The sequence below is a fragment of the Deltaproteobacteria bacterium genome, from assembly GCA_026388545.1.
Lineage (GTDB): Bacteria > Desulfobacterota > Syntrophia > Syntrophales > UBA2185 > JAPLJS01.
In genome coordinates this window covers 1-57,671 of the sequence record JAPLJS010000053.1, presented here as the reverse complement: position 1 = coordinate 57,671, position 57,671 = coordinate 1, and the positions used below count along the sequence as shown (strand labels likewise).

The window sequence follows — 57,671 nt, the reverse complement described above, 5'->3', positions numbered from 1 at the left end:
CCTCATAGATTTCGTCTATATTATCCCGCGTAAAGGTATAGACGAACACGGCCCTCGGATCATCCCGATAATTGTCGATCTGTTTCAACAGCAGGTTTTTTGCCCTTCTCACTCGCAGGCTCGTTTCATCATTTCCCCAGACAGAGATATGAATCTTATAGCCGACTGCATCAGAAATGCGCTTGAAGCCATTCGTGGCTATGCACCCCAGGGGCATTTCATCGTAGCATACCTCCAGAAGCTGCGGGACCATGGATGGCTCGGCGCCGGCCAGAACGACATAGGTGATGCCTCTCGCCTTTTCCTCTTTCATCAGCTTCCGCCACGCCTCCGGATCGGAGTTTTCTTCGGCGAACTGCTTATCCCCTTCATAATAGTAACACCCGTCGCACCGGATATTGCAGCGGTTGGTCATATCATACGTCGATTCCCGGAGGAAAAAATATTTCCTCACCTTTTCCCAGCGCAGGCGTACCTCATCGTCGGCCAGCAGCTCGGAAAATTTCCATTTTCTTCTTTCGTCATCGCATCCAGGAATCATTATGACGTTCGTAGTATCCATGAATCTTTCAAGAAGGGTTCTTTTGGGTTCACGCAGTCTGTTTTTGCTCTATATATTCGGCAATCATGCGTATATTTCTGAGTTTGGGATAATCATCCTCGTCGATGGTTATACCGTATTCGTCCTGAAGCACAAGAACCACCGTGGCCAGGTCCATGCTGTCAACGCCAAGTTCATCCACCAGATCAAGATCGGGATCGAATGTTTCCGGCGTAATTTCTTCCAGCTTAAGCTCGAGGATGATAATTTCGGCAATACGAATTATCAGCGCCTTTTTATCCGTGCTCATGAGCATTCGCTATCCTCCCCCACATAGAATAAATCGTCACAACCATATCTTTAGGCTTTTTGAACATCATTATTACGGCAAACCGCGGCGTACGTGGAATCAGCCGTGACCCTAACTTTCCTCCTGCAGCGGTTCAGCCACAACGACACCCGTGCATGCCGTTTTTCCGTTCACCGTAACCAGAAAATGGTAGGAAAGATTGTTCTCCTGATGGGACAAAGGCAGGGATATGGTCAACGATTCGTCCGGCCTGACCGGCAGCCTGAACCTGACCCTCCTGATGCCCATTATCCTGATCTTTCTCCCTTTTTCGGATTCATGATGTGTGATGGCATCCTTCACCATGGACAAAATTGCAATACCGGGCAGAATCGGGTCATTGGGAAAATGGCCGGAAAACCATGGTGATCCTGTCGCTGCGCATGCCTCCGCCCAAACCTCACGATTTGAATTATCCCTTTTGTGCGCTATGCTGTGCCATGTTTCATCCATGCCGCTGCTATCACCATCCCATAAGCATCGGGGCAATCCGTGATCATTTGCCGTATGTTTAATTTTTTTAACTATCATTGATCCATCAGCATGTCAAAAATATTTTTAACATCCCGAATGGTCACGGGAATCGTATTGTACTAAAAATTATTTTTACGTCTTCCCGCCTAAAGACTGCGGGGACGTGTTTTCGTGAGGTCATCACCATTGATCCGGACCATCACCGGTCTTCCCAGAAGTTCGGCAAGGGGGATCACCTTTAAACCTTTGTTTTTCAAACCGGACAGAATCAAATCAATCTCATGCAGAAAGCCTTCCGTGTCTATCGATCCTTTCGGCCGGACATCGTGAAGAAGAATGATGTCATCCGGTTTTGCCTTTTTCAGTATTTTCCCGGACAAACCGCTAATACACCTGTTTCCGCAGTCAAAGGCCCGACAGGTGAAGGTCACACAGGTGAGCCCCTGTTGAGAAAGAACGTTGGCCAGTTTCGGGTTGGTGATGCCCACGGGCGGCCTGAAAGCAACAGGGGAAATGCCGAAGCGTTTCAACAATCTTTGTGTTGATTCGATTTCCCGATACAGTGTATCCGAACGGCGCAGCATCAAAAAAGGATCATGGCTGTATGAATGATTGCCGATCTCATGGCCGTGTTCAAGTATATCCGAGATGAGGTTGCCATATTCGGCGGCCCTCTCCCCGGTAACGAAGAAGGTGGCTTGTGCGGTGTGTCGTGCAAGCAGTTCCAAAAGCGGCCGGGTTGTTGCGGGATCGGGCCCGTCGTCGAATGTCAGGGACACCAGGGGTTTTCCTGTATGTCCTCGACTGACGACAGGCAAAAAGAAACCCCAGGAAGGGAAGAGCGGGGCCGCCGCGCAGAGAATAACAAAGAAAGAAAGGGGAATAACGGCCAACCTGACATGAACAAAGGACAGTGTGAACGCAAGCGCGATGGCGACATATCCGGTCACCGTCGCCGGAGAGACATATCCCGACCTTTGGCCATCATACTTCATCGGATTAATCGCTCCCACAGGGGGCCTACATGACCCCGTGCATGTAGCCTCGTGATAATTTTAAACATCTGCTGAGACCCGGAGCCGATAACCCAGTTGGTTCGACCACTGACATGGTCTTCCACAATATCCATAGCCTTCTTTCTATGCAGAGCCGGCGACCAGTAAAATACCGGTTCAAGAAGATTGCAGTGTGGTTCGATCTGTCCTTCCTCAAGGGCAAGGTCATACAGGGCAGTGTGAGGATAAATTCTTATTCCGTTAAAGACGAAGAAAACAGCTTTGTCCAGGCCGTCTGTTTTGGTTAGGGTTTCCTTCAGCGTGTCTTCATTTTCTCCCGGACCTCCCGGCATGAGATAATGGGCTACATGCAGACCTGCGGCGAGGGCCATTCTGTGTGAGGCAAAGACATCGTCAGTGTGAAAAGGTTTTCCGTATGAATCGAGTACCGGATCTGAGAGGGCTTCCGTGCCGAATTCCACATGCATCAGCCCCGCATCGGCAAGAATACAATAATAATCCGGAGGGGGAGCCGTGGGGGTAAAAAAGCCGCCCCAGGGAATGGAAACGCCCGCTTTCTTGAGCGCCGCTGCAACTGCCAGGCTGTGTTCATAACTGCCGTTAAACGTCGAATCCGTCATATAGAGATATCTGGCGCCTGCATCCTGAAGCATTCTCGCTGTATCGGCGACTTCTCCCGGCTCCGCGAAGCGGAACCGCTTACCCTCTATATGGGGATAGGTACAATAGATACACTTGAAAGGACAACCCCTTTTCGTCTGCAGGTTGAGCATGCCGCCCCTTTTCAGGTAGAAAGACGTATAGGAATGATCGGGAAAAACGCCGCGCCCGAATGACCGGGACCAGGGCTCCGTAAGCGTAACAGGACTGGTTTTAGTAACAATACCGGGGATACCGGAAACATCTTCATTCTTTTCAAGGGCTTGCAGGAGAAGTTGGAGCCGCTCCCCCTCGCCCATGATGCCAAAATCGGCATCAAGCCTGTTCATAAATTCATCGGGAAGGATGGTAAATCCACTCCCCCCCAGGACGATCAATCCCTCTGAATTTTGCCGAATGGTACCGATTAATTCCCGGATTTCCCCTATAAATGTTTTCACATTGGTCTGATCGGTATTATCGATGTTTCTGATGGACAGCCCTATAATATCGGGTTGATACTGTGAAAGAACCACGGCCAGAGCATTTCCGTCCTTAAGTTCATTCATGTCGATTATTTTTACCTGATGCGGCGGTGATATGGCATTCATCACATAATCAAGGCCGATGGGATACACCGGATAGGGTTCGGTCATGGTGTTTGTCGATACGAGCAATACTTTCACAGGAAATCCCCCATAACCTCCCGGCCGAATTGTTCGTGACCGATAAGGTTTCTGACGGTTTGAAATGATCCCAGCATTGTTCCCATAATCCCCGGCGCCAGGCTGTTCTGACCGGCAAGAAACAATCCCCCGATGGACGTGCGTTTCAAAGAAGCCGTCTTCATCAGTTGTTTTGCTGAACGGAGTATCCCGTAGGCCGAACCGTCCGGAGAGTTAACACGGTCTCTGATGGTCAGCGGAGTATAGATATCCAGTATTTTCATCCCCCTGAGAGGTCCGAATAACTGTGCAGCGCAGCCGATGAATTGTTGGGCTTTCTCTTCCTTTGCCTCCACATAATCACGGCCTCGGCGTCCCGATGTTGTTCCTTCCCACTTCCGCCATTCCTCAATGCCGCTTGTCGTCATCATGGATAAAATATTTATTCCCGGTTGTCCGCTGTTCAGCAATTGATGGAATATCCCGTGGGATAGTGTACCGTCTTCTCCCGCATAGAGCCGGTAGATGTTGTAGGGTAAAGCCTTATGTGCATCGGCATCGACGGCAACATTGACGGCAAAGATGCCTTTCGTATTTTCGAGTTGCGTGACTCTCTCGGCAAATGCAGGCCGGAGAGCGTCGCCCGGCAGCATGGCTAAGAGTGTCCGTGGATGAACGGCGGCGATGACGTCCGCCGCCTCAAGGACGCGGCCTGACCGTAAAACGACGCCTTTCACCAGTCCCGATTCGACCAGAATCCTTTCAACGCCGTCTCCCGTTATGACATTACCGCCCAGTGATTTGAGACGGGATACAAACGCATCTGCCATTTCGGAACCGCTGCAGGCCAAGCGCCAGGAGGACAGGAGATAGGATGCCAGGGTCATATAATAATAAAAAACAGGACATTCAAGCAAAGGAACCCCGATCAGGGTTGAAGGAACAGCCAGGACAGAGAGCAGGCGGGCGGAACAACCCATACGCAGGAGGTATTCCCCCATAGAACCAAAGCTCTCCGGCGAAAGAAACGTCGTCTCCGGGGACATCAGCATATCGAGCGAGGACAAGGAACGGGATATTTGCCTCAGATCGGCCATGATCGTCGTAATCCGGCTGTGATCCAGGGGAAAGGCCTGCCTCAGGTTGTCTTCGAAGGCATCGATGCCGGGAGGAAGATCGAAGGCAAACTCATCGAAAATATAACGATCTATGACACCGTTTATACCCATACGTTCGATAGGTATCAAAGGGGTGACACCGAGATAATCCCACAGCCTTCGGAGGGGCTGCCCCCTGTCAAGCGATCCCATGTAATGCACGCCCACAGGGCACTCAATGCCCGATCGGACATAGCTGCGCATCAATCCGCCCGGCAGCGCATTTCTTTCCACGACCGTGACCCGGTGATGAAGTTTCGACAGAATGATGCCGGCAGTCAAACCTCCGACGCCGGAACCGATGATCAGGACATTTCCCGCTCCCTGATTTTCCTGCATCATGGCCTTATCTCCACCGCCGTGATATAATTGCCGAATCCCATGACAAGAATCCCTCGCCCCCGCAATGGCAATGAGTCCCGGTAGCAGACATTCGGGGGTATTTCACCGGCTTGTACGAACGATACCGCCAGAACCGTCGCGACCGCCGAGGCCGAGGCATACTCACCTATGAACTGCCGATAATCGATAACGGGATGGGGGTATCCCGTCATGGACAGGAACTCATCCAGTTGCCCCTTTCCTTTTTCCTTCTGTGCGGCGGGAATCCCCGCGAGGATGGCCCCGAATTGATCTCTGATCCTTTTGTCTCCCCCCAGTTCACGAATCAGTGACGGGATGATCTGCCCGCTGTCGCCGGAATAAGCCATAAATGAAGGGTATATCTGTAATGGTGATGGTGACATCGCCGGTTTGAGATACAGGGCGCCTCCCCCGTCTGAAGGCATTCCGGCCAGCGCCACAGACGCGTCGAAGAGAGGAGACAAAGTTTCATGATATTCATCAGCACCGATCACAAGAATCGGATCATCGCCCTGATGGATGAGAAGGCTTGCACTGATCAGTGCCTGCTCGAAGGCACAATCGCTGCCCGTGGTGGTTATGTTCGGTCCTGTGGCATTGAAATGGATGGCGACATGACCCGCGGAGGCGTTGTGGACGGATCCGATGAAATCTGTCGGGCTGGTAAATCGCTCATCCGACTCGAAGAGTTTTGTCAGAAAGTCATAGGTCTCAGAAAGACCGCCCCAGCCGGTTCCGAGAAAAACAGATGCCGGGGGGCCTGCTGTTGTATCTTTGCAGGCTGAAATGGCCAGCGACATGACCATTCGGGGAAGACGTTTCAGGCGGCGGACGTATTTCTCGGAGAGATGACTCATTATATCGGAAGAAGGGGCAACTCCTTTTATTTCCGAGCTATTACCCATGCGTTCAATAGTCCGTTTTGCATCACCGGCCCCGGTGACACAGGCGCTTCCCAAAACGGTAAACGACACAGGCCAAACGTCACGAATCGACGTCTGGGCGTCTTTTCTCCGTTTCGGATGGCCTACGGCGACGACGGCATTGTTACCGCCGAAACCGAACGAATTGGCAAGGGCCACGTTTACATCCACCTCCATTGGTTCACTGACAGGGGTCAGGTTCAATGCGGGATCGGGATCATGAAAGCCGGTATTGGCGGGTATGATGCCGTTCAATATGCTTAAAACAGACACAACGGCGCCCATCGCCCCGGCTGCCGCAAGGGAATGACCCACGGAGCCCTTCATGGAAGACACGGGCGGGATAGGCCGATCACCGAACAGGGCGTGTATGGCCCTTGCTTCGGCAAGATCGTTATCGACGGTTCCCGTACCATGGAGATGGATATAATCGATATCCGAAGGTGAAATGCAGGCGTCTGCAAGCGCGCTGTTCATGGCTCGCAAGGCGCCTTCGCCTTCGGGATGGGGTGTAGCGGGATGATAGGCGTCGCAGGATAAACCGACCCCGATCAGCTCGGCAATAGCATTATCAGGCGGGGCTGTGGCGGCAGTCAAGAGCAGCATGGCCGCCCCTTCACCTACAGACATTCCGCGTCTGTTTCTGTCGAAAGGATGTGCGCCCGTTTCATCAACCAGTTGAAGGGCGTGAAAACCGTAATAGGTCAATCGGCAGAGGGCATCGGCGCCGCCTGCCAGGACATGCTTCGCCTTGCCGCTTCGAAGCATTTCAAGGGCGATTTTCAGGGCCACGGCGCCCGAAGAGCATGCCGTCGATACCGTCATAACCGGTCCCCGGCACCCCACATGACGGGCGATATACTCCGCAACGGAACCGGTTGAGTGGTAACCGTACTGTTTTGGATCGACATCGCCTCTCTTTAGGAGTTCCTCCGTGACGGGCATCCCTCCCGTTGTCACGCCGATAACAATGGCATCCGGCGCCCTGTTTGCGTTTTTCATCGTCTCTTCGGCGGCAATAAGGGCAAGTGCATGGGTTCGTGGTACATTCTCTGCGAATGAAAGAGAATCGATCTCACCGACAGGCAAAGGCGGCAGTTGACCCGTCGGGAAAAGGCTAAGCGGTTTGATTCCCCGTGCGGCTTTTCTGATGGCGTCGATCGTATCGCATATACCCTGACCGACAGGGCTTATGATACCCATCGATGTAATAAAAATACGTGTGCCATTCAATTATTTTTCTCCGACCGGTAATGGTGGACATAATCCGCCAAGGCCGCAAGCGTTGCAAAGACCTTAACGCCGATATCTCTGCTGTCAATTTTTACGCCATAATCTTTTTCAAGCATCATGACCAGTTCCAGGACATCGATGGAATCAAGCCCAAGATCGCCTCCGACGAGCTGGGCATTCTCGTCGATATCTGCCGGAGAAACGTCAATGAGGTTCAGTGTCTCGATGATTTTTACTTTCAGTTCATTTATCAATTCATTCATTTCATTTCCTTATGGCTTGATTATGGAAAACCGAGGGCAGGCCAGTTGATGACGTAACTGATCAGAATGAGATATAAACCGGTTATAACCCATGCCGTCGGCTGTTTCGTATATACACGAAGATAACATCCAACCGCAATGGTTTTTCTGGAAATATCCTGACGGGTAAGAAAATAATTGATTGGTCATTCCTACGGAAGGGAAAAAGGGGACAGGAGACGGGATTGAAGAAGTGAAAGTATTTCATTCCGGTTCTTTAGATTTCCGCATGCAAGCTCACCAACTATAAAAGGATGGCATACCACCTCCCCGTTATTGAGCAGATTCGCAAGCTCGGTGTTCCCCTCTCGAAAATGGGAGACCCACACGTATGTATCGACAATGACCATTTTTAAACTGTGACCTTCCTTCGCGGTATCGCTTTCAACCCTTTCTCCGTGCCGCCCAATTTTGCGAGTCTTTTAGCGCTTTCTCTGGCGATCAATGCCTCCAAACCGAGCTTGACCAACATGGTTTTCTCCTTAATTCCCGTTAGCTTGGACGCTTTATCAACCAAGTGGTCTTCGATGTTTAATGTTGTTCTCATATTTTCACCCCCTGGGAGAGAGTTCATATGCCCATGTATGCATAAGCCATGCATACATGTCAATGGGAAGTGTCCCTATTTTCTACCCTGAACCCTCTCATAATAATCCCCCCTGTTATGCTCGTTCCTTGGCCTTTCGACAGGCCGTCATTTTATCTCTTTTCCCCACGGCATAAACAGTGAGGGTGTTTGTTTCATCGTCAACGGCATAGACCAGACGCAGCCCCACGGCACGGAGCTTAATCTTGTACGTATTTACCAACTCACTGACCTTGTCCACCTCAACCTTCGGATTTTCAAGACGTTTAGAAAGTTTCTTTTTGAATTGTTCCCTTATCGGCCTGTCCAGCTTACCCCATTCCTTGAGAGCGGATTCCTTGAATTCAAGGTTATAACTCATTGAGAGGCACCCGGATGGTCTTTTCCTTTTTCCGCTCCTTGACAATCCTTGCGATTTCCAGATCGTCCAGTTTTTCCAGCATTGCCTCAAACGTATCCGCCGGAACAATATATGCGGAAGGCCTGTTGTGATTCAGTATAGCCACAGGCGCCCCCTCAGCCTCCCTGATAATTGCCGAAGGGTTTTTTTTCAGGTCCGTGATACTGACAGACGATTTTGCCAGGAGATAATCCATGTATGTGCCTCCAATATAAAACCATTATTTGATGCTCAATATAGGTTATTTTAAACGAGGCGTCAAAAAAATTCCTTTAGCACGTGCCGCCTCCGTCCCGGAGAGCCGGCATCTGCATTTCCCGATCTACTCCCCAATATCCTCGAAATTCCCGTGCCAGACGTTGAACTCCTCGCCCACCCTCCAGCTCTGTACGTCGGGGCGAGCATCAAGCCATGCCGTAATTTTCTTCAGCCTTGCGTCAGGATCGCCCGAACGACGGCCAAGCTCAACAACCACGTCAAGCCTGTCATTACTGCCGCCGCCTCCACAGTAGCATCCGGCCGCTTCAACGGCTTGTACGATAAAGTCCTCAAAAAACTCGTCGAATTCGTCCTTTCGATTTCGGGTAACGATGAGTTGCCGCCCCCATTCAGTGAACTCGCCATAATGTTTCTTCTTGCGGAGTCGCTTATTCATCTCTTCATCTTTCGGATCGAAGATCTTCAGCGGCACGGATTTATCCGCGTCCGGCTGAAAGAGCCTTATTATGCTTTGTATTTGTTGTCCGGAAGTTCTAACAAGCGGACATCTTCAAGATCGGTGGTTCTACCTGCTGCTTTTTTTGATGCCACTAAATCCTCCAGGCAAACAATATAAAACTCCTGTCCCTGATAATTTATTATTTGCTTACGCTTCCATGCATCCTCGAAAATTAACCCTGGGGTCTTTATTTGTACGTCGATACGCACTCGATCTTTGAAGATGGTTATTTCGTTCGAAAGGATTTCGTCTTTATTCGTTAGTGAGGCTGTACCCAGACCGGCATCCAAAAGGGCGTCTAGTAAACGGCGGGCATTTTCTTCGCTGGCTTCAATGAGGATATCTAAATCAAATGTGGCTCTTGGGACTCCGTATAAAACGGCTGCGATACCTCCTATCACGAGGTATTTCACATCAAATTTTTGAAAGGACTCGAATACGTCTATTAAACGGTTGATCATCTTTCTTTTCCAAAATATCAGGATTCAATGCCAAGGCTAAATCTGTAAAACAGCACAGCAATTCCATCCTTTCCTCTATGGATAATGATCGGAACCATTCGACCTTGGCTTCAATAGATTCATCATCGCGATTGTGAGATATTTTTGTATTCATATTGATTATTTACTATAGATTAATCTATTTTTCAATGCATAACAATTGAAGTCAGTTGCGCGGGTCAGTTCGTCGCCTGGTCGGTGACTACTCATCCTCGGGGAAGGCATTATAATAGTCGTCGCAGAGCATGTCGTGATAGCCCCACCCAATTTTTGAAGATGAAGTCATGATTGCTTCCAGCCTGCCTTTGAATTCGCCCTGTTGCTCTTCCGTAAGGCTGAGGACTTTGTCTATAGCCCGTCGGTACATTCGGTTCAGGGCGTCATAAAAGACCTCATTTATGTCGCCAAAATCCACTGTGAACTTGTTTCCGCACTCTACAAAGAAGGTCATCAATTCCGCTTCGCCGAGGGGGTCTCCCACAGCCTTCGAATAGCTACTGATAGCTTTCTTAGCTTTGGAGACTTCAATTGGTTTGTTGGTGTAAACGTCCGGGTACATGCAGGTACTTATCGTCTTCTTGTATGGGGTGAGCGTGTCGCCGCCAACAGCGAACCGGGCATGCAGAAATGCCTGGTTTTCCTTGGATAAGAAATAAAGGTCCGAGACCAGTTTGATTAATTGCTTCTCTCCCAGGCTGGCCACTGCTGCCTTCACATCTGACCAAGCCTGACTATTGGATTTTTGCTTTGCTCCCAAAATCATTCTCCTTTATTCTTCACCCAACGGGGAGCCGAGGCGCACGGCTGTCCGCGACGCCTCCAGCCGATTGTACGGAATTCAGGGGACATAATACACAATATCTACATGTCAATGGGAATAGGTATTATGTCCGCGGTACCCCACGGAACCCCGCCCGGTGCGGACCCGCATGCCGGGTGGTGTGGGGACTGGGGGAGAAAATCTTCCGGTTACCCGCTTATATTTTCCCTTTGTATTCCTTGAATCCCGCCAGCAATTGCCGGAATGAAGTTGGCTTGTATTTTTCAAAACTTTCTTCGTCCACGTAAACGAAGTCGTACTCCACGTCTGTCTGCACCCGGTTGATGTCTTCGCACCATTGCCGCAGCCGCGCCATCTTCAGCGGCACATCCAAATCTTCCCGCCCTTTGGTTTCGACAATGGTAATCCGCTTATCGGACAGCTTGACCATAAAATCCGGGTAGTAGTTGGAAATGTCGCCGTCCGTGTTCACATAGTCAAGCTTGAAATGCACGGCCATTATTTGTCCTTTCTTTCAGCTTCGGGTCGATCAGCTCCGCTCCGGTTTCCGCTTCGTTCATGGGTTGTAATCTCCAATTTTCCAAACACCTTTTTCACGGAAAGCCGGAATCGTCTGTCGGTGGGCGGCGTTAAGCAAGGTGTTGATTGATTTCTGGCTTTTTTTCGCGCAATCGGTAAGCGTGGTTATCTTTTCGCTGCGTAGATAGGTAATTCTTTTGTGCAGCGATTCCATGAGAGCGAGAGTAACCATCTTCTCCATTGGTTTGGCATTGTTTGCAGCGCGATATTCATTGAACGAGGCATAATAAAGCCGCTTCTCTTTATCCCGGATGATGATGTCGGGGAAACCCAGGCGCCTGAGCTGGAAATTGATAATTACGCGACCTATTCTGCCGTTGCCGTCGCAAAACGGATGGATCGTTTCGAAATCAAGATGGAATTTGGCGATCTTATCGGTAAAGTAATTGGTGTGGTCGGCGGCATATTCCCGCAGAATTGTTTCCATCATGGGTACCACCTGTTCCGGCGCCGGTGCAATATGGGTTCCCACACGAACATATTCGCCCGTGGTGCGGAAACGCCCGGCAATCTCATCGTTGATATTGCCGATCAGCATTCTGTGCAGAAGCTGAATCATCTCCGAGGAAAGCTCCGCTGTCTGCTCTTTGCTTCGGGTATATTCCATCACCCGGGCGAGGTTTTTTGCTTCAAAAACTTCCCGCACCGATACCCGACGGGAAACTTCCATCTCCAGCAGAATGCGCTCCGTCTCCTTGAGCGTCAGCGTTGAATTCTCGATGGCGTTGGAATTGAAAACGCTTTCTGGAAGCTCGGCTTCATCAATAATTGTCAGTAAAGATTCTTTGCCCTGGGCAAGCCGGTCGTATTCGGCCTTAAGGTCTTTGAGAACGTTTTTTGCGGGATTCGTTGTTGCCATAGATAAACCATACATGATTAACGGGTATTTGTCAATATATCGTTAATTTACAACTAAACAGGCGGCAATTAACGTATTTTATGAGACCGTTTCCTTTATTTGTCATCGCTTTTCTTCTTTGCAGGCGTCTCAGCCTTGCCGAGTCGCTTGCGCTGTTTGGTCTCGATCATTTTGTTGACGTCAACGAAATGATCCTCAGTACAATGCCCGCCGCTTGCGGCGAATGAAATATAACTTCCGGAGATACCCCGCTGCTTGCGGCGGGGTCGTTCATTGCCTCTACCTTAATTTCAGTACCCCAGCCTTTTTGCATTATTAAGAGCCTTGTCTTTCCATTCCCCTGAATAGTCAGACCTCACAAATGTATCATATGCCATCCTGTAATACCTCCCTGCCATGTCACGTTGACCCTGTTTTTCGTATAGCACAGCCATGTTCATCATGAGACCGGCATAATCGGCGGTATTCTGTAACCCCAGCCCGTCGCTTATGGTTTGGGTGTTCAGGTAGTATTCCAGCGCACGGTCACGTTGACCCTGTTTTTCGTATAGCGTAGCCATGTTATTCATGAGACCGGCATAACCGGCAGTATTCTGTAACCCCAACCTGTCCCTTATGGTTTGAGAATTTAGGTAGTAGTCCAACGCACGGTCAAGCTGGCCCTTGCTCTTGTGAACATTGCCGATGCTCATCATAAGACTGGCATAACCGGCAGTATTCTGTAACCCGAGCCTGTCCTCAAGGGATTTGTCTTTCAGGTAGTATTCCAGCGCACGGTCAAGCTGGCCCTTGCTCTTGTAAACAATGCCGATGTTATTCATGAGACCGGCATAATCGGCGATATTCTTCAGTCCCAGCCTGTCATAAATGGATTGGGAGTTTAGGTAGTATTCCAACGCACGATCAAGTTGACTCTTATCCTGGTAAACAGTGCCGATGTTATTCATGAGCAAGGCATAATTGGCGATATTCTTCAATCCCAGCCTGTCATAAATGGATTGGGAGTTTAGGTAGTATTCCAGTGCACGGTCAAGTTGGCTCTTGTCCTTGTAAACATTGCCGATATTCATCATGAGACCGGCATAATCGGCGGTATTCTGTAACCCCAGCCCGTCCCTTATGGTTTGGGAGTTCAGGTAGTATTCCAGCGCATGGTCAAGATGGCCCTTCTTCCAGTATACAATGCCGATGTTCATCATGAGCAAGGCATAACCTGAAGATTTGGTTTCATTGCGGCCCTTAAAGATTCTCCCGGCCCTCTCAAGATATCCGAGGGCTTCACTGAAGAGGTTTAGTGTACTCCCCGCAGTAAAACCTGCTTCCATCAATGCATCGGTGTAGTTAGGGTCAATATCGAGAGCCTTCTTGAAATTGGTAAGCGCCTCTTTAGGGTTGGTATCCTGAACCTCTAAGCCTTTTGCATACCACTCATAGGCGGTTAATTTGGGTTTGGGTTTCTCCTCTATCTTCATCCTGTCTTGTTCGGTAAGTTTTACAGGTCTAATGTCGGCTATGGTGATTTTCTCTGTCTCACCCATCAAGGTAAATACCACCTTATCCTGTACGTCAAAGATAGCATTTAGGGTGCCGTCTATCTTGGTGGAGCTTTCTACCTTGCCTGTCTCTACATTTACAAGTCTCGCATGTACCCTTATGCGGCTACCTGATACGAGATAGCTTCCCGTGAAGATAACATTGGCACCCGTGAGCTTGCCGAGTTTCATCATCCTGTCTTCTTCTACAAGACCGGAGAAGATGAACTTCATCTCTTCAAGGATCTTCTTCCTGTCTTGATTGGAGACAACACTGATATTTTGAATACGCGTGAGGTCAGTTATGACGGTATCTGTCATACCTGCTGATATCCAGGAGTATTCCTTATCCCCTGTATTCTCAAAGGGGTGTACCAGTATGTTCATCTGTTTCGCAGTGCATGGGGTGGTGAATAAAAAGAAAAAGAGGATAAAGGTAAATGTTATTAAGAAAAACGTCTTTTTCATCGTACCCCCTTGTTTTTAAAATATAACCCTATCCTTACCTAAAAAGCAGGGCAATTCAAGGGAAATTACCCGACAGCATAATCTGGAGCATAATCTGGGGGAATAATACACATTATTTCAAAACGATGGTAAAAGTTAAAATTAATCTGCATAATTAATCTATATTATGTCCCCGGAATTTTCCCTATTGAGTTGCACGATTTGTTAAACAGCTTTTTTTATTTCCCGTTTTCGTATTATTCAGGATTAAGTAAATCAGTTGCCGTTAATTGGTACACTGCATGTACACGCTCTGCCCATATGGGTATTCGGACACTGGTACTAACATCGGCTCGCTTAATGACCAGACAGCGAACCCGTTTTCTTCGTTCACGGCGATAGAATTCACAGCCGGCACTAAGCCGCCATAATGAACTGCGACAAGAAAATTATTTCGGTGCCCACTGACTTGATAACGATCTGGCTTCTGATCGCCATTCTGAACTGTTAGAGTCTCGCCTTCAAGCCACAGCCTCAGTTTGTCTGTGCCCTTTTTAACATAAATGCTCAGTTTACTATGTTTGAAGTCTTCCATCTCGCGATCTTCCTTGAACAAGGCCGCCGAGGCTATGGCGAAGCATTTCACCGGCTTGCTCCAGTTCAGCGCCCGTTTCGTTGGCAACACAAACCGCGCGGTCGGTTCGTCTTTTTTGTCTTGCCCAAATGCGAAACCAGTTCCGACACTAAGAACAAGTATGATACTTAAAACTATCCGCTTCATGGGCGTTCTCCTTTTTATTCTATTTTTATTTTTCACGGTTTAACGTCTCAAATCATCCGGCGCTGTAAGCGATCGGCTGGATTTGCTTGTTAGACTGTCAACTCTTCAGCCCATAGATATCTTTGGGATTTCCTTCAAGATATCCGCGAATCAATTCTTGTGCTTCATTCAGGGATTGCTGAACTTCTTCTAATCTATCAGAATATGCTTGAAACGGATCGCTAATGATCTTGTCTTTTATTGCAGTAAGGAAGTCATGCTCAAAAGAATCCAATACTTTGTCTGCTAAATGAAGGCGCTCATAGACATTATGAACACAGTTACGCTGAGTGGGGCACAAGTGTTCGTACACCTCGCCAAAGAACTCCCTATAGGCAGTCGTAATTGCTGGGATTGACTGTGTGGGCAAATACTTATTCTGCTTCAGACGGTCGATCGCCTGCCTAGTGATGTCTTTCTTTTGGTCTATCTGGTAAAGCAGTGACTTAAGTTCAGTATCTATCACCGCTTTGAGTCGATGAATGCGCCACCGATAACGGATGTATCGTGCACCTTCCCCCAACGCGAAACCTATCACAACACCGACAAGTCCCCAAAAGGACGACGAAGTAAGTAGTCGATCCATCAATTATTTACCTCAGTCTAACAAGTTATTCTATAGTTTCCAGATAACTCCACAACTTATGGGATTCCTTCAGAGCGCTACAATGACAATCTGTTTTTTATTGACTTTATAACCTATGATCTCCTGACACCCCAGAGCCTATTTAATCATTGGAAATGATACATAATCTTTTGACAATTATTTCACAACTATTTATATCTTTCCGTATATCATGACATTGTTAAGGTTATTTAGGATTCGGAGGATATTTCATGCCGGCGATCCATTCCGCTCTTACGTGTTGCTATCTTTATAGTGGAAAGTCAAAAAAAAGCCCTGAGTTTAGTACATCATTTCATAAATGCACATACACTACTGTCATTTCGAGCAAAGCGAGAAATCTTAATGGGTATGCGATCTTAAAAGATATCTCCCCCTGGTCGATATGACACCGTATTTTTGAAATAATGCCCCTAGTCGGTAGTTACCTCTTCTACAAGCCCTGCTTTCTGCCCTGAGTCCTTGTGTCCGAAGTCGTAGTAGTGCCAGTATTGGACCAACACCGACATGGCTCGCGAGATGAGGCGTGGATTGATCTTCCACGCTGCTTTCAGAATATTCCAGAACATGGCCCGTACGGATGGAGGCGCCCGGAAAAGAAAATGCCGCAGGATTCTTAGTATGCGGAAGAATCTGTAAAAATCTTTCTTCTTTGTGGAATAGAGATCGGAGAAATAGCGCACATTTTCAAGCCATTGAATCATGCGCCGTTCAAAATGCTCGGGTTCATATAATTTTTTCAATAAATTCTTATGTCCCAGATAGAGTTCCTGCAGGGTCATTTGTTTTGGAGTGAAATTGGTAGTAAGGTGCCAGAATCCCCTGAAGTCTTCAATGAGACGGCCTTCCTTCTTCATCCTTTCGTACAGCGCAGTGTTTTTCGGTGCGTTGAGAACACTGATCGAGGCGATAGGGCTTGCCGTTTTTTCAAGGAACTCCTCGATTTCTCCAAATACGGCAGGGGTGTCATGATCGAATCCGACGATCATTCCGAGAAAAGGGACAATCCCATACCGTGAAATGCGGGGGATCACCTCGTAGGGATTATAGAGGGACATCTGTCCCTTATTGACTTCCTCAAGGCATTCCTTGCTGATCGTTTCGAGCCCGAGGAAAAGGACACTGAATCGCGCATCGGCGAGGAGCTTCAGGAGATCGTCTTCTGCACCGATCATCACGGTTGCCTGCGTGCTGAAGGAAAGGGGCCGATCAAGGGTTCTATTCCATGTGATAATTTCCTGTAAGAGGTCAGTGGTGAATTTTTTGTTAACAAGAAAATTGTCGTCGGAGAAAAATATGGTTTCAGCGCCGTATGCATGGGCATTTTTCACCTCGTACATAATTTGATCAATGGACTTGCTCCGGTACTTTCTTCCCATAATCCGTATAACGTCGCAGAAGTCGCAGTTATTTGGGCATCCGCGGCTCGTCTGCACCGAGAAATAGAGGTAGTCCTTTGCCGACAGGTACGATAGATCAGGCGCAGGGCTGTCTTTCATGTCAATAAATGCATCCTGTTTATAGACAGGATTGGCCGTGCCTGCCGTCCAGTCCCGCAAAAATTGAGGCCAGGTATATTCCGCCTCGCCGATAAAGAGAATATCCGCAATATCGGTTACTTTGCCGGGGTCAAGAGTAGCATACGTGCCGCCTACGACAACAGGTATGCCGCGCTCTCTGAATCGCGCGCTTATCGCTTGCATTCGCTCAAATTGAAGTGTGTAGCCGGTAATCCCAACGAGATCACATGATATGTTCCAATCGACAGGTGCAATATTTTCATCGCAGAAAATGTATTCGACAGGCACGTCATCAGGGGTCAGAGCAATTAAGGTGAGCAGGGCGGTATTGGGCATAAGTGTTTTATGCTTTCCCACAATGTCAAGGGCGCCCCGCATTGCCCAAAAATGTTCCGGAGTTTTGGGATTGATGAAGTATATTTTTCTTTTTTTCACGGTGCGATCATTGCTCATCAAGTCTCTGTCCTATAAAAGGTTCAAAATGGTACCATTCAAAGGGATGTTGACGAACCATTTCCAGAAGGCGGTCGGCATAGAGCTGCGCTGCCCTTCCAATAGCTTCCTGTCTGTCGTTACGGTCTTGTGCATGGACATATTGAGGCGGCAGGATTTGAAAGTGGTATTTCTGTTTCCCCGTTCGAAACGCGAAAAAAAGGTAAAGGGGCGTTCCGGAAAGCAGGGCAAATATGAAGGGAGTTTCCGGCAGGAATGCCTCATGCCCAAGGAATCGAACCGGCAGGGAACGCTGGTCTTTGCGCCATATGCGGTCGCCCGTCAGAGAAACCAATCCGCCTGCCTTCAGAAAGTTGATGCCTTCGATGATATCGGCAGGCGACACGGTATCCTCTTCCGCAACGATAATCTTAATGCCGCTCTGGACAAGGCTCTCCTTCTGCGTACGCTCAATCTGGTCCTTGTGTTTTTGACCCAGGTAAAGAAGCAGTTTCATCCCCTGATTGTTCCGGCCCCGAACTTTAAGCATATGAGCTGCAATTTCCCAGTTTCCCACATGGGACATAAGAATAATGCCGCCCGCCTTTCTATTTACGGCATCCTCAAGGAGTTCCCACCCCTCATGGGTGATGGCAACAGTATGTTCATCGAAGATGAGAAACCGGTCCATATAGACATTGACGAAATTGTGATATTGCCTCCATGCGCACCAGAGGTGATGCAACAGCCCCCTTGACGGAAAGAGCGCCCTGTAAAATCGAAGACTTATTGCCACCCTTCCCGGAAAAAGGAAAAAATATCCGGAGGCAATAAACCAGGCCATGAACCGAAACACCCACAGACCCATTCGATTTGAAAGGGTGATTAAAATCTGGTAGAAAGCATCCTTCATCCTGTCCTCATTTGATCATGCCTATGCAACCATGTCCTGAAAGCTCACCCTGGCGATAAACCACCACTCTTCCTTACCTGGTGCGCTTATTTCCGTGTGCGTAATGCTGAACCCCGCTTTGACTATGCTTGCCAGAATATCTTCCCTTGTACGGAAGTGCGGCGTCCCCTTTCGAACCTTGATCCGCGTCTCCTCGATCCATCGTGTCCAGGGAATTCGCTTATCAGAAGGCACCGTCGCCCTGATGATCAAAGAGCCTTCCGGGCGGAGCTTACTGCGGAGACGCTGCAGAGTCAGCATGAGTTCATCATCGTTGATCAGATGGATCATATCGAGGAGAAGCGCCGTATCGGCATCTCCCGTAAAATTCGGTATATCCGGGGCCTTCCCGATCTCAACGGCGCCTCTTGATCCAATCGCCCGCGACGCAAACCGGACACGCTTGCTATCCGGTTCGATCCCATAGACCCGCGCGTGAGGAAACAATTCGAGGAGCCAGACAGCCGGCACACCGTAACCGGTTCCTATATCTATGATAGTCTCCGGTTCTTTGACAAAATTGGCAATCTTCGGAAACATGGGATCAAGGATGATCTTGAAGCGGGCAAAGAGCCGCGGATAACTCTCCATATGCCGGTACCGCCCGATGGCGCGCTGAAAGTGCCTTTTCGAACCGGGCACGAACACCTCATCTATTGAAGGCACGGGGGCAAATATCCGTTTCAGGAGGGGCGGTGTAATCGTCACGGCGCCCAGAAAAGAATAGCCAATACCCAGGGCCAGGCCCAGTCCCGCACTTTTCAGCATGGCGTTGTCGGACAGGGCAAGGACGCCGAACCCCAGAAACGTCGTGGCAAATGAAAGGAAAACGGACAGGCGGATCAGTCCCAGGGATGGATTATATTCGTCGAGATAACGCTGATAGGAACGCACCAGATAGAGAGCGTAGTCCGTTCCCATCCCGATGACCACGACGGTTACCATAAGGGTCGGTATCGTAAGGGGCTGCTCCATAAGCTTCAATGTGCCGAGGGTGCAGACCAGGGCAAACAGTGTCGGCGCCATTCCGATCAAGGTCAACTTCCAGTCGAAAAAATACAAAAACGCGGTCAAAATCGTGATGATGCCCACGATAACCGCCATTTTGATGAAGGCGGACAGGAGGGTTGATTCAAGCCGATTGCCGAAAAGAGTCGGGTCAAACACCTTCGCCAGACCCGTTGCCGTGAAGCGCCGGTAAAAATCCTCTCCCTCATACGACGGTCCGGGCGTCAGGGTTGCAACATGTATCCAGGAAGACCGATCCTGATTCACCGAAATGCCGAGAAGTCCCGAAAACCTCTCCGGCATGTCCGTGCCTTGCATGTCCCGTTTATCCAGAGTCCTGTAAAACGGATCAAAAGCAGCCGGTGAAAAACCCAGTGGCCGCGACGCTTCTCCCATAGCCTTTCGGAGACCGGCAATCCGATCCCGATTCCAGAAGCCCTGCCATGCCGCTAAATTTCTTCTCGCCATTTCCTCGCCCGGAAATATCATGGAAGGAACGAATGCCTGGGAAAGCCTGTCTGACGTTACTTCCTGAGAGAGCATTTCGGCCAGACGGTCGCATTTTCTTTGCAGATCGTGCTGATCGCTTCCCTCCACCATGACATACACCTTGCTCATGATATCGCCCCATACATCCCGGACGATTTTCTCGGCGCTGAGTGTCTCCCGGCTGACCGCGTTCATGGAATTAAGATCGATATGAAATTCGGGCTTTGCGAAAAACAACATAAAAATCCCGAACGCCAATGCGGCATACATCTTCCATGTATGATCGGAAGAAGCGATTCTGTTGATGAAACGCTGCAGAGGAACAGTGGGGGTGCGTTTTGCGGGAGGCACCACGGGGAATATCAACGGGAAGAAGGTATGAACAAAAATGAACGTGAATATGACTCCCAGAGCGGCAAACTGGCCGATCTGCATCAGGGCGGGAAACCCGCTCACGGACAAAAACGCAAAGCTGACAGCCGTTGTCAGCATGGCAAGCAGACCTAAATTCCAGACCTCTTTCGTGGTTTCCATTCCTCGTGTTTCGTACGGACGGTCGAGAAAAAGAAGATAGGTGATGCCGTAATCAACGGTAAAGGAAATAATCGCCCCGCCAAAACCGATGGACATCATGGAAATGGAAGGGTGAAAAAGGGAATACACAAAAAGCGCCATCATGGTTCCGGCAAAGGCCGGCAGAAGGGATAAGAGACCGATCAGCGGTCTGGGAAAACCGACGAAAAGCAAGAGCGCGATGCCGACGGTTGAAAAAATGACCGCCCTTTTAACATTCCGCTTGGCGCTGAGCTCGTTATCGAGGGCCGCGCGGTATGCGCCAACAGGGGTCAGGGTAAATGGATTCTGCGGTCCATATTTTCCGTGCAGTTCTTCAGAGATATCTCCCAGCAGCGACGTGGCGCGCCTTGAAAATTGAGTATCCATGCCGGAGCTCAGAGGCGAGGCAATGATCAGAATGTGTTTCCCGTCCGATGAAACGAGATGACCGTTATGGATCCGGGCGCCTTTTACGGGTGAAAGGTGCGACAAACGCGACAGGACAAGACTTCGCAATGCAAGGGGGTCATCGGAGAGAAACGCCGTCTGGCCGATTCCTTGAAGGTTATGCAGGGAAGAAAAGTGGTCCGTCATGGTCTGTCGAACCTTTTCAGGCGCCAGGAGAGGTTTGATGTTTTCTTCGAGTTCCCTCTCATCGAAGAGGATGGGGAGATGATCGACAATATACTGCATCAGCTCCGGTATCCGCTGACCGATGTGACGGAATCCTACTTCCTTGAAGAGGCCGCTGTCGCGCATCCTCGCTTCAACCAGGTTTGCCCCTTCAACGAGAAGGTCCATATCCCCGCCGGGATGTTCCACATCGACGACCACCCGGTCATGAATCGGATGATGCATGATGACGTAACGGGCATCGGCCAAGACGGGATCGTTCTGGGGGAGGGATGTCAGGATATCGGTATCGAATTGAAGGCGGTATATGCCGAGCGTAAAAAGCCCAATGACAACTAAAATCACGATGATCACAATGGACCATCTCAGGAAGTATTTGCGCATGTTCGTCCCATCCCTCCCACCAGGGGAGGGAAGCTTAAGGAGTTTAAAACAATGACATTGAATGCTATTTTCCCCGCGTAAAGGGCAATACACATAATCTCGTGAAAATCAAACGGCTGAATGTACCCGTATTCCTGCAAAAATCGACAAAGCCGCGATAGTGGGACACCCTCTCATCATCTGGTTCATATATCACCCGAACGGGCGTCTCCCGAACGGGTATTCCCTGCCATTTCGCCTTCACCAGAATTTCAACCTCAAACTGGAAACGCCGCGCCCTCACATTGAGACGCATGGCTTCCGGCAGAGGATACAGCCTGAATCCGCTTTGCGTGTCCCCGATGTTCGGACCTCCGGATGCCCGCACCCAGAAGTTTGAAAAAACCCTGCCGAAACGGCTCGTCCACGGCACATGCCGATGATCCATTCCCTCCCGCATTCCGACGATGATGGGTCTCTCGCCAGGGGGGACGTCCCTGATCAGATCCCAGGCATTTTCGGGATGATGCTGTCCGTCGGCATCCATGGTGACGACCCAGTCTGCTTCCGGGAGAGCTGCTGCAAAACCGGTCAGAATGGCAGCCCCTTTGCCTTTATTGATGCCGTGACGGATTATGGTGATGGACGATATATCCTTTATCCGGTCATAGGTGGAATCCGTTGATCCGTCGTCGACAACAAACAGGGGCAGATGAAGCTTCAGGGCTTCCCTGACCACCTGTGCAACCTTTCCCTCATGATTGTATACGGGAATCACGACAGCAACACGGTCTTTATCCATTGAGATATTAATTTCTTTCCCTGAATATTCTGACCGCTTCGGGAATCGTGTCCGGCTGTTCCATAAGCGTGATCAGTTCATAAAATTTTGTATCCTCATGCAAAAGTTCCAGCGGGAGATCCACATGGAAAGTATCATGCAAAATAATCTGTAAATTGACAGCAGCCATGGAATCCCAGTCGGGAATTTCGCTCAGTTTTGTCTCCGGGGTAATCACTATATCGCCGATTTCGAAAAAATTATCCACAAGAACGGCTTTCATTTTCTGCCAAACGTCATTCATTCCGTACTCCTCATTTCATATGCGTATCAGATTCGCTCCCCAGGAAAGCCCGCCACCGAAGGCAACCGTAACAACGAGATCTCCTTTTTCAATGACGTCCATGGAAATCGCCTCATCGAGCGCAATCAGAACGGAAGCGCCCGCTGTATTGCCGTAGGAGGAGAGGTTCATAAAGAACCGATCTGTGGACACACCGAGTATATTTGCGATTGTGTGAATGATATTCACATTCGCCTGATGACAGATGAAACACTTGATATCGCTGATGGATACGTCCGCCTCCTTCAGAAGCTGAAGAATGATTTCAGAACCTTTATCCACGGCAAAGTTGAATACATCGATGCCTTTCATTGTGAAGAACGCCAGCCTGTCATTTGTCATTTTTGCATAGGGCAGCATCGTCCCTCCCGCGGGAACGCTGATGGTATCGCTGCCGCTCCCGTCCGTCCTCAAACAGGAATGCAGAACCCCTTCGGTAGAGTCGTTTCCGGCTTGAAACAGAACAGCCCCGGAACCGTCTCCGAAAAAAGGATACGAAGAAAAATCCTTTCGGTTCATGATCTTGGAATAGACCTCCGAAGCGATCAAAAGAATATTTTCACAAAATCCCGATTTAATGAGGGCGTCCGCAATGGCTATACCGAAAGTGCTCCCTGAACAGACCGAATTGATATCGAAGGCAAAGGCATTTTTCGCGCCGATGATATGCTGCACCCGTGTTGCCGTAGCGGGTTGCATACGATCCGGAGAGGAGGTGGCAAGCAGAATCCCTTCAACCTTTTCCGGGGAATAGTTGATAGCATCAAGACACTTCATTGCCGCACGCACCGCCAGATCCGACGTGCATTCGGTATCGGAGGCCATCCTTCGGTAAAATACGCCGGTCTTCTCGCCGATCAGACGAATCGCATCCCGTGGAAATTGTGTCAGATTTTCATTGCTGACGACTGTTTCCGGCAAGTAGCTGCCCGTCGAAACAATAACCGAATTTCGCATTTTAATAACCTACCTACCTCACATTATAATCAAAACCCCAGGGCATTCCTGATTTCATCCGGGATGGTGAACAGGATTTCCATCTCCGGAGCTTTCACGGCAACCTGTTCCGTCCTGCCGCGGGTACATATTCTTCCGTCGACCTTCAGTTTGATTTCGAAGTCCACGACGATTTTCGACCTTCCCTCTACCACAGTGGCCTTACAGATAAACTCATCCCCGTTCCTCAGGGGATAGATATGTTTTGTGGATGTTTTGATGATGGGAAAAAGATACTGTGTCCTCGTATAAAACTCATAGAGGTCAATGCCCAATTGGGCAAAAAGGGCCACCCTGGCATCCTCAAAGTACAGGAAATAATTACCGTGCCACACGATCTGCATGGGGTCGAGGTCATAAAACGGCACCTTGTGTATAATCTCGCAACTATGATGATGAGTCTGGATCATGTAGCCTATCCTTCCGTAACGATTAGAAGTTCTCCCCATTTCTCGTCAGCGAACCGCTGGGGAGACGTGAGTATAGGAAGAAGGCGATTGTGTGTCAAGAGGAAAGGCGTACTGAGAAGTCAGGGGACGCCATACCGATAGAAAAGCTTAAATAACTGATATGGTGTCCATAAAATAATAAGCGAAGTCATGAAATCCCGAATGCCGCTTAGGATCAACAGGGTGAGAGTATTTTTGGTTCATCCGTTTAATGCGTACTTCTCTTCCTGTACTGTTGATTTCTTCAATTTATCCATCTGTGCAACCTTTCAATCGGTAATAAACATGCTTCATGCTCAAAAAGGATGGACGCCTCATTATAACTCTCTCTCAATCATCGATACCGCACCCCATATGTTGTGGTCAAACTCCTCTTGACACACAAAACCCTTCTTCATATACTCCCACCGTGAAAAAGCAATGCCTTATCAATTTTAAAGTTATGAAAGAGATGTGATGAAAAAGAGAATGTGCGGATGTTTGTTTGTGGTTATATTTGCATTCTTTTTAAATGGGTGTGCGAGTTCTACAACTATTAAAACATTGCCAGACGGCGTGAAGGTCTCAGTGGGAGCAGGCAATTTATTGGGTGTTACTCCGTATTACTATTGGGATCGGAATTTTTCTTGGGAAACAGTAGTGTTGGTTCTGGAGAAAGAGGGATATAAAAGCCAACAAGTAACAATTAAAAAAGACTGCTATATCCGCCATGGTGTCGTCGTTCAGCGATTTGTTACACGTCCGGTATTTGTCGGGCCATGGACGCTTGGGTATCAGCCAGAGTACTTATTCGAAATGGAAAAGTTGCCTGTATCAAAATAAAGGGGATTGATGAAATATGGATGTAACACAAATAGTCAACAAGAGAAAAGAGCCATATGACGTCTATATTGGGAGAGGGTCGATATTTGAGAATCCTTTCCATATTGGTCAAGACGGGAGCAGAGAAGAAGTTATTATTTCATAGATCCTACCCAAAACATAGGCAAAGGCATGAAAAGGCTACTGTATTCTTCTGATTAAGTACAACTATGTATATCTTACTGAAAGCGTTCATCAACAATACCTGATATTCATAGTAGATTTCTAACGTTAATTTTGATAGAAGAAAACCTGACGGACTGTGAATGCCAAATGCAGTTCAGAACCCTTTTAACATTTTCGAGGGGTATCATGGACATATTAAAAAAGCCCGTTTCTCAAAAGAGAGAGGGGTTTTATGTTTTTGAACGGTTAAACGCGAACAAGGTGGGGTCATAAAAATAAAAAAAGAGGGCAGATGAAAGAGAGAGAGGGGACTTTGCAATGAAGAGGTATTGTAAAATACGTAATATGCAAACAATGATCGTTCATTTATCCACAATCATGCTTATATTGCTTCCTTCCGTCGTTTTTGCACAGGAACCAATAGCGAGGACACTAAAAGGTTACTTTGTCATGGGAGGTGGAGGTGGGGGGGACTCAAAATCTTCCAATATGCGTATTGAAGGAGGATCTTACACGACGACACAGGCTGTAAATATTTTATTTGGCCTTGGTATACCATTTACGCTTAATAGAGATGATACCCCTTCAAGTTTGCACGATTATCCTTGTCCCCATAGTGACTTTACAGACTTAGGCAATAGACAAAAAGGGGAAGAAATTGGACTGTATGGAAAATTTGGAATTGCACCAATAAAAAATACCGGGTTTTTTATATTTGGAATGGGTGGATTTACGTGGGGTGAAGAGATACAACTGACTCAATCGAATGTTACAAGACGGTATTATACGGAATCAGAAACAACCAAGACATATGGACTTTTTGGAGGGGGCATTGGCTATTTCCCAATGCAGGGGCATTTTACAGCACAGGTACAATATGATAATCGCATGGGCGTTACCGGAAGTCTTGGATTCGCTTGGTAATATAAAAGTATTAGAAATATTGAGGAAATATTGTTGATGCCGCTAAAAGTAGCTTTGGAAAGACAGGAAGGGAGTGTGTGAAATGCAACTTAAAGAAGAGGGATCGACCCTGGTAGAAAGACATCTGTGAACAAGTCCGTTCTACCGAATCGCCCAGAAATTGGGCTCCCGGTGAACTTCGTATTGTGACCAATCATTCCAATCGCAAATCCTCAGAACATTTTGCTCCCCATCTGTGTGGCTTTGTAGGTAAAGTCAGTCAAGGCTCAATTTAACAGATTATCAACTCATGAGTACGCATGGACCGGATGAACCGTATTTTTGTTACAATTCTTTTGACACACAGGGACATTTTACTTACACTGGGCCCATGAAAAAAGGGATTTCCGGCAAAAGACGTGTTGTACTTGTCCATCCGCGTGGATTTAACTGGTTTCCCGGTCATCGTGATATTACCGATATTGCCAATCGCATGGTTCCTCAGGGGCTGCTTTCCATTGCTTCTTATCTATTAACACAGGGGCATGACGTTATTGTTTACGATTGCCTTGGCCCAGGTGTTTCCTTTGAACTTAACACTCAGGTTAAGGCGATTCTGGATTATCAGCCGCAGATTGTCGGATTTTCGGCGACAACATCTTCATTTCCTGACGCCGCGGATATCGCGAAAAAGATCAAGGAACACTCCGCGCACATAACAACCGTTTGCGGAGGCGTGCATGTATCCGCTTTGGAAGGCGAACTGCTGTATGCTTATCCGGCCTTTGACTTTCTTTGCGCGGGCGAAGGCGAACACACGATGGCGGAGCTTGCCGAAGGCATTGACCCCGCGGAAATTAAAGGATTGATGTGGCGTCAGGATTCCCAGGTACTTACCAATCAGCCACGCCCCCAGATAGCCGATTTGGACAATCTTCCCTTTCCCGCTTATGAAAAGCTCAAAGGATTTCCCGGCGATTATCATCTGCCTTTGTTCAGCTATATCAATACGCCCGGGGCGACAATGATTACGTCACGGGGCTGCATGTATCAATGCTCTTACTGTGATCGTTCCGTTTTCAAAAAGGGATTCCGTTATAACTCGGCTTCTTATATTTACGAACACATGAAATATTTGAGGACAGGATTTCATGTGCGGCATATCAATATTTATGATGACTTGTTTACAGCGGACCGAGCGCGTATTGTTGAACTCTGCGAAAAACTTGCTCGTCATCCGTTGGGCATTAACTTCAACTGTGCTGTGAGGGTGGGCTATACGGATGATGAATTGCTCACAATGCTTAAGGATGCGGGTTGCCTTATGGTTTCTCTGGGCATAGAATCGGCGGACCCGCAAATGCTGGCAAGGCACAAATCGGGGGTTTCGCTCGATGAGGTGCGTGATACCGTACAACGTATCCAGGCCGCAGGGCTGCGGGCAAAGGGGCTCTTTATGATGGGTTTACCGGGAGAGACGGAAGAATCGATCCGACGGACTTCCGATTTTATTATTTCATTGGGGCTGGACGACATGAATATGTCCAAATTCACTCCCTTTCCCGGTGCTCCGCTCTGGTCAACCATCAGGGAAGAAGGAGCTTTTCATGAAGATTGGCGGCTGATGAATTGCCTGAATTTTGTTTTTGTCCCCAGAGGGATCGCATCAAAAGAGAGGTTGGATCTGCTTTACAATGAGCACGTGAAACGCTTTTATTCCGATCCTGAATGGCGCAGGAAATTCCGGCATCGTCTTTGGCAACATCATAGAAGTCTTCTGTATTTAATTCGTCATTTGCCTTCATTCTGGTCGGCAAAGCGCCGGTTTGAGCCCGGCAATTAAAAATTTGAGGTATATATGCGCATTTATAGGGGATTGATGGTAGTTTCAATGATCTTGGGGTTTTTATTACCTCCAAGCGCTTTCTGTGCGGAAAAACCTCTCTGGGAATTGGGTGCGGGAGTGGCGCTTCTCCGAATGCCGGATTACCGTGGTTCTGACGAAAGCAGACTTTATTTGCTGCCCTATCCGTATATTATCTACCGCGGCGATATTTTTAAAGTCGATAGGGAGCGCATTTCGGGACGCATTTTTAAAACCGACAGACTTCTGTTGGATATCAGCCTTTTCGGTAGCGTGCCTGTTGATAGTTCTAAAAATACTGCCCGCAGCGGCATGCCGGATCTGGATCCTACTTTCGAAATAGGCCCTTCTCTCAATATAAAGCTTCTGGAAAACAAGCAGGATCGTTATAAATTGAATCTCGCCTTGCCGGTGCGCGCCGTTTTTTCGACGGATTTTTCATCGGTGCGTCGTGAAGGCTGGGTAGTTAATCCGAGACTGAATTTCGAAAAAGACGATATAATTCCCGATACCGGTTTGAATTTGGGAATATCAGCCGGGCCGATGTTTGCCAATAGCGATTACCATCGTTATTATTATACGGTCGAACCGGTTTATGCCACCGCATCGCGTCCTTCTTATTCTGCCGGAGGCGGATACAGTGGCTCCGCAATCACCGTCGGTTTGAATAAAGCATTTAAGCAACTTATCTTTAATGCTTTTGTCAGCATGGATTTTCTCCAAGGAAGCGTGTATGAAGACTCTCCTTTAGTAAAAACTAAAAATTCCGTCATGTGTGGATTGACCGTGTCCTGGATTTTCCTTAAATCAGAAAAACTTGTGACAACAGAAAAATAATATCAATTACACAATATCTAAAAGCGAAAAATAATTTGACAACAGAGTGACTTTTCATTAGATTACAAAACACATAAAACCATGTTATCCAGTGGGGTCTTTCATGTATAAGTTTCGGATACCGCTAATTATTATCTTTGCTCTTCTCCTGACCCTTCAAGGGTATTCCGCCCAAGTCCCCCTGAGCCGATGGGTGTCGCTCCGCTCCGATGCCAGGGAACAAGTCAAAGAGATCATCCGCTCCGAAGTGGACAGCAGGGAAGGCTTCTCCATATCCCAGGAAGAAAAGGCGAATCTGAACGCCGTGGAAGATGAAAAGGAGACGGAAGATTCGGGATATAAGAAAGCCATCTCAGATGTAAACAAGGAGTTTATCCGGGCTAAAAAACGGCGTGATGACGTCACGACACAGTTCCAGGCAGTCTCAACGGAACTGGAGGATCAGCAGAAAAACATCAAAACGATAAGATCTGGCATCGAAAATCTGGACAGCCAGATCGCCCGCTACAGCCAGGATATCCAAGCCCAGCAGGAAGCCCTTAAGAAATGGCTCCAGACGGAAAAACAGGGGGAGGCGCTCGTGGCTGTGGTCTATACCCTGGGATTTAAGGACAAGAAGCACACCCTGGATAGTTTAGCAGATCGTGTCTCGGCCCCTCTCATGGCCCAGTACATGGGCACCTATATCCAGTCATTTACAAAGGTCATCGAATCCGTCCTTTCCGTTGATTTCATCCGTGCCATCGAGGAGGGAACAGCCAAGTGGAACAATGAGGAACCCATGCGGATCGAACTGGAAAAGGGGAACAAGGGTACAACATATATGCGTCTGAAACGCTATGAACTGTACCCCTTCCAGGCTCCAAAAAGTGGGCATGTCAGGTCCGGGTCCGGCTCAAGAAATATACAAGCTGTTGTCATTGCTACCAGGAAAGAACTGGATGACTTTCTTTCGCAGAACGGTTATTCCTCAGCTAATTTTGATTTGAACCGGGCCTACAGTATGATCAAAGAGACTACGCAGATGAACGCTGCCGCCGGAGATGGTCTCCAGGAGCAGGTCCGCTCGTTCCAGGACAGGATAACTTCCCTGCAGGAAAAGGTTGCGTCTGCCCGGTCGGATAAAGAAACTCAATCATCCCTCCTGAGAAAGAAAGAGGAACAGTCCAAGAAGGCAGCGCAGGATACGGTTGCCGTAGAATCGAAGAAGGAAACGGCGGATCGGACCTTCCAGGATGCCCAGAAAGCCCGTAATGAAATCCGGCGCGTCCGGGAAACCATTATCATCAAGACCGCCCTGGCCACTGCTCGTGGTTCCCAGAGCCCCGCTGAGGCTTCCGCAGAGGCAATTATCGACAAGCTGGCGGAAGTGAAGAACGATGCGAAGACGCAGCACTCCAGTTCCACTACGGAGGTGACCAATTTCCAGGTAACGTCGGAATCTTCCATGCAGGCCGTCACAGACGCCCGTATAACCTCCGTCCGCTTGATATCTTTCATCAACGAGGGGGACAGCGTCCGGGTGAAAATGGCCTTCCGGGTGAGGACCGTTCTGGATGAGACAGGCGAGGAAGGGACGAAGGAAACGCCGAAGCCGACAAAGAAAACCCCTGCCGATAAGAAGAAGTTGGCTCGTTTCACCCCTCCGGCGGATGAGGATGACAGCAAAACCTCCAGGGCGCCGGAACCGGAAAAGGTTGTCCCGGCCAGGGAGCCGGTGAAACGGAACCCCAAAGCCATAGGGACTGCCAATACGCAGGACGTCATGTTCGAGGTAATCAGTGTCAAGTCATCGGGCGATGAGATCACTGTTTTAGTGGAAGTGACGAACATGACGGAGGACGCCACCCGGTATGTAGCCATATACGACGAAGCCTATCGCTGGGCGAAATCGAGGCTGACGGACGCTGCTGACAAAGAACATGAAGTCTCGCAGGTTGTGTTCTGGAATGGAGAAGAGAAGATCTCCATGTACAGCGCAGGGAATCGTGGAGTACCGATAGACGCGAGAATGATGCAGACGGCGCAACTCATATTCAAGAAAGTCCCTTCTAATATGAAAACGATCAAGAAACTGACGCTCCATCCCTTCGTCTATTGGCGCAAGGCTAAGGTTTTCTGGACCTGGCAGGAGCAGGATCTGGTATTCAAGACTCTTCGCGTAAGCCGGTAGATACCCTCGCATTTCAGAGAGAAAAGCCTGATTCTATGATTCGTAAAGCCGCCGAACGCCTTGCCCAAACGAAATTCATTCGGGAGGCCCTGGAGGACCCGGTTGACCTGAAGGATATCTGGAAGCAACCCTCGGCCCGAATGATCATCGGGCTTTGCCTTGTCGCATTCAGTTACATCATCGGATGGCCAGCTGTGGCGGCCCTGGGCATCCTGTCGGTCTATTTCCGGGAACCTCTGATTGTCGCCATTGGTGGACCGGTTACCTACGGCTTTTCCCACCTGGTCTTTCTCTTCGGTGCCTGGCTTGCCGGAGCCAAATACGCGCGGCCCCTGATGAGGTACGCCATAAAAGCACTCTTTAAGAAAATTCTTCGCCGTAATACGGCAGCATCCCCACCCCCCGGTGCGAGCAGTACCGGAGGCAACCATTCCTGATACTGAGTAATCGACCGCTTAACTTCTCAATTTTGTGGATACTTTCTTTTAAAAAGAAAAGACTGTCCCAATGTTCAGTCCATACTGGTGTGTTCTGCTTGCTGGTTCATAGGCGATGTGACGACTACCGTTATATGTATATTCTACGTAATCACTTTGACCGATTTCACTGTATTCATACCAAGGTTTGATGACAGCCGACCAGAATTGGGAGAACTTGTACCTGAAAGGGATTTCTGCATACCACCCGGTTCTGTTTCCCAATTTGAACTCAGGATCGTCATTGGCAGAGTTTAGTTCAGAGAAGTATGCTGTCATCTTGCCATAAAACATTATACGAAGACCGACATTGGGTTCAATGACCAGCCTTTCACCGATGTTAAAATCAGCCCCGATACCTACGGGAATGTAATGCCAGTAATACTTTTCATTATAAGAGGTGTAGGTCGCCGTGATTTTTTCCTGTCCTCGGGACCAGTATCGATAACCATATCCTGCATACGGCTTGATGGAAATATTTTTTGTAATGGCTATATTGTAACCTATGTTCCATTCCCCTCGAAAAAGAAACTGATAATTGTCTTCTGAGAATTTTATCGGTGTCCCGGCTTGGGTAGTCCCGTCGTATTCGACATCTCCGAAGGAGAATTCAAAAAATATCTTTGAGTAGACATCACTTTTTTTATTATAGTTCCATCCCAGATAGAAACCAGGCAACCACCCGTTTTCAGTGCTCTTATAGGGAGCAGCCAGGTCTTCTTTATAGTCGAATTTGTGATACATTAAGCCGAATTCAAAGCTCTGATTTGCAAAAATATTCCGAACTTCGGATTTTTCTTCACTCTTGAAGAAATCCCTGTTCTCGGGTTCCGTTATTTTTTCATTCACCACAGGACCGCTTATCTGCATATCAGCAGCTATGGAAAAAACAGGCGAAACGAAAAAGAGCAAACTGATTACGACACAAGCAACCTTTGTCTTCATAAAACAAATCTCCTTAGTCTTATTTACAGAATGACAGTAACGCCTTCATCTTTTGTAAACGTGCTGCGGGACTGAATAGTATGCTTTGTAACCATGTGATTTTGATTCATCCTCGTATTCACTTTACTGTAACCACCGGACAATGGGCTTCGAGAATCACATACTGGGCGTTAGAGCCAAAGATGAATTTATCGACTTTTGATTTTTTTTCAATACCGACAATAATTTCGTCAATCTCATTTTCTTTTGCAAATTGAACAAGGTCTTCTCCAGGCGACAGTCCGCGAATCAGCAGGTGAATCTTGCAGGGCACACTATCCTTATCAAAAAAAGTCTTGATACCTTCCAGATCGCTTTCGGTCCTTTCGATATCTTCCAATTGCCTCTCGGTACCCTTTACCATGGAGGTCAGCACATATACTTCTGCGCCAAAGGCTTTTGCGTGTTTTCTTGCTAAATCCAAAGCATTCTGTGCCGCACTGGATCCGTCATATCCTACCAATATCTTCATAGCGATCTCCTTTCTTAAAAAGGTCCAAGAGTGCAAACACTTAGATTACTGTTTCTCTATTACCTAAGCCGGCCGTTTATATCTATCTTGTTAGGTGAATTTGTTAGCATATTCAACCATTTTATGCAATTGTTTCATCGCAAAAAATTTCAGGTGATAGTTCTTGATACTATCGCAAAAAGTTAATGCATGGAGAAAAACCCAATCCCAGGTTGATTTATCAAATGCCTTTTGGTATTTTACCGGCGCACTTATCTTAATTATCATGGCAGGGAAAAGGTCTTAGCAAAAAATGGCAGACAGGATTGAAATAGGATTCAAGGAAGGGATAAGAGACGCCCTCGGCGAAAAGATTAAAAAAAGAATTGTCGAACATTTGCACATCAATGTTGATTCAGTGAAAACCATCGAAGTCCATACCATTGATGGAAACCTGACACGCGAGGAGCTGGAAATCGTTGCCGGCGGCCCTCTTTCCGATTCGATCATCCAGAATTTTGCAATTAACACCGGCCTGGCTGACCGATTCGACTGGATGATTGAAGTGGGTTTCAGGCCCGGTGTCACCGATAACGTCGGAAAAACTGCCAGGGAGTCTATCGAATTGCTCTTAAGGAGAGTATCGGACCGGCTTTCCGGGGTATACACATCAAGGCAATATGTGATTGAAGGGCCGATCAGGAGGGAAGACGCAGAAAGAATCGCTTCGAGCCTCTTGGCCAATGATCTCATCGAGCGATACGTGATCGTTGATGGAAAGTCATGGGACAGGAAGAAGGGGATGCCTTCCTCTGTGCCGCGTGTTATCGGTGAAAACCACCTGACTGTTGAAGAAATCGATCTTGATGTCAGCGAAGAGATGCTGCTTAAAAAGAGCAACGAGCGTGTCCTGGCCCTGAATTTAGATGAGATGAAGGCTCTCCGGAATTATCTGAGAAATGAGGCGATTCTTGATGAGAGGAGAAAGGTGGGCCTTGGTGAAACAATGACCGATGCCGAACTGGAATGTCTTGCCCAGACATGGTCCGAGCACTGCAAACACAAAATATTCAACGCCAGGATTATTTACGAAGACGAACGTGGTATATTTCAGGAAATCGATTCCCTTTTTGACAGCTTCATCAGGAGATCCACGAAGGAGATCAGGGAACATCTGGGAAAGGATGACTGGTGCCTGTCCGTTTTTGTCGACAATGCCGGAATAATAAAATTCAATGATGACTACAATCTGGTTTTCAAGGTAGAGACGCACAATTCTCCTTCGGCTCTTGACCCCTATGGCGGCGCCCTTACGGGAATTGTCGGGGTCAACAGGGATCCTTTCGGCACGGGCAGAGGCGCGAAACTGATCTTCAACACAGACGTCTTCTGTTTTGCACCGCCCACGTATGATAAACCACTCCCGAAACGGATCCTCCACCCGAGACGCATCTATGAAGGGGTTCGGGAAGGTGTTGAGCATGGTGGGAATAAGAGCGGTATCCCCACAATTAACGGGTGCATTGTATTCGATGAGCGATTTCTGGGGAAACCTCTTGTGTACTGTGGGACGGGGGGGATCATGCCTTCCTTTGTCCATGGTGAGCCTGCGCATACGAAAGAAATTCACCCCGGGGATGCTGTTGTTATGGCCGGGGGTAGAATCGGGAAGGATGGGATTCACGGGGCGACATTTTCTTCCGAGGAACTTCATGAGGGTTCCCCCGTGACGGCTGTACAGATCGGTGATCCCATCACTCAGAAAAAGATGACCGATTTTCTTCTGATTGCGAGAGACCGCGGCATCTATCGGTGTATTACCGATAACGGTGCGGGCGGCCTTTCTTCCTCTGTAGGCGAGACTGCCCGCTTATCCGGTGGATGTAAAATCGATCTGAAGAAGGCTCCCTTGAAGTATGCCGGCTTGAACCCCTGGGAGATTCTCATCTCCGAATCCCAGGAGAGGATGACGCTGGCGGTAGCTCCGGAAAAAGTCGATGCATTTCTTGAGCTTGCACGGAAGATGGATGTGGAGGCGACCGTTGTCGGCAAATACACGGATTCTGGAATGTTCCATGTTCTCTATGGGGACCAAACGGTTGCCTATCTGGAGATGGATTTCCTCCACAGCGGAGTTCCCCAGATGCAGTTGCGTGCAAAGTGGTTACCCCCTTTGCATCCGGAGCCGGATTTTCCTGAACCTGCCGATATGGGGCAGGCCTTGAAAAACATGCTATCCAGGATGAATATCTGCAGCAAGGAGGCCGTCGTACGACAGTACGATCATGAGGTCCAGGGAGGCAGCGTTATTAAGCCGCTGGTCGGTATTGCCAATGACGGACCCAGTGATGCCGCGGTTATCCGGCCCATCCTTACTTCCTTTGAAGGTGTTGTTGTGGCGAACGGTATCTGCCCCCGTTACAGTGATATTGATACGTACCACATGGCTGCATGTGCTATTGACGAGGCTATAAGGAATGCAATAGCTGTGGGGGGAAGCCTTGACCGGATGGCCGGGCTGGATAACTTCTGCTGGTGCGATCCGGTCCAGTCGGAAAAGACCCCCGACGGCGAGTATAAACTGGCGCAACTCGTCCGGGCGAACAAGGCCCTTTATTTTTATACGAGGGCTTTCGGTGTTCCCTGCATTTCGGGAAAGGACAGTATGAAAAATGACTATCACATCGGAAACGTGAAAATATCGATCCCGCCGACTCTCCTGTTTTCTACCATTGGAAAAATCGAGGATGTGCGGCAAGCGGTCACGATGGATGCGAAGCGCCCCGGTGATTTAGTCTATATCGTCGGTGAGACCTATCCTGAATTAGGTGGTTCCGAATGGTACGCCATGCATGGCTACATTGGGAATGAGGTTCCAAGGGTCAACGCGGAAAAAGCGAAAGCGCTGTATATCGCGTTGAGCGGAGCCATTCAGAAAGGCCTTGTGGCTTCCTGTCATGACTGTTCTGATGGAGGAGTTGGTGTTGCCCTTGCCGAGACAGCGTTTGCAGGCGGGTTGGGCATGCTGGTCAACCTTGACCTCGTCCCATCTCCCGGCGTCGATCGTGACGATACACTCCTTTTTTCGGAGTCACAGAGCAGATTTGTTGTCACGATTTCTCCCGCTGTAAAAGAGCCGTTCGAAGAAATAATGAAGGGAATGAGCATCAGTCAGGTGGGAACAGTTCTTGAGGAAGGGCTATTGAAAATAAATGGAATCAGGGGAAACAGTATCGTCGAGGAAGATATCGACGAATTAAAAGCGGTGTGGCAAAAGCCGCTGGACTTTTAATGTTGCTTCATCTTGGAAAAGTTGCCTGTATCTTCAGGATTTGAGGAGCCAAGGAGTCAAGGATTCGAGCGAGATGTTGAAAAAGGACAAGGATTGAAAGGTTGGAAAATAAACACTTGAACACTTGAACCCTTGAATCCTTGAATCCTTTTTGCAACTACGGTAATTATTAATATTTTCATACAGAGGAACATCGTATGCCCAAGAAGGTTAAAACAATCGTCATTACAGGAAACGGAACGAACTGTGAGATGGAAATGGCGCATGCCTGCAGGCTTGCGGGCGCCGATGAGGTGGATATCGTCCATATCAGCACGTTGCTCTATGGCGAAAAAAGCCTCGATGATTATCATTTCCTCAACCTGCCCGGAGGGTTTCTTGACGGCGATGATCTGGGCTCGGCGAAAGCCGGGGCGAACCGTATCCTGCACGCAAAAGTCAAAGGAACTTCAGAGATATTGTATGATCAATTTGTCAGGTTCATCGCACAGGGTAAGCTGATCCTCGGCGTCTGCAATGGATTCCAGCTATTGGTCAAACTGGGGATGCTCCCCGGTTTTGACGGAGATTACCGGACGCAGACTGTAACTCTGACTTTCAACGATTCAGGCCGCTTTGAAGATCGATGGGTTTATCTCCGGGTGAATCATGATTCCCCCTGCATCTTCACAAAAAATATAGGGGTGCTGTATCTCCCCGTAAGACACGGGGAGGGAAAGTTTATTACGAAAGATGAGGATATTCTCGAAAGGTTACACGATGCTCGCCAGGTCCCTGTTCAGTACAGTCATCATAATTATACGGATATCGCCATGGACTATCCCGCTAATCCTAACGGCTCTATAGACGGCATCGCCGGTATCTGCGACAGTACGGGGAGGATTTTTGGCCTCATGCCTCATCCCGAAGCATATCTCCACTACACCAACCATCCCCGCTGGACCCGTGAGACACTTCCCGAAGAAGGGATGGGACTGGCCATCTTCAGGAATGCCATTGACTTTCTTAAAAAAGAGGATGTCTGAGCTGCAATGGTATTTGAAGAACGCAATGCAATTCCTGTTTTTTCTCAGGTGGATTAAGGCGTGATAATCCGGGATTCGGCCTGCCGCTGCATTTCCATCGCCCGTTCCATCACCTTCTTTATCGTCAGTTCCATCGCTTCAGGAAATTTTGATATGGCATCCGGAAGAGTCTTCGCCGGGATTTCGCATTGAATCGGGATAGGTCCTTGCGGTGAAACCAGTTGCGTCTGCCCGATAAAAATGGGTTTACGTCTATTATCCCTGGAACCGTCGGCTCTCACGGGAGTGAGTCGCCGGATCCACCCGACCTTCAAATCGGAGAAAGTCTCCTCATGATAAAGATTGTCCTGGTCTATCTTCATTTCAGGGCTATTATTCGGATCGTTGCCGGTCATGGTACATCTCCTTTTATCAACCAATATTCGCCTAAGTACACAACTACGGTGAAGAGGTCAATTTTTATTCTTCTCTCTTTGCAATTTATTGCATGCAACATGCGGTAAATGGCTTACAGTATCTTTTCTGTTGACAAATGGTATGTATATTTATACATTATGAACAAATAGAGTCTCACCTTTTGGAGCAACGAGGCAGCATGATTGGAAACATGATCACCAAAAAACCCATTATAATCATCGCAGGCATAATTAGGTTCCTGACATAGGAGACCTGGTAGTGGTGTAGTGTTTCGATAAAAAACATGAAAGTAAGAGGAATCCGTTATCAGGGTATCTGATAGCGGTTTTTTTTTAAAAAAGGGAGGGAGTTATGGATTCAGGAGATGTTTTGCTTTATGATACGACATTGAGAGACGGGACCCAGGGAGAGCAGATCAATTTTTCGGCTGAAGAAAAATTTCGCATCGCTCAACGTCTTGACGAGATTGGTTTTCACTACATTGAAGGCGGATGGCCGGGATCAAATCCAAAAGATGCGCGCTTTTTCGAAATGGCGAAGGGTATGTCGTTCAAGCATGCCCGTCTTGCAGCATTCGGCAGTACCAGAAAGCCGTATATTAATGCCTCAATGTGTCCTAATATAATGGCTCTGCTGCAATCCGAGACGCCGACAGTGGCAATTTTCGGCAAGACATGGGATCTTCATCTTTCAGATATTCTCAATGTATCCCTTGAGGAAAATCTGGACATGATCCGCGATTCTGTTGCATATTTAAAGTCAAAGGGGAAGGAAGTCATCTTTGATGCGGAGCACTTTTTCGACGGATATAAAAATAATCCCGGGTATGCACGCACAGTAATAGAGACTGCCCTTTCTGCCGGGTCTGATATGATTGTTCTGTGTGATACAAATGGTGGGACAATGACTCATGATCTAACCACAATAATCAAGGAAGTCACATCTCATATTCCTCCCCATCTCCTCGGTATCCATGCCCATAACGATTGTGGCCTTGGCGTAGCAAACTCACTTGCAGCCGTTCTTGCAGGTGTCAGGATGGTTCATGGAACGATTAACGGGTATGGGGAAAGGTGCGGAAATGCCGACCTTATTTCCATAATCGGCAACCTCCAGTTGAAAATGAATAAGAGATGTCTGCCTGAGGCGTCTATCAGTCAATTGACTAACCTCTCTAATTATGTGAGCGATGTTGCGAATATCCCCCCGCTCAATTCAAGGCCGTTTGTTGGTCGAAGCGCATTTGCTCATAAGGGTGGAGTACATGTTGATGCCGTTTTAAAAAATCCGGTCGCATATGAACATATTAAACCGGAACTGGTGGGAAATCATGAGCGGGTGCTGGTATCGGACCTTTCGGGGAAAAGTAATATCGCATATAAGGCAAGGGAACTGGGTGTCGATTTAGGCAAAGAGACGGCTATAAATAAAGATATCGTTCGACAGATAAAGATAATGGAGGACCAGGGATATCATTTTGACTCGGCCGACGGCTCCCTTTCGGTATTGATGAAAAAAATAAAAGGTGAGATTGTAGAGCCGTTTGTTCTTGAGAGCTTTCAGGTAATTAACGCAAAAACAGGAAACAATCCGCCCATATCGCAGGCCACGATCAAGATATCGGTAGGCAGTGAAGAGGAATTGACTGCCGCTGAGGGGAATGGTCCTGTAAATGCCTTGGATAATGCCCTGAGAAAGGCATTGACGAAATTTTACCCTCAAATCAATGAGATGCATCTGGTGGATTTTAAAGTAAGGATTCTGGAAGGCTGTGAGGGAACGGCCGCGAAGGTGAGAGTCCTTATAGATTCAAGTGATGGGCGCGATATATGGAGTACTATAGGTGTATCTACAAACATCATTGAAGCGAGTTGGCAGGCCCTCGTAGATAGTATCCAATACAAATTGAACAAGGATGAAGAGAATATAAATAACAATGTCTGATAGAAATTCGACAAGTTCATTGATAATGGCGTTTGATTCTGATAATGTAACAAAGATTATATGATGCCGGAAAGTAAAAGAATAAAGGTGATATTGGGAAATTGATATGTATCTGTCCATTAACAGTCAAAATCCCCAGATGCGGTTGATAAGAAAGGCCGTTGATGTCTTGCAGGACGGGGGAGTCATCATCTATCCCACCGATACGGTCTACGGGCTGGGATGCAGCCTTTTTAACAAAAAAGGGATCGATAAGATTTATGAGATAAAAAGGAGAAGCAGGAAACAACCGTTAAGTTTTGTTTGCGCCAATCTTAAGGATATTAGCCGTTACGCCCGGGTGTCGGATTTTGCGTATAAGACCATGAAACGCCTCTTGCCGGGACCGTACACGTTTATCCTGGAGGCTTCGCGGCTTGTTCCGAAGATTATTCTCCCCAAAAGACTAACCACAGGGATCAGAGTGCCTGATAATCAAATATGTCTTTCCCTCGTCGGTGAACTGGGACAACCCATTATCAGCACCAGTGTATCAACTGAAGATGGTGACGTATTCAGCAATCCATCTGAAATAAAGGATAAATTCGGCCACTGTGTAGATTTAATCATAGATGGAGGCATTCTGGTTTCCGAGCCATCAAGTATTGTCAGTCTTGTTGATGACACAATAGAGATTATCAGGGAAGGGAAGGGCGATGTGTCCACTCTTATATAAAAAACAAGGATATTTATGAAGAGAGCAATGTTAATCAATGCTGTTCATCCGGAACAGAAGCGAATGGCCATAGTAGATGACGGTAAACTGGTTGAATACAACATACAAATGGCCGTCAAAGAACCAATAACGGGTAACATTTATAAGGGCATCGTTATGAAGGTAGAGCGTGGTCTCCAGGCAGCCTTTGTAAATTACGGAGGCAAGAGGGATGGATTTCTCCCCCTGCACGATGTCAGTTCGGAATATTTTACAGAGCACAGTGAAAAGGGAGGTAGTCCGGCGAGTCAGAAAACTGCTCTGAAAGCCGGCCAGGGGGTGTTGGTTCAGGTGGTAAGGGAAGAAAGTGAACGTAAGGGGGCTCTTCTTACGACCTATATATCGCTACCGGGACGATACTTGGTCTTACTGCCGAACAAACAAAGCAGCGGTGTTTCGCGAAAAATAGACGATGAAGAAGATCGCAAGCGGCTTAAAAAATTAATGGAGCAAATCAAGATTGACGACGGGGTTGGTTTTATAATCCGAACTGCAGGCATGAACAGAACGAAGCAGGAACTCTCCCGGGATTATCAACTCCTGTCAAGGTTATGGAAGGAGATTCAGAAGAGAGCGCAGACCGTTTCTTCACAGGCACTCATTTATCAGGAAAGTGATTTTGGTGTGTGTTCTCTTCGTGACTACTATACATCGGAAATCGAAGAGATCCTTATAGATGACGTCGAAACATATAGAAAAATGAGAGAATACTCCAAAGCTGTTCTCCCAAGGATTCTAAAAATGATCAAATTCTATAAGGAAAAGACCCCTCTCTTTGATAAATATCGACTTGAAGATCAGATTCGTGTCATTTACCAGGATCGGGTAGAATTGAAATCCGGAGGATCCATCATTATAAATCCTACAGAAGCCATGATTACGATTGATGTTAATTCGGGCCGGGCTTCGAACAAAAGAAATGTTGAAGAAACCGCCTTCAGAACTAACCTTGAAGCGGCAGAGGAGATAGCGAGGCAGCTTCGCCTGAGAGACCTGGGTGGACTGCTCGTCATTGACTTCATCGATATGCGTGATCGAAAAAATGAAGCCGAAGTGGAAAAGGCTTTCAAAAAGGCCCTTAATGTCGACAGGGCGAGGATACAGATGTCGCGCATATCCAAGTTCGGAATTCTTGAACTCTCGAGACAGAAAAAACAATCGACCATTCAAGAGATCAGTTATACCGTCTGTCCTTACTGTAAGGGACGCGGTGCGAGGCCGTCCCTGGAATACACGGCGCTGGGCGCCTTTAGAAAAATTGAATCTCAGGTAGTCAAGGGAGATTATTCTGTTCTTAAATTAAAACTGCCATACGAAATCGCCGACTTCCTTCTGAACCGAAAGAGAAACGAAATCAGTAAACTTGAAAGCGCCCATGGCGTGTCCATTAATATTTCCGGAAGTGCTGACACGCAATGGGATGAAGTGAAAATCGAATCCGTCAGTAAGGATGTTGTTGAGGAAGCTCCTCCTGAGGAGGAAAGCCGCCTGGAAGAGGAAATGGATAAAAAAGAAGAAGAAATCGCCGAACTCTTTGAAACTCCATCAATTGCCGCTGAGGCCGGTGAGTCACCACAAAAGACTGATGAACTGAGTGAGACAAGCCCGCAGCCAATTAAAAAGAAACCCAGACGGAGATCGAGACACAGAAAAAAGAAGACGAATGAGAAATCCGTTGAACCGAATTCTCTGCCCCCTTCTGAGCGAAGTGATGATATTACCACGTATAAGAGGATAGAACAGTCCCGTGACGGCGCAGCCCCTGCGCTGGTGTCGCCGAATGTAACAGGGGAGAATGAAAAAGATCTCTTAAGCAGGCTCCGTAAGGTTTTTGAACAACTGGAGGAGTAGAGTCTCACGGCTTCGTAAAAAGTCCATATGCTGCGTTGCGCTGCATCCCTCCCCGTATCAAGTACGGGGCAGGCTATGCGACGTACGCCAAAAGTACGACTCGTTCCTCAGGATTTACGCACCTTGCCTCTGGAGCTTTTTACGAAGCCGTTCTTTTTTAATTGGATTATTTTTTCTTGCCCAGTTCCTTTGCCCGCAGGGTAGCTGCCTCGACAGCCGCCATCAGGGTGGCCCGCAGTTTTCCCTCTTCCATGGCCTTCAATCCGGCTATGGTTGTTCCTCCGGGAGAAGTAACCATATCTTTCAGCTCTGCAGGGTGTTTGTCACCCTTAAGGCAGAGTTTCGCTGCGCCCAGAAGGGTTTGTGCCGCAAGTTTCAAGGCAATGTCCCTGCTGATCCCCATGTTGACGCCGGCATCGGCAAGTGCGTCAATTATTACAAAGCCATATGCGGGGCCGCTCCCGCTCAAGCCCGTTACTGCATCCATGAGGTCTTCTTTAACGGAAACGGTAATTCCAACGGCTTCAAAAATATAACGGGTAACCGTAAAATCTTCATCAGTTGCCTGTGAACCCCTGGTAATGGCTGTAGCTCCTTCACCGATCAGTGCGGGAGTATTCGGCATAACCCTGATGACGCGAGCGCCCTTCTTGATATATCCTTCTATGTACTGTGTGGAAATGCCCGCTGCAATGGATATGATGAGTTTATTCTTATCAAGGATCCCGGATATCTCTTCCAGCACCTCTGCCATGTTTTGAGGTTTCACAGCCAGGATAATGATATCTGCACCCTTTGCAGTTTTTTTATTATCTTCGCTTACACGAACTCCGCATGTTTTTTTAATGTCTTCCAGCCGCTCTTTTACTGCATCAGACACAGTGATATTTCCTGCGGGTAGTAAGTCGCGGGATAAAATACCGTTGATTAGGGCACTGCCCATTTTGCCTCCACCAATAAAACCAATCTTTTTTCCCTTCAACATGTCTTTCTTCTCCCTCGGATTTGCCCTTTGCGGGGCCGATTTTGAACCACTGTACGACTTTTTACAAGATTATCAATCTTTTTTTGTACAATATTCACCATACATGGTAGGTACCAAGTGCCCGGATGTAATTAATTTGGGAGGTCCACATGATAGTCTTTCATGAAATAGATAGTGTAAATATCGCCTGCTGGGTAAACAACCCGAACTTTAACGAGGAAAGAAAAAGTCTCGTCTTCATTCATGGGTCAGGTGCAGACCACAAGATCTGGATAGGGCAGTATGCAAAATTGAAAGACGATTTTAATATTGTTTGCGTTGATTTACCCGGTCATGGACTGTCCGAAGGCCAGGGTGAAAAAGATGTTTCACAGTATGTTAAATGGGTAAGAAAGCTCCTTGATTCTCTCGCTTTGAAGAAACCGGTTTTAATCGGTCATTCCCTGGGTGCAGCTATAAGCCTGGTATTTGCCATAAAATATGGAGGGGTGCTTTCCGGCATTGTTCCCGTGGGCGGAGGAGTTAAAATGCCGGTCAATGAAATGATTCTCATGGGTCTGAAAACGGATCCCGATTTCGCTATAGAGTTAACTACCAAGTTTGCTGTTTCCAAGGAAAACCGAGAACGCTTGTCGCATACTTTGATTGAGGGTCTGTCACGTGTCAGGCCCGACGTCCTCTATGGTGATTTTTTTGCCTGTAACAGACTCGATATCACAGATCGGGTTTCACAGATCGGGATACCTGCCCTTGTCATGTGTGGCGTTCATGATAAGATGACCCCACCGGTGATGTCACAATTCCTTAAGGATAACATTTCCGGTGCGCAGCTGTCTCTGGTTGAAAACGCGGGGCACATGGTGATGCTGGAAAATGCAGAGGCCTTCAACAGGATACTGAGAGAGTTTGTTGAATCTCTACCGTCAATCTAATCCCACCCCATCATGATATTAGTTCGGAATGTGATTGTAAACATCATTACTCCCGTACTCGTTGTTAGAGGATTGTTTATTGGACAACCGATGTATGACAAATTGGCATCGCATTATGGAAAATTCATTAAAATTCAATCATATAATTCCTGAGATAACAAATTCCGTTATCATTCATGATGCTGTATACAGGCAGTGGTTGTGTTTCCGGGAGCCTCAGCAGGTAATTGAAGTAAGCTGTATTGAAGAAGTCGTCCCCAAGGTGAGTTTGATTGAGTCGATGGTGCATCATCATGGGTTCCACGCGGCCGGTTTCATCAGCTATGAAGCAGCACCGGCTTTTGACCATGCCTTCCGTACACGGCCGCCATCATCGTTTCCGCTTCTCTGGTTTGGCCTTTATCCAAAGCCTGATGTGATTGAGCTTCCATCACCGTATACTGCCCGGGCTAACGCTTCGTTCCAATGGGTTCCATCGATCAGCCAGAGAGCATATGATCAGGCAATCTCTCAGATAAAAACATTCATCGCCGATGGCGAAACGTACCAGGTGAATTATACGTTTCGCCTGCGCGGGCCGTTCACAGGCGACCCATGGGAATTCTTTCTGACTCTTATCCAGGCGCAACAGGCAGATTATGCTGCGTATATTGACACAGGACGGTATATTGTCTGCTCCGCTTCGCCGGAATTATTCTTTCAACTAAATGGCCGCCAACTGCTGGCACGACCGATGAAAGGTACGGCAGCGCGCGGCCGTACCCTGGACGAAGACAACGCCATAGCTCGATGGCTGAATCATTCAGAGAAAAACAGGGCAGAAAACGTCATGATCGTTGACATGATACGGAATGATATGGGTCGCATCGCGGATATCGGCAGCGTACGTGCAACCAGACTCTTTGACATCGAAAGATACCCGACGCTCTGGCAGATGACATCAACCGTCACTGCAACGACAGATGCTTCTCTTTGTAACATCATGGCAGCTCTCTTTCCCTGCGCTTCCATTACCGGTGCACCAAAGCCGCGTACCATGCAGATCATCGCCGATTTGGAGACGACGCCACGAAGCATTTATACCGGTTGCATCGGCTTCATGGCCCCCGGGAGAATTTCGCAATTCAATGTGGCCATCCGCACCGTACTCATTGATAGGGATACTGGTGATGCGGAGTATGGTGTCGGCGGCGGAATTCTGTGGGAGTCAGAAAGTGGAGACGAATACATGGAATGTAAGATCAAAACGCGTGTGTTAGGAGTAAGGCGGCCCCATTTTTCACTTCTGGAAACAATGCTGTGGACGCCGGATGATGGGTACTTTCTGCTCCATGATCATTTACGGCGCTTAAGCGATTCTGCTGCCTATTTTAGTATTGCTTTTGACCTTGAGCAGGTTCGGGAAAAACTGGCGGAACTGGCAGCCTCGCATTCGGATAGTCCGCATAAGGTACGGCTCTTAGTGGCGCAGGATGGCGAGGTCTCCGGCCGGTCGTCACCGCTCAACGGCAGCAACGAACCCCGGCCGGTGCGACTTGGGCTGGCGTCAGCGCCAGTTGATTCTTCCAACCCCTTTCTGTATCATAAGACGACCAATCGTCAGGTATATGATGATGCCCGGAATGCCTGCTCCGAATGCGACGATGTTATTTTATGGAACGAGAAAGGTGAAATTACGGAATCGTGTGTCGGAAACATCGTCGTTCTCCTTGATGGTAAAATGGTCACACCAAATGTCTCGTGCGGATTATTACCGGGAACCTTTCGCGCCCGGCTCATCGATGACGGCAAAATTGCAGAGGGCATTTTGAAGGTTGAAGATCTGACAAGAAGCAAGCATATATTTGTAATCAATTCGGTGCGCAAGTGGCGCAAGGCTGTCCTCAAAAGTAACTAAACGCACGTCAACGCTCATCATTCTTGCAAAATTGATGGTTTCATGCTTAAGTGAGGTAGTTTGCTTTACTTTTCACCATAGAGAAGGAGAACATATGTTTGTACTGGGAAACTTTATTGTTGGATTGGCAAAAATCATTGACATCGTACTATCCATTTATATGTGGATCATTATCGCCAGAGCCATCATCTCCTGGGTAAACCCCGATCCTTATAATCAGATCGTTCAGTTTCTCTATCGGGTGACGGAACCCGTTATGGCGCCCGTGAGAAGATGGCTCCCGCTGAGAGGCATGGGGATTGACTTCTCACCTATTGTCATTATTCTGGCGATTATTTTCCTGCAGAGTTTTCTCGTCAAAAGCATGATTGAACTGGCTGTATACTTCAGGTAACGATTCGCCCAAACGGGTTTTCAGCGACTATGCTTTACATTAAAGAAACGGAGCATGGAGTCATTTTCCATATCCATGTTGTTCCGAGGTCATCAAAATGCGAGGTTGCCGGTGTCCGGGATGACGCGTTGAAGCTTAAAATCACAGCCCCACCCGTGGAAGGACAGGCGAATACGGAGTGTATCAGGTTCCTGTCTGATATTCTGGGTATCGGGAAAAAACAAGTATCCATCGTAAGCGGCCATAAATCAAAGAAGAAAACGATTGCCATAGAGGGCATAAGAAGGAAAGATATTGAAGATATTATATCAGGATTGCCGCTTTTTCAGAAAATGAGCAAGGATTAAGTATCGCCTAGCCTGAAACTTTCCCCCGGATGCTATTTGTAGAGTATGGAAGAAGAAAATACGATCAGAGGCACTGAAAATTCAAAGGTTGCACGGGCGGCAGGGGTGGTCGGTCTTTCTACCATGCTCTCTCGAATATTCGGTTTCCTCAGGGATATGGTTGTCGCCGCCTTTTTCGGCGCCGGTCTTACAACGGACGCTTTTTTTGTTGCGTTCAGAATCCCGAATATGCTGAGGCGCCTGCTCGGTGAAGGATCACTCACCGTCTCCTTTGTGCCCGTCTTCACGGAATACCTGAACAAAAAGACGAAGAAGGATGCCTTTGAACTGGCCAATGTCGTCTTTACCGCCCTTTCTCTTATCCTGGTAGTTGTCTCCCTTGCAGGCGTTATTTTCTCTCCCCTGATCGTTACACTCATGGCGCCCGGGTGGTATGTTAAGTATCCCGGCCACTATCACCTGACGGTTTTTCTCACTCGTCTGATGTTCCCCTATATCTTCTTCATGGCACTGGTGGCGCTGTGTATGGGTATCCTGAATTCACTGCGTCATTTCGCTGCCCCGGCGCTTTCCCCCGTGATCCTGAACATCTGTATGATCATTGCGGCGCTGCTGTTCAGGGACTTTTTCCAGGAACCGATCACAGCGCTTGCCGTGGGGGTCATGATCGGGGGCATTCTGCAGCTCGTCATGCAGTGGCCTTTTCTTGTTAAATTGGGGGTAAGACTGAAACCTGATTTTAATTTCAGGCATCCGGGCCTTAAAAAAATAGGCCTCCTGATGCTTCCCGCTGCTTTTGGGGCATCAATTTATCAAATCAATATTTTCATAGCTACGATTCTGGCATCACTTCTGCCGACCGGCAGCGTATCCTACCTCTATTATGCCGACAGGATCGTTGAGCTTCCTTTAGGTGTATTTGCCATTGCGATAGGAACTGCCGCGCTCCCCAGCTTTTCGGAACAGGTAGCGAAGGGTGATTTTCATGATTTAAAAAGAACAATCAATTTTTCCCTGAGGTTGATACTTTTTGTTACCATACCGGCTACGATTGCCTTGATAGCCCTGCGTGTTCCCATAATCTCCGTACTTTTCCAGAGAGGCGCATTTGATATCCAGTCAACCCTCCTCACAGCCCAGGCCCTTTTCTATTATGCCGTCGGTTTGTGGGCCTTTTCGGTCATCAGGGTGATTATCTCGGCTCTTTATTCCCTGCAGGATGCGAAATCCCCCATGAAGGCAGCAATTGTGGCATTGATTGTTAATGTTATCTGTAGTGTTATTCTCATGTTTCCCTTGAAACACGGCGGCCTTGCACTGGCTACATCTATCGCAACCGCTGTTAATGTCATCATGCTCACGGTTGTTCTTAAAAGGAGAATCGGGGTTTTTTTAGACCGGGAATTTTATCATTCTGTTTTCAAGATGTTCCTGTCATCCCTGGTGATGTGGGGGGTTATCATCCTCATAGGAATAGTTCTCCCCTGGAGGGGTGAAGGACCGTTCAACGAAAGACTTCTGTACCTCACCGTGTGCATTTTTGCCGGGACGGCTGTATTTTTGATCTCATCCTGTTTAGTTAAGTGTTCGGAAATGAGGATGATTATCGATATGGTAAAAAGGAAGATTGTTAGTGCTAAAGATCAATAAAAACAGAGAGATCAAATCAATACCCGGATAAAAAATATTGACTTCAAGGGTTTGAAGTGATAGGAAGCTTATCTTTTTAACGGGGCTATGATAAAGGGAAGGTCAGATCATGCTGGATATAAAGTATCTGAGACAGAATATTGATTTTGTTAGGAAAAAAATGCTTGAGAGAGGTCAGGATATTAACCTCAATGCATTTGTTTCTCTGGATGCGAAAAGGCGCGATATCCTCCAGGAAGTTGAGTCCCTGCGGAATGAGCGGAACACAGCCTCCAAGGAGATCGGCGAGAGGAAAAAAAAGAAAGAAGACGCCTCTGAGCTTATTGCCAGGATGAGCGAGGTGTCTGACCGTATCAAAGATATGGACGAGTCCCTGAAAATAATCGAGGAGGACCTCCATGATATTATTATGGTCATACCCAATGTGCCTCATGAATCCGTCACATACGGGACAAGTTCGGAGGATAATCCGGTAATCCGGGTTTGGGGGGAGAAGCCGCAGTTTGATTTTACACCAAAACCGCACTGGGAAATCGGTGAAGATCTGAATATCCTGGATTTTGCGAGGGGTGCAAAAATAACGGGAGCACGATTTACCTTGTATCGTGGATTGGGGGCTATGCTGGAGCGGGCCATCATCAATCTTATGCTTGACCTGCACACATCAGAGCATGGCTACACGGAAGTATTAACGCCCTTCATGGTAAACAGTCAGAGTATGACAGGAACGGGGCAACTCCCGAAATTTGCAGAAGACCTGTTTAAGATTGAAAGCTTTGATTATTACCTCATCCCCACGGCGGAAGTACCGGTCACCAACATCCATCGTGATGAGATTTTAAATGAGCGCGATCTTCCGGTCTATTATGTGGCGTATTCGCCCTGTTTCCGTTCTGAGGCGGGTTCATACGGAAAAGATACAAGGGGATTGATCAGGCAGCACCAGTTCAACAAGGTGGAGTTAGTCAAATTCACACAACCGGAGACATCCTACGATGAACTGGAAAAATTAACCCTCAATGCCGAAGAAATTTTGAAAAGGCTGGACATTCATTTCAGGACGGTGAGTCTGTGCACAGGGGATTTGGGGTTTTCTTCCGCCAAGACCTATGATATTGAGGTATGGCTTCCCGGTCAGGATACGTACAGAGAAATATCCTCCTGCAGTAATTTTGGGGATTTTCAGGCCCGCAGAGCGTCTATAAGGTTCCGCCGCGACGTGAGCGGCAAGGTGGAGTTTGTCCACACCCTCAACGGGTCCGGACTGGCTGTGGGGAGAACCGTCGTTGCTGTTCTGGAAAATTTCCAGCAGGTTGATGGGAGTGTTATTATCCCCGACGCACTAAGACCGTACGTGAAAGGAATTGACAGGATACTACCCCCGGGTTAATATGCACTGCATTCCTGCAAGAGACATCATCACGGAGGGATGGCCGAGAGGTCGATGGCGGCGGTCTTGAAAACCGTTAACCGAAAGGTTCGCAGGTTCGAATCCTGTTCCCTCCGCCATGAACAGAGAATTAGGGGTTAGGGGTTAGGGAACAGGGATCAGCGAGGAGTCATAAAGATTTTACTGATCCCTATCCCCTGCCCTCTGATCCCTAAATAAACGGAGAGATGCCAGAGAGGCCGAATGGGTTCGCCTGCTAAGCGAATGTATGCCCTTAAAAGGTGTACCGGGGGTTCGAATCCCCCTCTCTCCGCCATACATTTATGGAGCGCCCATAGCTCAGATGGATAGAGCGTTGGACTACGAATCCAAAGGTCGCAGGTTCGACCCCTGCTGGGCGTGCCAAATAAAAAGCAGGAATAACTTCTTAACATCAGTATGGTGCCCTCAAAATCATCCCTAATATCTGTTGAAGATCACCGGCCATGGGGTTATTACCGTGTTCTCGATGATGAGCCTGACCATAAAGTGAAACGGATTGTTGTGTATCCGAAGCAGCGATTGAGTCTGCAGCGTCACCGACACAGGATGGAGCACTGGTATATTGTGCAGGGTCATGCCGTCGTAACCCGAAATGATGAGGAGATACCCCTGAAAGCTGGCCAGGCCATAGATATTCCGCAGGAAGCCTGGCACCGGATTATGAACTCCGGGGATGAAAACCTGATCTTCATCGAAACTCAAACAGGCGATTACTTCGGTGAAGATGACATTGAGCGCTCAGAAGATGATTATGGCCGGGCTTGAAAACCTCCTCGTCAAGACTTGTTGCGCATTTATTCCTCACAAAGAGCAAATCACTATGTAGTTATAATTGTAAACGATTTATGCCATCATAGATAAAGGATCAGGGTATGAGAGAAGCAGTGCCCCATTTTTAAATGAAATATTTGATAGATTTATCTTGACAAGGAAAAAAAATGGAGTATTTTGCCACGCTAAAGGTATGGGTTTAACACCCAGCGTCTGAAAATTTTTGAAAGGAGGTACTAGTTGATGAAGAAGGTGTTTGCTTTCATTCTTTCGGTGCTGATGTTAATAGCATTTACGCTTGTTTTGGTTGGCTGTCCATCTGCACCAGAAAAGAAACCTGCAGAGCCAGCTAAGAAAGAAGCAGCGGCTCCGGCACCAGCACCGGGAGCACCTGGAGCACCAGCGCCTGCACCTGGGGCACCAGCTCCAGCAGCGCCAGCTCCGGCAGCGCCAGCGCACAAGTAATATCTTTATTAAAACCTAATAAGAAAACAGCCGAGCATCTCATTATTTATTATAGTGCTCGGCTGTTTTTTTATGAATGGGATTAATCCTTGCAAACAGCACTCTGTAAATTCTGCCAGAGGCTTGCGGAGTATATTGTCTTCCACTCTTCAGCTTTATTTATTCAGATTCTCATCATACTCTATTTTCTCCCCTTAATAAATGGTATATTTGCTCACAGCAAGCAATGCAACGTGTAGGACGATAAAAAATGGACATGAGTTATCTATTAGTAAGGAGCAAAAAAAGAAAAAAGACGATCTCATTACAGGTGAAAGCGGACGGGACCACTGTTGTTTATGCGCCCCATCGCACCCCGATGGGAGAAATAGATAAATTTTTCAATACGAAAAAAAGGTGGTTGTTAAGAAAGATCAGAGAAAGGGATAAAAGGCTGAAAGAAATCAAGCCAAAGGAATATGTGACGGGAGAACTTTTTTTATTTCTGGGGATATCCTACCGATTGAAAATAGAGGATAACAATGATGTATGTGACTCCTTGACCTTTTCCTCAAGTCAATTTGTCCTTACCGGAGATAATGCAAATCGGGGAAGAGAGCTTTTCATTGTATGGTACAGAAAAAGAGCCCAGGAATATATCGGAGAAAGGATTGATTATTACAGCCGGAAACTTGAGCTTTACCCGAATGGCAGCAGGATAAGTAGCGCACAATGCCGCTGGGGTTCCTGTTCTCCGTTTAATCATCTGTCTTTCAGCTGGCGTCTTATCATGGCGCCCTGTTCCGTTATTGATTACGTGGTTGTCCATGAATTAACACATATGAAAGAAAAAAATCATTCTGTGCGCTTCTGGGATTTGGTAGCGAAAACCACTCCCGATTACAAGAAACAGAGGCTCTGGTTAAAGGAGAATGGGCATCTGTTGGATATTTAGCTGTCAAATGATCGGGGACGCGTCCCGAAACTCCGCTTCCACACTATCTTCCTTTCCGTGAAGCTACCCCTCCAGTCGGTGAACTTCATTTTTGTATATTTTCCGATATAATTTTGGTATAAGCGTGCTCGTTGATTTTCCTATTATGAAAGGGGCAAATGGGCGCTGAATTAATACCCGTTACATCAATGGGAGTGGGTGAGGAAGGGATAATTCAAACCATATCCGGTGAAAAGTCCCTGACGAGCAGGCTTGCAAGTATGGGGATTGTGTGCAACGCGAAACTCAAAGTCCTTCGTAAAAGCGGAGGATTGGTTATTGTACAGGTAACAGATACGAGGGTAGCGCTGGGAAGCGGAGAGGCGTCGAAAATACTGGTATACAGGGTTCCGGCGTCACGGGATGAAACAGACACGGTAAAAGTCGGCAAAAAACTTCTTGTTGCACTTGCAGGGCAGCCAAATGTGGGAAAATCAACGGTATTTAACATCCTCACCGGATTATCTCAGCATGTAGGCAACTGGCCGGGAAAAACAGTAGAGAAAAAAGAAGGCGCCCATGTTTCGAATGATGTAGAGATGCAGATCATAGACCTGCCCGGCATATATAGCCTGACCGCCTTTTCAGAAGAGGAAAGAGTTGCCAGGGATTTCATTATCAGCGTGAATCCGGACGTTATTATCCTTCTTGTAAATGCATCCGCACTCGAAAGAAGTCTCTATCTTTTATCTGAGCTGTTGCTTTTAGGCCCTCCTATTGTTGTAGCCGTTAATATGATAGATGTTGCAGACTCTCAGGGAATCCAGATTGATGTGAAGGCCCTCCAGAAATCTCTGGGAATACCCGTTGTTCCGATGGTTGCGACGAAAAACAGGGGGATCAAGGAGCTTGTGTCAACGGTCATTGCTGTTGCGAAGGGAGAAACCGAATACAAACCAAGAATACCGGATGTCTCCCCGGATCATAGAGCTATTTTTGACCGTCTCATGGAACTTATTAAAGACTATGTCCGGCCTCCATTCACCATTCGTTGGACGTCGACGAAGCTCATGGAAGGCGATCCGGAAATATTGAAAATGATACAGGGTCTTGTGCCGGATCACACATGGAGCGAGATTCAATCACTTCTTATTAAACACGAGGATTCACTCCATGCTGTGGTTGACGGCAGGTATGACTGGATCGAAAAGGTTACCCGGGCGGCCGTTTTGAGATTTAAAATGGGGCAGGTTGTTATGACTGACAGAATTGATCATGTCCTCACCCGCCCCGTTTTTGGTATTCCGATCCTCCTTGCGGTATTTGCAAGCGTCTTCTTTGTAACCTACAAAGTAGGATTTCCCTTGCAGAAACAGCTTGAAAAACTGGTAAGCGCTTTTGCCCGGTGGAGTGAACCGGCACTCGTTTCTTTTCATCCCTGGATCAGAGGAATCCTCATCGACGGTATCATCGGTGGCGTGGGATCTGTTTTTACCTTGCTTCCCATACTGTTGATATTTTTCGCGGTCATGGCGTTTCTGGAAGATGTGGGATACATGGCCAGAGCGGCATTTGTAATGGACAGATTCATGCACCTTGTGGGTCTCCACGGGAAGAGTTTTATCCCCATGTGTTTAGGTTTTGGGTGTAACGTGCCCTCGATTTTGGGGACCAGGATTGTGGAATCCAAGAAGGAACGGTTACTGACAATATTCCTTATTCCCTTCGTCCCGTGCACGGCACGGCTTGCCGTTCTCACCGTTGTTGCCGCCGCTCTGTTTGCGGACAAGGCAGCTCTTGTTTCCTGGTCATTGCTGGCCATGAACATCCTTGTATTAGGTGTAATAGGTATGCTGATCAATAAATTTGTTTTGAAGGATGAGCCGATGCCGTTCATTATGGAACTTCCCCTGTATCATAAACCTGATCCGAAAACGATAGGTCTTGTCGTGTGGGCAAGGACAGTTGCATTTGTGAAGAGGGCGGGCACCGTCATAATGACGGTTTCGATCTTGATATGGGTTTTATCCTATCTCCCGGACGGAAATGTGGAAGGGAGCATTCTGGCGTGGATAGGCCGCCTCCTGGAACCGATAGGGAAACCAATGGGGCTTGACTGGAAAATGCTGACTGCCTTGATTACAAGTTTTGTGGCAAAAGAGAATGCAATAGCAACGCTCAGTGTCCTTTACGGCGTCGGAGAACAGGGGTTGCTTCACATCTTGCCGACAGTTGTAAGTAATGCCTCAGGACTTGCTTTCATGGTTGTTCTGATGCTTTTTGTTCCCTGTGCTGCGACTGTTGCCGTAATGAAACGGGAATTGGGCAACTGGAAGTGGTTTGCATCGTCTTTACTGCTTATGCTTGTGGTTTCTTTTTCAGGAGGCCTCATTGCCTATCGCCTTGCTCTATTGATTGGATTGTAACATAGAGAATTAATGCATATAACGAGGCGCCATGGTATGTGTTCTATGATCCGTAGGGTTATTATTGTGGGATTGGCGGTTGTGCTGGGTATTTCCGGCGGCTGTGCAAGTCTGCCGAAAGAGCGCAGCGCCATATTCCAGTACTCTGCAATCAATGCCCTTTTGGAGGGTGTTTATGATTCAGGTATGACAGTTGGCGAATTGTCACGGCACGGTGATTTTGGCATCGGTACATTCGACGGCCTCGATGGTGAGATGATTGCACTCGATGGCATTTTCTATCAGATTCGGGCCGACGGCAAAGCGTACCGTATTCAAGGATCGATGAAAACGCCATTCGCCGTGGTTACCTTTTTCGATGCTGTGAGTGTCGTTCCTCCGGAATCGTCGCTGGATTTTCAGGGGTTGACCAATTATCTCGACGAATTAATTCCGACAAAAAACATCTTCTATGCCATACGGGTTGACGGAATGTTCAAGCAGGTGAAAACGCGATCCGTCTACAAACAGCAAAAACCTTACCCCCGCCTCGTGGACGCGCTTGCGAATCAGCCTGAATTTGAATTGCGTAATATCAGGGGAACATTGGTTGGCTTCCGTTGTCCCGCCTACGTTGGCGGTGTCAATGTTCCGGGATATCACCTGCATTTTATAACGGAAGACAAGATGTCGGGGGGACATGTGCTTGGCTTTCAGACAGACTCCGTGAATATAGGGGTCGAAGCTGTGCATGAATTCCGTATGGTTTTGCCGCGAAGCGAGTCTTTTTATACTACAGACCTGACCAAAGAAAAAAGGAAGGATCTGGATAAGGTCGAAAAGTCCAGGGCGCCCACTGGCCGGTAATGTTATTTTAGGAGTTGATAGCCGATATGAAAGACCGGAAGAGAGCAGTGTATTTTAAAAAAGTTGCCGAGGAACCCTTTGCCAACCTTCTCAATATTAAATTGAAGGATGTGGGAGAAGGCTATGCGTTCTGCGAAATGGAATACACAGAGCAGATGGATAATATATATGGAATGGCCCATGGCGGTGCGATATTTTCATTAATCGATGAGGCATTCGAGATATCATCCAACAGCCACAGCAACATTGCCGTTGCCCTCAATATCAATGTGACCTACATGAGGCCGCCGAAGAAGAATACCGTATTGACGGCGGAATCAAAGGAAATCAATCGAACACGAAGGACGGCTTCCTACCAGATTACGGTAAGGGATGACAGCAATCTCATTGCGGTCTGCCAGGCGCTGGTCTATATCAAAGACGAGGAGATTCCCTTTTTAAAGGATAGTTCAGATTAACCATGAATCCGCAGCGAGCACATTCCCCGAAGCTTGCATCGGGGTTAGCGACCGAATACAATCAATAAGTTCCATTCCTTACCAACATCCTGGTTCATGGGGTTGTTAGCCGAACCTTAATTTTTACCGTTGCAAAGTCTTCCGAAATAAAAAGCCTATAATAAACAGAATCGTTCCCGGCGTAACATTCTTGATTTTGCCGATTGCACTTACATTACTATCTGCGTTTCCTATCACTGCGATTATAAACAGAAATAATCCACAAACAATACAGGTGGCGCTAAAAGTTGTGCCCCATTTCTTATACGCATACTGCTTTTCACTTTCTATCTCAGACTTGCTCCTTGGGATGAAAGCCGGTATTCCAAAAAACATACCGAATGGCCCAAGGGGGCTTTGTTTAAATTTATCTTTATCTGCAATTAGGCCCTTTTTGACTCTGGAAAATTCTGCTGCAGCGAGGAGGAACTTAATAAGTATTGGGGCCATGATGCCGATTATTAGCCAAAATGTAATTGTGTTAAAGATCGATGTAGCTGTTTGCTGTTCTTGTGCAAGTCGCAGCACATAAAACATGTAGGCGACAGGATCTCCCATTGTTTAATCTCCCTCCTATTACCAACCCTTATCTGTGAAAAAAGCTTGCCGTATCTTAAGGATTCGATTCGGCAATATCCTAAAGGATCGAAGATTCTCCGCAGCATGCTGTGGGGAAGTTCGATGAAATCTGGAAGGACTATATAGTGAATATCCAAAAAAACAATATTGGAAAAATATAGGAGAAATACGAGGATAAAACCAGCATTATAAGGGGAAGAATAAGGAGGGGCTATTGTTCAAACAAAACAAGAGAGGGTGTTTCTTCACTACTTAAAAATTCGGAATTTTGGGGACACTGTACCAATTAAAAAACAAAATAATCTTACCCATGAGCCTCGTCCCAGTTTCTGCCGGAGGCGATATCCACCTTGAGAGGGACTTTCAGTTTTATTACCTCTTCCATCTCTTCTTTGACCAGAATCATGATTTCCTCCTTTTCGGCGAGAGGAACTTCAAAGACCAGTTCATCATGAACCTGCATGATCATTGCTGCGGAGAGATGCCGTTTCGCCAAAAGCTTTGAGATATTGATCATGGCCACTTTGATAAGATCGGCCGCCGTACCCTGGATCGGAGTATTGATGGCCATGCGCTCGGTAAACTGTCTGACGGGAGCATTGCTGCTGTTGATTTCAGGGAGATACCTGCGTCGATTCAGGAGGGTGGTGACAAACCCGTTATTCCGTGCGCTTTCCAGGATTCCATCCAGAAATGATCTTACACCGCGGTATTTGTTGAAATATTCGTCGATATAGGCTTGGGCCAGTTTTGGGGATACGTTCAGTTCCTTGGATAAGCCGAAGGCGCTCATGCCGTAGAGGATGCCGAAATTGATAACTTTCGCCTGCCGCCTCATGTCCGCATTTACCATTTCGGGGAATACCCCGAAGACATTGGAGGCCGTCGCGGTGTGGATGTCTTCGCCTGCCATGAAAGCATCGATCAACGCTGTGTCATCGGAGAGATGGGCAAGTATCCGGAGTTCAATCTGGGAATAATCGGCAGAGACGATTTCCCAGCCGTCATGAGCAATGAAGGCCTGTCTGATTCGTTTCCCCTCCGGTGTCCTGATGGGGATATTCTGCAAATTAGGAGTGCTGCTGGAAAGACGTCCCGTAGCGGTTACTGTCTGGTTGTAGGATGTATGTACACGGCCCGTTTCCGGGTTGATAATCAACGGCAGCGCATCGATGTAGGTTGATTTCAGCTTTGCCATGCTCCGGTATGACAGGATCTCCGCGGGCAGTTCGTGGCTCCGGGCCAGGTAGGTTAAGACGTCGACATCGGTCGAATATCCCTCTTTCGTCTTCCTGCCCCTGGGAAGCCCCAGCTTTTCGAAGAGAACCACCTGGAGTTGTTTCGGTGAATTAACGTTGAATTTTCCCCCTGCCAACTGGTAGATCTTTTCCTCGGTAAGGGTCATCAGTTGCTCAATTTCTGCGGACATCTCCTTTAGCAGCTTTGTATCCAAGAGGACGCCTTTTTTCTCCATCGCCGCAAGAACAGAAATGAGAGGCATCTCTACCTGATAGTAGAGGTCTTCGAAGCCCTCCTGCACAATCTTTTC

Annotated in this window: 54 protein-coding genes, 3 tRNA genes and 2 pseudogenes (1 of these 59 running past the window's edge); 25 read left to right on the top strand and 34 right to left on the bottom strand. The window is 47.7% G+C overall.

What is annotated here, in order from left to right:
* The 27 genes and pseudogenes from NTW12_06215 to NTW12_06085 all read right to left on the bottom strand — a co-directional run.
* Window positions 1-562 carry the 5' portion of a radical SAM protein gene (locus NTW12_06215; GenBank protein MCX5845936.1) on the bottom strand. It extends 524 nt beyond the left edge of the window, so only the first 562 of its 1,086 coding nucleotides appear in the window; the start codon lies at window positions 560-562; its stop codon lies beyond the left edge, outside the window.
* Between the two features lie 28 nt (window positions 563-590).
* The gene (locus tag NTW12_06210) at window positions 591-851 is read right to left on the bottom strand and encodes a phosphopantetheine-binding protein (protein MCX5845935.1); all 261 of its coding nucleotides are present in this window, start codon (window positions 849-851) and stop codon (window positions 591-593) included.
* Window positions 852-962: 111 nt separating this feature from the next.
* Window positions 963-1,421 (bottom strand): hypothetical protein, encoded by a 459-nt coding sequence (locus NTW12_06205; GenBank protein ID MCX5845934.1) that lies wholly within the window; start codon window positions 1,419-1,421, stop codon window positions 963-965.
* Window positions 1,422-1,510: 89 nt separating this feature from the next.
* The gene (locus NTW12_06200; GenBank protein MCX5845933.1) at window positions 1,511-2,359 is read right to left on the bottom strand and encodes a polysaccharide deacetylase family protein; all 849 of its coding nucleotides are present in this window, start codon (window positions 2,357-2,359) and stop codon (window positions 1,511-1,513) included.
* The gene (locus tag NTW12_06195; protein MCX5845932.1) at window positions 2,356-3,705 is read right to left on the bottom strand and encodes a radical SAM protein; all 1,350 of its coding nucleotides are present in this window, start codon (window positions 3,703-3,705) and stop codon (window positions 2,356-2,358) included. Before NTW12_06195 ends, NTW12_06200 begins: the two co-directional genes overlap by 4 nt.
* A complete protein-coding gene (locus NTW12_06190; GenBank protein ID MCX5845931.1) occupies window positions 3,702-5,183 on the bottom strand; it encodes an NAD(P)/FAD-dependent oxidoreductase in 1,482 nt (493 codons plus the stop codon). The genes NTW12_06195 and NTW12_06190 overlap by 4 nt, the downstream gene beginning before the upstream one ends.
* Window positions 5,180-7,360, bottom strand: coding sequence for a beta-ketoacyl-[acyl-carrier-protein] synthase family protein (locus NTW12_06185; GenBank protein ID MCX5845930.1), 2,181 nt, complete (start codon window positions 7,358-7,360; stop codon window positions 5,180-5,182). Before NTW12_06185 ends, NTW12_06190 begins: the two co-directional genes overlap by 4 nt.
* Complete coding sequence (locus NTW12_06180; GenBank protein ID MCX5845929.1) at window positions 7,357-7,623, bottom strand: phosphopantetheine-binding protein; 267 nt, start codon at window positions 7,621-7,623, stop codon at window positions 7,357-7,359. Before NTW12_06180 ends, NTW12_06185 begins: the two co-directional genes overlap by 4 nt.
* A gap of 224 nt (window positions 7,624-7,847) precedes the next feature.
* Window positions 7,848-8,012, bottom strand: a pseudogene (locus tag NTW12_06175) (VapC toxin family PIN domain ribonuclease).
* A 2-nt stretch (window positions 8,013-8,014) separates the two neighbouring features.
* Window positions 8,015-8,209, bottom strand: coding sequence for a type II toxin-antitoxin system VapB family antitoxin (locus tag NTW12_06170; protein MCX5845928.1), 195 nt, complete (start codon window positions 8,207-8,209; stop codon window positions 8,015-8,017).
* Between the two features lie 115 nt (window positions 8,210-8,324).
* Window positions 8,325-8,609 carry a type II toxin-antitoxin system RelE/ParE family toxin gene (locus tag NTW12_06165; protein ID MCX5845927.1) on the bottom strand — a complete coding sequence of 95 codons (285 nt, stop codon included), beginning with the start codon at window positions 8,607-8,609 and terminating at the stop codon, window positions 8,325-8,327.
* Entirely contained in the window at window positions 8,599-8,844 is a 246-nt protein-coding gene (locus NTW12_06160) for a type II toxin-antitoxin system prevent-host-death family antitoxin (GenBank protein MCX5845926.1), read from the bottom strand. The genes NTW12_06165 and NTW12_06160 overlap by 11 nt, the downstream gene beginning before the upstream one ends.
* A gap of 126 nt (window positions 8,845-8,970) precedes the next feature.
* Complete coding sequence (locus NTW12_06155) at window positions 8,971-9,339, bottom strand: 50S ribosome-binding protein YggL (protein ID MCX5845925.1); 369 nt, start codon at window positions 9,337-9,339, stop codon at window positions 8,971-8,973.
* A gap of 32 nt (window positions 9,340-9,371) precedes the next feature.
* Window positions 9,372-9,827, bottom strand: a complete 456-nt coding sequence (locus NTW12_06150) for a hypothetical protein (GenBank protein ID MCX5845924.1) — start codon at window positions 9,825-9,827, stop codon at window positions 9,372-9,374.
* A gap of 241 nt (window positions 9,828-10,068) precedes the next feature.
* Window positions 10,069-10,623: a hypothetical protein gene (locus NTW12_06145; GenBank protein ID MCX5845923.1), complete on the bottom strand. Its 555-nt coding sequence runs from the start codon at window positions 10,621-10,623 to the stop codon at window positions 10,069-10,071.
* Between the two features lie 220 nt (window positions 10,624-10,843).
* A pseudogene (locus tag NTW12_06140) lies at window positions 10,844-11,146 on the bottom strand (type III restriction endonuclease subunit R).
* Window positions 11,147-11,203: 57 nt separating this feature from the next.
* Entirely contained in the window at window positions 11,204-12,085 is an 882-nt protein-coding gene (locus NTW12_06135) for a Fic family protein (protein MCX5845922.1), read from the bottom strand.
* A 290-nt stretch (window positions 12,086-12,375) separates the two neighbouring features.
* Window positions 12,376-14,085, bottom strand: coding sequence for a tetratricopeptide repeat protein (locus NTW12_06130; GenBank protein MCX5845921.1), 1,710 nt, complete (start codon window positions 14,083-14,085; stop codon window positions 12,376-12,378).
* Between the two features lie 265 nt (window positions 14,086-14,350).
* Window positions 14,351-14,845, bottom strand: coding sequence for a hypothetical protein (locus tag NTW12_06125; protein MCX5845920.1), 495 nt, complete (start codon window positions 14,843-14,845; stop codon window positions 14,351-14,353).
* A gap of 97 nt (window positions 14,846-14,942) precedes the next feature.
* Window positions 14,943-15,470: a hypothetical protein gene (locus NTW12_06120; GenBank protein MCX5845919.1), complete on the bottom strand. Its 528-nt coding sequence runs from the start codon at window positions 15,468-15,470 to the stop codon at window positions 14,943-14,945.
* Window positions 15,471-15,922: 452 nt separating this feature from the next.
* Window positions 15,923-17,482: a radical SAM protein gene (locus tag NTW12_06115; GenBank protein MCX5845918.1), complete on the bottom strand. Its 1,560-nt coding sequence runs from the start codon at window positions 17,480-17,482 to the stop codon at window positions 15,923-15,925.
* On the bottom strand, window positions 17,472-18,374 hold the full coding sequence (locus NTW12_06110; protein ID MCX5845917.1) for a lysophospholipid acyltransferase family protein: 903 nt from the start codon (window positions 18,372-18,374) through the stop codon (window positions 17,472-17,474). Before NTW12_06110 ends, NTW12_06115 begins: the two co-directional genes overlap by 11 nt.
* Window positions 18,375-18,395: 21 nt before the next feature.
* On the bottom strand, window positions 18,396-21,482 hold the full coding sequence (locus tag NTW12_06105) for an MMPL family transporter (protein MCX5845916.1): 3,087 nt from the start codon (window positions 21,480-21,482) through the stop codon (window positions 18,396-18,398).
* Window positions 21,483-21,546: 64 nt separating this feature from the next.
* Window positions 21,547-22,263, bottom strand: coding sequence for a glycosyltransferase family 2 protein (locus NTW12_06100; GenBank protein ID MCX5845915.1), 717 nt, complete (start codon window positions 22,261-22,263; stop codon window positions 21,547-21,549).
* A gap of 7 nt (window positions 22,264-22,270) precedes the next feature.
* Window positions 22,271-22,546, bottom strand: coding sequence for a hypothetical protein (locus tag NTW12_06095; protein ID MCX5845914.1), 276 nt, complete (start codon window positions 22,544-22,546; stop codon window positions 22,271-22,273).
* A 15-nt stretch (window positions 22,547-22,561) separates the two neighbouring features.
* Window positions 22,562-23,542, bottom strand: a complete 981-nt coding sequence (locus NTW12_06090; GenBank protein MCX5845913.1) for a ketoacyl-ACP synthase III — start codon at window positions 23,540-23,542, stop codon at window positions 22,562-22,564.
* A gap of 29 nt (window positions 23,543-23,571) precedes the next feature.
* Window positions 23,572-23,991: a thioesterase family protein gene (locus tag NTW12_06085; protein MCX5845912.1), complete on the bottom strand. Its 420-nt coding sequence runs from the start codon at window positions 23,989-23,991 to the stop codon at window positions 23,572-23,574.
* 495 nt (window positions 23,992-24,486) lie between these two features.
* Here NTW12_06085 and NTW12_06080 point away from each other — a divergent pair, with 495 nt between their 5' ends.
* The 6 genes from NTW12_06080 to NTW12_06055 all read left to right on the top strand — a co-directional run bounded on the left by NTW12_06080 (window position 24,487) and on the right by NTW12_06055 (window position 31,231).
* Window positions 24,487-24,852, top strand: a complete 366-nt coding sequence (locus NTW12_06080) for a hypothetical protein (GenBank protein ID MCX5845911.1) — start codon at window positions 24,487-24,489, stop codon at window positions 24,850-24,852.
* 483 nt (window positions 24,853-25,335) lie between these two features.
* Window positions 25,336-25,941 (top strand): hypothetical protein, encoded by a 606-nt coding sequence (locus NTW12_06075; GenBank protein MCX5845910.1) that lies wholly within the window; start codon window positions 25,336-25,338, stop codon window positions 25,939-25,941.
* A gap of 370 nt (window positions 25,942-26,311) precedes the next feature.
* Window positions 26,312-27,763 (top strand): radical SAM protein, encoded by a 1,452-nt coding sequence (locus NTW12_06070; GenBank protein ID MCX5845909.1) that lies wholly within the window; start codon window positions 26,312-26,314, stop codon window positions 27,761-27,763.
* A gap of 48 nt (window positions 27,764-27,811) precedes the next feature.
* Window positions 27,812-28,621: a MipA/OmpV family protein gene (locus tag NTW12_06065; protein MCX5845908.1), complete on the top strand. Its 810-nt coding sequence runs from the start codon at window positions 27,812-27,814 to the stop codon at window positions 28,619-28,621.
* 103 nt (window positions 28,622-28,724) lie between these two features.
* Entirely contained in the window at window positions 28,725-30,794 is a 2,070-nt protein-coding gene (locus NTW12_06060; protein ID MCX5845907.1) for a hypothetical protein, read from the top strand.
* A gap of 35 nt (window positions 30,795-30,829) precedes the next feature.
* A complete protein-coding gene (locus tag NTW12_06055) occupies window positions 30,830-31,231 on the top strand; it encodes a hypothetical protein (protein ID MCX5845906.1) in 402 nt (133 codons plus the stop codon).
* Window positions 31,232-31,279: 48 nt separating this feature from the next.
* Here the strand turns inward: NTW12_06055 and NTW12_06050 are convergent, their stop codons facing one another.
* Together NTW12_06050 and NTW12_06045 are read right to left on the bottom strand one after the other, a co-directional pair.
* Entirely contained in the window at window positions 31,280-32,215 is a 936-nt protein-coding gene (locus NTW12_06050) for an autotransporter domain-containing protein (protein MCX5845905.1), read from the bottom strand.
* Window positions 32,216-32,333: 118 nt separating this feature from the next.
* A complete protein-coding gene (locus NTW12_06045; GenBank protein MCX5845904.1) occupies window positions 32,334-32,726 on the bottom strand; it encodes a universal stress protein in 393 nt (130 codons plus the stop codon).
* Window positions 32,727-33,018: 292 nt separating this feature from the next.
* Here NTW12_06045 and NTW12_06040 point away from each other — a divergent pair, with 292 nt between their 5' ends.
* Both NTW12_06040 and NTW12_06035 read left to right on the top strand, forming a co-directional pair.
* A complete protein-coding gene (locus NTW12_06040; GenBank protein MCX5845903.1) occupies window positions 33,019-35,997 on the top strand; it encodes an AIR synthase-related protein in 2,979 nt (992 codons plus the stop codon).
* A 197-nt stretch (window positions 35,998-36,194) separates the two neighbouring features.
* Window positions 36,195-37,022 carry a phosphoribosylformylglycinamidine synthase subunit PurQ gene (locus NTW12_06035; GenBank protein MCX5845902.1) on the top strand — a complete coding sequence of 276 codons (828 nt, stop codon included), beginning with the start codon at window positions 36,195-36,197 and terminating at the stop codon, window positions 37,020-37,022.
* Between the two features lie 53 nt (window positions 37,023-37,075).
* On the opposite strand, the gene NTW12_06030 is transcribed toward NTW12_06035, so the two are convergent.
* Window positions 37,076-37,417: a hypothetical protein gene (locus NTW12_06030; GenBank protein MCX5845901.1), complete on the bottom strand. Its 342-nt coding sequence runs from the start codon at window positions 37,415-37,417 to the stop codon at window positions 37,076-37,078.
* A 373-nt stretch (window positions 37,418-37,790) separates the two neighbouring features.
* On the opposite strand from NTW12_06030, the gene cimA reads away from it, so the two are divergent.
* The 3 genes from cimA (at window position 37,791) to NTW12_06015 (ending at window position 41,988) form a co-directional block, all read left to right on the top strand.
* The gene (gene cimA, locus NTW12_06025; GenBank protein MCX5845900.1) at window positions 37,791-39,383 is read left to right on the top strand and encodes a citramalate synthase; all 1,593 of its coding nucleotides are present in this window, start codon (window positions 37,791-37,793) and stop codon (window positions 39,381-39,383) included.
* Between the two features lie 106 nt (window positions 39,384-39,489).
* Window positions 39,490-40,098 carry an L-threonylcarbamoyladenylate synthase gene (locus NTW12_06020; GenBank protein MCX5845899.1) on the top strand — a complete coding sequence of 203 codons (609 nt, stop codon included), beginning with the start codon at window positions 39,490-39,492 and terminating at the stop codon, window positions 40,096-40,098.
* Window positions 40,099-40,113: 15 nt separating this feature from the next.
* A complete protein-coding gene (locus NTW12_06015) occupies window positions 40,114-41,988 on the top strand; it encodes an Rne/Rng family ribonuclease (GenBank protein MCX5845898.1) in 1,875 nt (624 codons plus the stop codon).
* 166 nt (window positions 41,989-42,154) lie between these two features.
* Here NTW12_06015 and proC read toward each other — a convergent pair whose 3' ends face one another.
* Window positions 42,155-42,973: a pyrroline-5-carboxylate reductase gene (proC, locus tag NTW12_06010; protein ID MCX5845897.1), complete on the bottom strand. Its 819-nt coding sequence runs from the start codon at window positions 42,971-42,973 to the stop codon at window positions 42,155-42,157.
* 149 nt (window positions 42,974-43,122) lie between these two features.
* Here proC and NTW12_06005 point away from each other — a divergent pair, with 149 nt between their 5' ends.
* The 10 genes from NTW12_06005 (at window position 43,123) to NTW12_05960 (ending at window position 50,390) form a co-directional block, all read left to right on the top strand.
* Window positions 43,123-43,905 (top strand): alpha/beta hydrolase, encoded by a 783-nt coding sequence (locus NTW12_06005; GenBank protein MCX5845896.1) that lies wholly within the window; start codon window positions 43,123-43,125, stop codon window positions 43,903-43,905.
* A 115-nt stretch (window positions 43,906-44,020) separates the two neighbouring features.
* Window positions 44,021-45,802: an aminodeoxychorismate synthase component I gene (gene pabB / locus NTW12_06000; protein ID MCX5845895.1), complete on the top strand. Its 1,782-nt coding sequence runs from the start codon at window positions 44,021-44,023 to the stop codon at window positions 45,800-45,802.
* A 94-nt stretch (window positions 45,803-45,896) separates the two neighbouring features.
* Window positions 45,897-46,196 carry a YggT family protein gene (locus NTW12_05995; protein ID MCX5845894.1) on the top strand — a complete coding sequence of 100 codons (300 nt, stop codon included), beginning with the start codon at window positions 45,897-45,899 and terminating at the stop codon, window positions 46,194-46,196.
* Window positions 46,197-46,225: 29 nt separating this feature from the next.
* Window positions 46,226-46,543, top strand: a complete 318-nt coding sequence (locus NTW12_05990; protein MCX5845893.1) for a DUF167 domain-containing protein — start codon at window positions 46,226-46,228, stop codon at window positions 46,541-46,543.
* A gap of 45 nt (window positions 46,544-46,588) precedes the next feature.
* Window positions 46,589-48,193 carry a murein biosynthesis integral membrane protein MurJ gene (gene murJ, locus NTW12_05985; protein MCX5845892.1) on the top strand — a complete coding sequence of 535 codons (1,605 nt, stop codon included), beginning with the start codon at window positions 46,589-46,591 and terminating at the stop codon, window positions 48,191-48,193.
* Between the two features lie 109 nt (window positions 48,194-48,302).
* Window positions 48,303-49,583 (top strand): serine--tRNA ligase, encoded by a 1,281-nt coding sequence (gene serS, locus NTW12_05980; GenBank protein MCX5845891.1) that lies wholly within the window; start codon window positions 48,303-48,305, stop codon window positions 49,581-49,583.
* A 33-nt stretch (window positions 49,584-49,616) separates the two neighbouring features.
* A tRNA-Ser gene (locus NTW12_05975) sits at window positions 49,617-49,702 on the top strand.
* Between the two features lie 102 nt (window positions 49,703-49,804).
* Window positions 49,805-49,899, top strand: a tRNA-Ser gene (locus NTW12_05970).
* A gap of 12 nt (window positions 49,900-49,911) precedes the next feature.
* Window positions 49,912-49,988: transfer RNA gene (locus tag NTW12_05965), tRNA-Arg, on the top strand.
* 33 nt (window positions 49,989-50,021) lie between these two features.
* Complete coding sequence (locus NTW12_05960; GenBank protein MCX5845890.1) at window positions 50,022-50,390, top strand: phosphomannose isomerase type II C-terminal cupin domain; 369 nt, start codon at window positions 50,022-50,024, stop codon at window positions 50,388-50,390.
* 355 nt (window positions 50,391-50,745) lie between these two features.
* Here the strand turns inward: NTW12_05960 and NTW12_05955 are convergent, their stop codons facing one another.
* The gene (locus NTW12_05955; GenBank protein MCX5845889.1) at window positions 50,746-50,904 is read right to left on the bottom strand and encodes a hypothetical protein; all 159 of its coding nucleotides are present in this window, start codon (window positions 50,902-50,904) and stop codon (window positions 50,746-50,748) included.
* A gap of 213 nt (window positions 50,905-51,117) precedes the next feature.
* Between NTW12_05955 and NTW12_05950 the strand changes: the two genes are divergently transcribed.
* The 4 genes from NTW12_05950 (at window position 51,118) to NTW12_05935 (ending at window position 55,504) form a co-directional block, all read left to right on the top strand.
* Window positions 51,118-51,795 (top strand): SprT family zinc-dependent metalloprotease, encoded by a 678-nt coding sequence (locus NTW12_05950; GenBank protein MCX5845888.1) that lies wholly within the window; start codon window positions 51,118-51,120, stop codon window positions 51,793-51,795.
* Window positions 51,796-51,953: 158 nt separating this feature from the next.
* Window positions 51,954-54,200: a ferrous iron transport protein B gene (feoB, locus tag NTW12_05945; GenBank protein ID MCX5845887.1), complete on the top strand. Its 2,247-nt coding sequence runs from the start codon at window positions 51,954-51,956 to the stop codon at window positions 54,198-54,200.
* Between the two features lie 45 nt (window positions 54,201-54,245).
* Window positions 54,246-55,046: an acetolactate decarboxylase gene (gene budA, locus NTW12_05940; GenBank protein ID MCX5845886.1), complete on the top strand. Its 801-nt coding sequence runs from the start codon at window positions 54,246-54,248 to the stop codon at window positions 55,044-55,046.
* 26 nt (window positions 55,047-55,072) lie between these two features.
* Window positions 55,073-55,504 (top strand): PaaI family thioesterase, encoded by a 432-nt coding sequence (locus NTW12_05935; protein MCX5845885.1) that lies wholly within the window; start codon window positions 55,073-55,075, stop codon window positions 55,502-55,504.
* Between the two features lie 123 nt (window positions 55,505-55,627).
* On the opposite strand, the gene NTW12_05930 is transcribed toward NTW12_05935, so the two are convergent.
* Both NTW12_05930 and polA read right to left on the bottom strand, forming a co-directional pair.
* On the bottom strand, window positions 55,628-56,101 hold the full coding sequence (locus NTW12_05930; protein MCX5845884.1) for a hypothetical protein: 474 nt from the start codon (window positions 56,099-56,101) through the stop codon (window positions 55,628-55,630).
* Window positions 56,102-56,426: 325 nt separating this feature from the next.
* The coding region (gene polA, locus NTW12_05925) for a DNA polymerase I (protein ID MCX5845883.1) at window positions 56,427-57,671 on the bottom strand (1,245 nt) is incomplete at its 5' end.

Coding starts and splice junctions, on each gene's coding strand:
- feoB (MCX5845887.1), top strand. CDS start 51,954: ATGGGCGCTGAATTAATACCCGTTACATCAATGGGAGTGGGTGAGGAA.
- NTW12_06120 (MCX5845919.1), bottom strand. CDS start 15,470: ATGGATCGACTACTTACTTCGTCGTCCTTTTGGGGACTTGTCGGTGTT.
- NTW12_05935 (MCX5845885.1), top strand. CDS start 55,073: ATGAAAGACCGGAAGAGAGCAGTGTATTTTAAAAAAGTTGCCGAGGAA.
- NTW12_06095 (MCX5845914.1), bottom strand. CDS start 22,546: ATGAATGACGTTTGGCAGAAAATGAAAGCCGTTCTTGTGGATAATTTT.
- NTW12_06165 (MCX5845927.1), bottom strand. CDS start 8,609: ATGAGTTATAACCTTGAATTCAAGGAATCCGCTCTCAAGGAATGGGGT.
- NTW12_06060 (MCX5845907.1), top strand. CDS start 28,725: ATGTATAAGTTTCGGATACCGCTAATTATTATCTTTGCTCTTCTCCTG.
- NTW12_06065 (MCX5845908.1), top strand. CDS start 27,812: ATGATCTTGGGGTTTTTATTACCTCCAAGCGCTTTCTGTGCGGAAAAA.
- NTW12_06050 (MCX5845905.1), bottom strand. CDS start 32,215: ATGAAGACAAAGGTTGCTTGTGTCGTAATCAGTTTGCTCTTTTTCGTT.
- NTW12_06005 (MCX5845896.1), top strand. CDS start 43,123: ATGATAGTCTTTCATGAAATAGATAGTGTAAATATCGCCTGCTGGGTA.
- NTW12_06075 (MCX5845910.1), top strand. CDS start 25,336: ATGAAGAGGTATTGTAAAATACGTAATATGCAAACAATGATCGTTCAT.
- NTW12_06100 (MCX5845915.1), bottom strand. CDS start 22,263: ATGGATAAAGACCGTGTTGCTGTCGTGATTCCCGTATACAATCATGAG.
- NTW12_06090 (MCX5845913.1), bottom strand. CDS start 23,542: ATGCGAAATTCGGTTATTGTTTCGACGGGCAGCTACTTGCCGGAAACA.
- NTW12_05990 (MCX5845893.1), top strand. CDS start 46,226: ATGCTTTACATTAAAGAAACGGAGCATGGAGTCATTTTCCATATCCAT.
- NTW12_06080 (MCX5845911.1), top strand. CDS start 24,487: ATGAAAAAGAGAATGTGCGGATGTTTGTTTGTGGTTATATTTGCATTC.
- proC (MCX5845897.1), bottom strand. CDS start 42,973: ATGTTGAAGGGAAAAAAGATTGGTTTTATTGGTGGAGGCAAAATGGGC.
- NTW12_06210 (MCX5845935.1), bottom strand. CDS start 851: ATGAGCACGGATAAAAAGGCGCTGATAATTCGTATTGCCGAAATTATC.
- NTW12_05930 (MCX5845884.1), bottom strand. CDS start 56,101: ATGGGAGATCCTGTCGCCTACATGTTTTATGTGCTGCGACTTGCACAA.
- NTW12_06085 (MCX5845912.1), bottom strand. CDS start 23,991: ATGATCCAGACTCATCATCATAGTTGCGAGATTATACACAAGGTGCCG.
- NTW12_06020 (MCX5845899.1), top strand. CDS start 39,490: ATGTATCTGTCCATTAACAGTCAAAATCCCCAGATGCGGTTGATAAGA.
- NTW12_05955 (MCX5845889.1), bottom strand. CDS start 50,904: ATGAGATGCTCGGCTGTTTTCTTATTAGGTTTTAATAAAGATATTACT.
- NTW12_06045 (MCX5845904.1), bottom strand. CDS start 32,726: ATGAAGATATTGGTAGGATATGACGGATCCAGTGCGGCACAGAATGCT.
- pabB (MCX5845895.1), top strand. CDS start 44,021: ATGGAAAATTCATTAAAATTCAATCATATAATTCCTGAGATAACAAAT.
- NTW12_06150 (MCX5845924.1), bottom strand. CDS start 9,827: ATGATCAACCGTTTAATAGACGTATTCGAGTCCTTTCAAAAATTTGAT.
- NTW12_06190 (MCX5845931.1), bottom strand. CDS start 5,183: ATGATGCAGGAAAATCAGGGAGCGGGAAATGTCCTGATCATCGGTTCC.
- NTW12_06205 (MCX5845934.1), bottom strand. CDS start 1,421: ATGATAGTTAAAAAAATTAAACATACGGCAAATGATCACGGATTGCCC.
- NTW12_06035 (MCX5845902.1), top strand. CDS start 36,195: ATGCCCAAGAAGGTTAAAACAATCGTCATTACAGGAAACGGAACGAAC.
- NTW12_06135 (MCX5845922.1), bottom strand. CDS start 12,085: ATGGCAACAACGAATCCCGCAAAAAACGTTCTCAAAGACCTTAAGGCC.
- NTW12_06125 (MCX5845920.1), bottom strand. CDS start 14,845: ATGAAGCGGATAGTTTTAAGTATCATACTTGTTCTTAGTGTCGGAACT.
- NTW12_05960 (MCX5845890.1), top strand. CDS start 50,022: ATGGTGCCCTCAAAATCATCCCTAATATCTGTTGAAGATCACCGGCCA.
- NTW12_06115 (MCX5845918.1), bottom strand. CDS start 17,482: ATGAGCAATGATCGCACCGTGAAAAAAAGAAAAATATACTTCATCAAT.
- NTW12_06040 (MCX5845903.1), top strand. CDS start 33,019: ATGGCAGACAGGATTGAAATAGGATTCAAGGAAGGGATAAGAGACGCC.
- NTW12_06070 (MCX5845909.1), top strand. CDS start 26,312: ATGAAAAAAGGGATTTCCGGCAAAAGACGTGTTGTACTTGTCCATCCG.
- cimA (MCX5845900.1), top strand. CDS start 37,791: ATGGATTCAGGAGATGTTTTGCTTTATGATACGACATTGAGAGACGGG.
- NTW12_05950 (MCX5845888.1), top strand. CDS start 51,118: ATGAGTTATCTATTAGTAAGGAGCAAAAAAAGAAAAAAGACGATCTCA.
- NTW12_06160 (MCX5845926.1), bottom strand. CDS start 8,844: ATGGATTATCTCCTGGCAAAATCGTCTGTCAGTATCACGGACCTGAAA.
- budA (MCX5845886.1), top strand. CDS start 54,246: ATGATCCGTAGGGTTATTATTGTGGGATTGGCGGTTGTGCTGGGTATT.
- NTW12_06015 (MCX5845898.1), top strand. CDS start 40,114: ATGAAGAGAGCAATGTTAATCAATGCTGTTCATCCGGAACAGAAGCGA.
- murJ (MCX5845892.1), top strand. CDS start 46,589: ATGGAAGAAGAAAATACGATCAGAGGCACTGAAAATTCAAAGGTTGCA.
- NTW12_06110 (MCX5845917.1), bottom strand. CDS start 18,374: ATGAAGGATGCTTTCTACCAGATTTTAATCACCCTTTCAAATCGAATG.
- NTW12_06170 (MCX5845928.1), bottom strand. CDS start 8,209: ATGAGAACAACATTAAACATCGAAGACCACTTGGTTGATAAAGCGTCC.
- NTW12_06055 (MCX5845906.1), top strand. CDS start 30,830: ATGATTCGTAAAGCCGCCGAACGCCTTGCCCAAACGAAATTCATTCGG.
- NTW12_05995 (MCX5845894.1), top strand. CDS start 45,897: ATGTTTGTACTGGGAAACTTTATTGTTGGATTGGCAAAAATCATTGAC.
- NTW12_06030 (MCX5845901.1), bottom strand. CDS start 37,417: ATGACCGGCAACGATCCGAATAATAGCCCTGAAATGAAGATAGACCAG.
- NTW12_06130 (MCX5845921.1), bottom strand. CDS start 14,085: ATGAAAAAGACGTTTTTCTTAATAACATTTACCTTTATCCTCTTTTTC.
- NTW12_06200 (MCX5845933.1), bottom strand. CDS start 2,359: ATGAAGTATGATGGCCAAAGGTCGGGATATGTCTCTCCGGCGACGGTG.
- NTW12_06105 (MCX5845916.1), bottom strand. CDS start 21,482: ATGCGCAAATACTTCCTGAGATGGTCCATTGTGATCATCGTGATTTTA.
- NTW12_06180 (MCX5845929.1), bottom strand. CDS start 7,623: ATGAATGAATTGATAAATGAACTGAAAGTAAAAATCATCGAGACACTG.
- serS (MCX5845891.1), top strand. CDS start 48,303: ATGCTGGATATAAAGTATCTGAGACAGAATATTGATTTTGTTAGGAAA.